This window comes from Acetoanaerobium noterae, assembly GCF_900168025.1.
Classification (GTDB): domain Bacteria; phylum Bacillota; class Clostridia; order Peptostreptococcales; family Filifactoraceae; genus Acetoanaerobium; species Acetoanaerobium noterae.
Genome location: NZ_FUYN01000006.1, coordinates 57672 through 115342 on the forward strand (window position 1 = coordinate 57672; position 57671 = coordinate 115342).

The 57671-nt window shown below is 33.3% G+C and carries 61 protein-coding genes (2 of these 61 cut by a window edge); 18 read left to right on the top strand and 43 right to left on the bottom strand.

Annotated features, from left to right (window positions below; translation table 11 throughout):
• A protein-coding gene (locus B5X47_RS10980; protein ID WP_079590194.1) for a sensor histidine kinase crosses the window boundary here: on the bottom strand, positions 1-955 show its 5' end (the start). 1151 nt of this gene lie to the left of the window's left edge; the window shows 955 of its 2106 coding nt (coding positions 1-955); its start codon is at positions 953-955; its stop codon lies off the left edge, out of view.
• A gap of 219 nt (positions 956-1174) precedes the next feature.
• Here B5X47_RS10980 and B5X47_RS10985 point away from each other — a divergent pair, with 219 nt between their 5' ends.
• The 5 genes from B5X47_RS10985 to B5X47_RS11005 all read left to right on the top strand — a co-directional run bounded on the left by B5X47_RS10985 (position 1175) and on the right by B5X47_RS11005 (position 6915).
• Positions 1175-2113: a methyl-accepting chemotaxis protein gene (locus B5X47_RS10985; protein ID WP_079590195.1), complete on the top strand. Its 939-nt coding sequence runs from the start codon at positions 1175-1177 to the stop codon at positions 2111-2113.
• A gap of 120 nt (positions 2114-2233) precedes the next feature.
• Positions 2234-4240: a methyl-accepting chemotaxis protein gene (locus tag B5X47_RS10990; RefSeq protein ID WP_079590196.1), complete on the top strand. Its 2007-nt coding sequence runs from the start codon at positions 2234-2236 to the stop codon at positions 4238-4240.
• A 466-nt stretch (positions 4241-4706) separates the two neighbouring features.
• Entirely contained in the window at positions 4707-5516 is an 810-nt protein-coding gene (locus B5X47_RS10995; RefSeq protein ID WP_200805113.1) for an amino acid ABC transporter substrate-binding protein, read from the top strand.
• The gene (locus B5X47_RS11000) at positions 5516-6187 is read left to right on the top strand and encodes an amino acid ABC transporter permease (RefSeq protein WP_079590197.1); all 672 of its coding nucleotides are present in this window, start codon (positions 5516-5518) and stop codon (positions 6185-6187) included. The genes B5X47_RS10995 and B5X47_RS11000 overlap by 1 nt, the downstream gene beginning before the upstream one ends.
• The gene (locus tag B5X47_RS11005; protein ID WP_079590198.1) at positions 6187-6915 is read left to right on the top strand and encodes an amino acid ABC transporter ATP-binding protein; all 729 of its coding nucleotides are present in this window, start codon (positions 6187-6189) and stop codon (positions 6913-6915) included. Before B5X47_RS11000 ends, B5X47_RS11005 begins: the two co-directional genes overlap by 1 nt.
• On the opposite strand, the gene B5X47_RS11010 is transcribed toward B5X47_RS11005, so the two are convergent.
• The 3 genes from B5X47_RS11010 to B5X47_RS11020 all read right to left on the bottom strand — a co-directional run bounded on the left by B5X47_RS11010 (position 6910) and on the right by B5X47_RS11020 (position 9396).
• On the bottom strand, positions 6910-7521 hold the full coding sequence (locus B5X47_RS11010; RefSeq protein ID WP_079590199.1) for a helix-turn-helix domain-containing protein: 612 nt from the start codon (positions 7519-7521) through the stop codon (positions 6910-6912). The two genes, B5X47_RS11005 and B5X47_RS11010, sit on opposite strands and share 6 nt — an antisense overlap.
• Positions 7522-7683: 162 nt before the next feature.
• Positions 7684-8913 carry an L-lactate MFS transporter gene (locus tag B5X47_RS11015; RefSeq protein ID WP_079590200.1) on the bottom strand — a complete coding sequence of 410 codons (1230 nt, stop codon included), beginning with the start codon at positions 8911-8913 and terminating at the stop codon, positions 7684-7686.
• 117 nt (positions 8914-9030) lie between these two features.
• Positions 9031-9396, bottom strand: a complete 366-nt coding sequence (locus B5X47_RS11020; RefSeq protein WP_013362650.1) for a Na-translocating system protein MpsC family protein — start codon at positions 9394-9396, stop codon at positions 9031-9033.
• Between the two features lie 263 nt (positions 9397-9659).
• Between B5X47_RS11020 and B5X47_RS11025 the strand changes: the two genes are divergently transcribed.
• Both B5X47_RS11025 and B5X47_RS11030 read left to right on the top strand, forming a co-directional pair.
• A complete protein-coding gene (locus B5X47_RS11025) occupies positions 9660-10973 on the top strand; it encodes a Na+/H+ antiporter NhaC family protein (RefSeq protein ID WP_079590201.1) in 1314 nt (437 codons plus the stop codon).
• A 54-nt stretch (positions 10974-11027) separates the two neighbouring features.
• Positions 11028-11537 (top strand): hypothetical protein, encoded by a 510-nt coding sequence (locus B5X47_RS11030; RefSeq protein ID WP_079590202.1) that lies wholly within the window; start codon positions 11028-11030, stop codon positions 11535-11537.
• Here the strand turns inward: B5X47_RS11030 and B5X47_RS11035 are convergent.
• Positions 11530-12015 carry a glutathione peroxidase gene (locus B5X47_RS11035; protein WP_079590203.1) on the bottom strand — a complete coding sequence of 162 codons (486 nt, stop codon included), beginning with the start codon at positions 12013-12015 and terminating at the stop codon, positions 11530-11532. The genes B5X47_RS11030 and B5X47_RS11035 overlap by 8 nt on opposite strands.
• 307 nt (positions 12016-12322) lie before the next feature.
• Between B5X47_RS11035 and B5X47_RS11040 the strand changes: the two genes are divergently transcribed.
• Positions 12323-12916 carry a DJ-1/PfpI family protein gene (locus B5X47_RS11040; protein WP_079590204.1) on the top strand — a complete coding sequence of 198 codons (594 nt, stop codon included), beginning with the start codon at positions 12323-12325 and terminating at the stop codon, positions 12914-12916.
• 10 nt (positions 12917-12926) lie between these two features.
• Entirely contained in the window at positions 12927-14216 is a 1290-nt protein-coding gene (locus tag B5X47_RS11045; protein WP_079590205.1) for an NAD(P)H-dependent oxidoreductase, read from the top strand.
• Between the two features lie 121 nt (positions 14217-14337).
• On the opposite strand, the gene B5X47_RS11050 is transcribed toward B5X47_RS11045, so the two are convergent.
• The 7 genes from B5X47_RS11050 to B5X47_RS11080 all read right to left on the bottom strand — a co-directional run bounded on the left by B5X47_RS11050 (position 14338) and on the right by B5X47_RS11080 (position 20243).
• Complete coding sequence (locus B5X47_RS11050; protein ID WP_079590206.1) at positions 14338-14937, bottom strand: helix-turn-helix domain-containing protein; 600 nt, start codon at positions 14935-14937, stop codon at positions 14338-14340.
• Positions 14938-14955: 18 nt separating this feature from the next.
• Positions 14956-15300: a GIY-YIG nuclease family protein gene (locus tag B5X47_RS11055; RefSeq protein ID WP_079590207.1), complete on the bottom strand. Its 345-nt coding sequence runs from the start codon at positions 15298-15300 to the stop codon at positions 14956-14958.
• Between the two features lie 146 nt (positions 15301-15446).
• The gene (locus B5X47_RS11060) at positions 15447-15782 is read right to left on the bottom strand and encodes a zinc ribbon domain-containing protein YjdM (RefSeq protein ID WP_013362661.1); all 336 of its coding nucleotides are present in this window, start codon (positions 15780-15782) and stop codon (positions 15447-15449) included.
• Positions 15783-15868: 86 nt separating this feature from the next.
• Positions 15869-16600 carry a hypothetical protein gene (locus B5X47_RS11065; RefSeq protein WP_079590208.1) on the bottom strand — a complete coding sequence of 244 codons (732 nt, stop codon included), beginning with the start codon at positions 16598-16600 and terminating at the stop codon, positions 15869-15871.
• A 139-nt stretch (positions 16601-16739) separates the two neighbouring features.
• The gene (msrB, locus tag B5X47_RS11070; RefSeq protein ID WP_079590209.1) at positions 16740-17186 is read right to left on the bottom strand and encodes a peptide-methionine (R)-S-oxide reductase MsrB; all 447 of its coding nucleotides are present in this window, start codon (positions 17184-17186) and stop codon (positions 16740-16742) included.
• Between the two features lie 82 nt (positions 17187-17268).
• Positions 17269-18903 (bottom strand): ribosomal protection-like ABC-F family protein, encoded by a 1635-nt coding sequence (gene abc-f, locus B5X47_RS11075; RefSeq protein ID WP_079590210.1) that lies wholly within the window; start codon positions 18901-18903, stop codon positions 17269-17271.
• Positions 18904-19229: 326 nt separating this feature from the next.
• Positions 19230-20243, bottom strand: coding sequence for a polysaccharide deacetylase family protein (locus B5X47_RS11080; protein WP_079590211.1), 1014 nt, complete (start codon positions 20241-20243; stop codon positions 19230-19232).
• A gap of 250 nt (positions 20244-20493) precedes the next feature.
• Between B5X47_RS11080 and B5X47_RS11085 the strand changes: the two genes are divergently transcribed.
• On the top strand, positions 20494-21336 hold the full coding sequence (locus B5X47_RS11085; RefSeq protein ID WP_079590212.1) for a nitroreductase family protein: 843 nt from the start codon (positions 20494-20496) through the stop codon (positions 21334-21336).
• Here B5X47_RS11085 and B5X47_RS11090 read toward each other — a convergent pair.
• From B5X47_RS11090 to B5X47_RS11165, 16 genes are all read right to left on the bottom strand, one after another.
• On the bottom strand, positions 21326-22003 hold the full coding sequence (locus B5X47_RS11090; protein WP_079590213.1) for a DUF4386 family protein: 678 nt from the start codon (positions 22001-22003) through the stop codon (positions 21326-21328). The two genes, B5X47_RS11085 and B5X47_RS11090, sit on opposite strands and share 11 nt — an antisense overlap.
• Before the next feature lie 109 nt (positions 22004-22112).
• Complete coding sequence (locus tag B5X47_RS11095; RefSeq protein WP_079590214.1) at positions 22113-23120, bottom strand: FecCD family ABC transporter permease; 1008 nt, start codon at positions 23118-23120, stop codon at positions 22113-22115.
• The gene (locus tag B5X47_RS11100; protein WP_079590215.1) at positions 23117-24124 is read right to left on the bottom strand and encodes a FecCD family ABC transporter permease; all 1008 of its coding nucleotides are present in this window, start codon (positions 24122-24124) and stop codon (positions 23117-23119) included. The genes B5X47_RS11095 and B5X47_RS11100 overlap by 4 nt, the downstream gene beginning before the upstream one ends.
• 77 nt (positions 24125-24201) lie before the next feature.
• On the bottom strand, positions 24202-25107 hold the full coding sequence (locus B5X47_RS11105; protein ID WP_079590216.1) for an iron-hydroxamate ABC transporter substrate-binding protein: 906 nt from the start codon (positions 25105-25107) through the stop codon (positions 24202-24204).
• A complete protein-coding gene (locus B5X47_RS11110; protein ID WP_079590217.1) occupies positions 25058-25903 on the bottom strand; it encodes an ABC transporter ATP-binding protein in 846 nt (281 codons plus the stop codon). The genes B5X47_RS11105 and B5X47_RS11110 overlap by 50 nt, the downstream gene beginning before the upstream one ends.
• 140 nt (positions 25904-26043) lie before the next feature.
• Positions 26044-26553: a flavin reductase gene (locus tag B5X47_RS11115; protein WP_079590218.1), complete on the bottom strand. Its 510-nt coding sequence runs from the start codon at positions 26551-26553 to the stop codon at positions 26044-26046.
• An 81-nt stretch (positions 26554-26634) separates the two neighbouring features.
• Positions 26635-27090: a hypothetical protein gene (locus tag B5X47_RS11120; protein ID WP_079590219.1), complete on the bottom strand. Its 456-nt coding sequence runs from the start codon at positions 27088-27090 to the stop codon at positions 26635-26637.
• A 10-nt stretch (positions 27091-27100) separates the two neighbouring features.
• On the bottom strand, positions 27101-28447 hold the full coding sequence (locus B5X47_RS11125) for a B12-binding domain-containing radical SAM protein (protein ID WP_079590220.1): 1347 nt from the start codon (positions 28445-28447) through the stop codon (positions 27101-27103).
• On the bottom strand, positions 28448-29104 hold the full coding sequence (locus tag B5X47_RS11130) for a pentapeptide repeat-containing protein (protein ID WP_079590221.1): 657 nt from the start codon (positions 29102-29104) through the stop codon (positions 28448-28450). It abuts the gene before it with no gap.
• 3 nt (positions 29105-29107) lie between these two features.
• A complete protein-coding gene (locus tag B5X47_RS11135; protein ID WP_079590222.1) occupies positions 29108-29665 on the bottom strand; it encodes a GNAT family N-acetyltransferase in 558 nt (185 codons plus the stop codon).
• A 21-nt stretch (positions 29666-29686) separates the two neighbouring features.
• Complete coding sequence (locus B5X47_RS11140; protein WP_079590223.1) at positions 29687-30373, bottom strand: AlkZ-related protein; 687 nt, start codon at positions 30371-30373, stop codon at positions 29687-29689.
• A gap of 42 nt (positions 30374-30415) precedes the next feature.
• Complete coding sequence (locus B5X47_RS11145) at positions 30416-31042, bottom strand: nucleotidyltransferase family protein (RefSeq protein WP_079590224.1); 627 nt, start codon at positions 31040-31042, stop codon at positions 30416-30418.
• A 58-nt stretch (positions 31043-31100) separates the two neighbouring features.
• Complete coding sequence (locus B5X47_RS11150) at positions 31101-32699, bottom strand: amidohydrolase (protein WP_079590225.1); 1599 nt, start codon at positions 32697-32699, stop codon at positions 31101-31103.
• Positions 32700-32722: 23 nt separating this feature from the next.
• Positions 32723-33925, bottom strand: coding sequence for a chromate efflux transporter (gene chrA / locus B5X47_RS11155; RefSeq protein ID WP_079590226.1), 1203 nt, complete (start codon positions 33923-33925; stop codon positions 32723-32725).
• 125 nt (positions 33926-34050) lie between these two features.
• Positions 34051-34902 carry an AAA family ATPase gene (locus B5X47_RS11160; protein WP_079590227.1) on the bottom strand — a complete coding sequence of 284 codons (852 nt, stop codon included), beginning with the start codon at positions 34900-34902 and terminating at the stop codon, positions 34051-34053.
• Between the two features lie 6 nt (positions 34903-34908).
• Positions 34909-35634: a gamma-glutamyl-gamma-aminobutyrate hydrolase family protein gene (locus B5X47_RS11165; RefSeq protein ID WP_079590228.1), complete on the bottom strand. Its 726-nt coding sequence runs from the start codon at positions 35632-35634 to the stop codon at positions 34909-34911.
• 333 nt (positions 35635-35967) lie between these two features.
• Between B5X47_RS11165 and B5X47_RS11170 the strand changes: the two genes are divergently transcribed.
• From B5X47_RS11170 to nadE, 7 genes are all read left to right on the top strand, one after another.
• Positions 35968-36801: an undecaprenyl-diphosphate phosphatase gene (locus B5X47_RS11170; RefSeq protein ID WP_079590229.1), complete on the top strand. Its 834-nt coding sequence runs from the start codon at positions 35968-35970 to the stop codon at positions 36799-36801.
• 13 nt (positions 36802-36814) lie between these two features.
• Positions 36815-37504 (top strand): aspartate/glutamate racemase family protein, encoded by a 690-nt coding sequence (locus tag B5X47_RS11175; protein WP_079590230.1) that lies wholly within the window; start codon positions 36815-36817, stop codon positions 37502-37504.
• 122 nt (positions 37505-37626) lie between these two features.
• Positions 37627-38373: an NUDIX hydrolase gene (locus tag B5X47_RS11180; RefSeq protein ID WP_079590231.1), complete on the top strand. Its 747-nt coding sequence runs from the start codon at positions 37627-37629 to the stop codon at positions 38371-38373.
• 15 nt (positions 38374-38388) lie between these two features.
• Positions 38389-38913 carry a cysteine hydrolase family protein gene (locus B5X47_RS11185; protein ID WP_079590232.1) on the top strand — a complete coding sequence of 175 codons (525 nt, stop codon included), beginning with the start codon at positions 38389-38391 and terminating at the stop codon, positions 38911-38913.
• 13 nt (positions 38914-38926) lie between these two features.
• On the top strand, positions 38927-39736 hold the full coding sequence (locus B5X47_RS11190) for a hypothetical protein (RefSeq protein ID WP_079590233.1): 810 nt from the start codon (positions 38927-38929) through the stop codon (positions 39734-39736).
• A gap of 17 nt (positions 39737-39753) precedes the next feature.
• Positions 39754-41283 (top strand): nicotinate phosphoribosyltransferase, encoded by a 1530-nt coding sequence (locus tag B5X47_RS11195; RefSeq protein WP_079590234.1) that lies wholly within the window; start codon positions 39754-39756, stop codon positions 41281-41283.
• Complete coding sequence (gene nadE, locus B5X47_RS11200; RefSeq protein WP_242951045.1) at positions 41267-42079, top strand: NAD(+) synthase; 813 nt, start codon at positions 41267-41269, stop codon at positions 42077-42079. Before B5X47_RS11195 ends, nadE begins: the two co-directional genes overlap by 17 nt.
• 476 nt (positions 42080-42555) lie before the next feature.
• Here nadE and B5X47_RS11205 read toward each other — a convergent pair whose 3' ends face one another.
• From B5X47_RS11205 to B5X47_RS11225, 5 genes are all read right to left on the bottom strand, one after another.
• Entirely contained in the window at positions 42556-43986 is a 1431-nt protein-coding gene (locus B5X47_RS11205) for a flagellin N-terminal helical domain-containing protein (RefSeq protein WP_207651484.1), read from the bottom strand.
• A gap of 388 nt (positions 43987-44374) precedes the next feature.
• Positions 44375-45124, bottom strand: coding sequence for an ABC transporter permease (locus B5X47_RS11210; protein ID WP_079590236.1), 750 nt, complete (start codon positions 45122-45124; stop codon positions 44375-44377).
• Positions 45111-45845, bottom strand: coding sequence for an ABC transporter ATP-binding protein (locus tag B5X47_RS11215; RefSeq protein WP_079590237.1), 735 nt, complete (start codon positions 45843-45845; stop codon positions 45111-45113). The genes B5X47_RS11210 and B5X47_RS11215 overlap by 14 nt, the downstream gene beginning before the upstream one ends.
• Before the next feature lie 77 nt (positions 45846-45922).
• Positions 45923-46672 carry a MerR family transcriptional regulator gene (locus B5X47_RS11220; protein WP_079590238.1) on the bottom strand — a complete coding sequence of 250 codons (750 nt, stop codon included), beginning with the start codon at positions 46670-46672 and terminating at the stop codon, positions 45923-45925.
• Between the two features lie 87 nt (positions 46673-46759).
• On the bottom strand, positions 46760-47254 hold the full coding sequence (locus tag B5X47_RS11225) for an LURP-one-related/scramblase family protein (RefSeq protein ID WP_079590239.1): 495 nt from the start codon (positions 47252-47254) through the stop codon (positions 46760-46762).
• A gap of 408 nt (positions 47255-47662) precedes the next feature.
• Here B5X47_RS11225 and B5X47_RS11230 point away from each other — a divergent pair, with 408 nt between their 5' ends.
• Positions 47663-48367 (top strand): helix-turn-helix domain-containing protein, encoded by a 705-nt coding sequence (locus B5X47_RS11230; protein WP_079590240.1) that lies wholly within the window; start codon positions 47663-47665, stop codon positions 48365-48367.
• 198 nt (positions 48368-48565) lie between these two features.
• On the opposite strand, the gene B5X47_RS11235 is transcribed toward B5X47_RS11230, so the two are convergent.
• From B5X47_RS11235 to B5X47_RS11280, 10 genes are all read right to left on the bottom strand, one after another.
• Positions 48566-48928: a DUF2200 domain-containing protein gene (locus tag B5X47_RS11235; RefSeq protein WP_079590241.1), complete on the bottom strand. Its 363-nt coding sequence runs from the start codon at positions 48926-48928 to the stop codon at positions 48566-48568.
• Positions 48929-48944: 16 nt separating this feature from the next.
• Entirely contained in the window at positions 48945-49661 is a 717-nt protein-coding gene (locus B5X47_RS11240; RefSeq protein ID WP_079590242.1) for an ABC transporter ATP-binding protein, read from the bottom strand.
• A gap of 10 nt (positions 49662-49671) precedes the next feature.
• Positions 49672-52005, bottom strand: a complete 2334-nt coding sequence (locus tag B5X47_RS11245) for an ABC transporter permease (RefSeq protein WP_242951046.1) — start codon at positions 52003-52005, stop codon at positions 49672-49674.
• Positions 51989-53317: an MFS transporter gene (locus tag B5X47_RS11250; protein WP_079590243.1), complete on the bottom strand. Its 1329-nt coding sequence runs from the start codon at positions 53315-53317 to the stop codon at positions 51989-51991. The genes B5X47_RS11245 and B5X47_RS11250 overlap by 17 nt, the downstream gene beginning before the upstream one ends.
• Before the next feature lie 67 nt (positions 53318-53384).
• Positions 53385-54017, bottom strand: a complete 633-nt coding sequence (locus B5X47_RS11255) for a TetR/AcrR family transcriptional regulator (protein ID WP_079590244.1) — start codon at positions 54015-54017, stop codon at positions 53385-53387.
• A 138-nt stretch (positions 54018-54155) separates the two neighbouring features.
• On the bottom strand, positions 54156-54692 hold the full coding sequence (locus tag B5X47_RS11260; protein ID WP_079590245.1) for a ClbS/DfsB family four-helix bundle protein: 537 nt from the start codon (positions 54690-54692) through the stop codon (positions 54156-54158).
• 24 nt (positions 54693-54716) lie between these two features.
• On the bottom strand, positions 54717-55832 hold the full coding sequence (locus B5X47_RS11265; protein ID WP_079590246.1) for a DUF3810 domain-containing protein: 1116 nt from the start codon (positions 55830-55832) through the stop codon (positions 54717-54719).
• Positions 55823-56371, bottom strand: coding sequence for a GNAT family N-acetyltransferase (locus tag B5X47_RS11270; protein WP_079590247.1), 549 nt, complete (start codon positions 56369-56371; stop codon positions 55823-55825). The genes B5X47_RS11265 and B5X47_RS11270 overlap by 10 nt, the downstream gene beginning before the upstream one ends.
• Before the next feature lie 50 nt (positions 56372-56421).
• A complete protein-coding gene (locus B5X47_RS11275) occupies positions 56422-56844 on the bottom strand; it encodes a VOC family protein (RefSeq protein WP_079590248.1) in 423 nt (140 codons plus the stop codon).
• Between the two features lie 55 nt (positions 56845-56899).
• Positions 56900-57671, bottom strand: partial view of a DNA-3-methyladenine glycosylase family protein gene (locus B5X47_RS11280; RefSeq protein WP_079590249.1) — the 3' portion only. The gene runs 146 nt beyond the window's last position; only the last 772 of its 918 coding nucleotides appear in the window; its start codon lies off the right edge, out of view; the stop codon is at positions 56900-56902.

Below are 57671 nucleotides of genomic sequence, written 5' to 3' on the forward strand. Positions count from 1 at the left end.
TAGGATTTTCTAGCTTTGATACCATTACAAAATTATTGCTATTCTCAATTTCTATTCTATGAACTTTTTTATATTCCAAATCTCTAGCTCTTAGTAAAGCTTCAGTCGATTTTATAAGTGGATTTTTACTGTCTTTTACTTTTAAGAGCTCACCTTTAAAATTCTTTGAATCTGTAATTACTACATTGTTATGATTTTCAGATTGAGCCACTATCTCAAGTTCATCGTTTACTATAAATACTACTCCGTTGTCTTTTATTTTGTTTTTTTGGAGAAAATCATTAATTCCATTTAATTTTACATCTATTTCAAAAACTCCTCTAAATTCTCCACTATTTCCAAATACAGGAACAGATACCGAGGTAGTCGCTTCCATTTTTTCATCTTGATTTATGTAAATATTCGACCAACTACTTGCAATATTTTTTCTTACCGGTTCATACCAGGGTCTAATTCTAGGATCGTAGCCTTCTATAGAACTTATAATGTTTGAATTTATGCTATCTCCTTCATATATATTGAGTAGTCCACCTGTTCTGCTATCCTTAAGCATAAGACTAAAATCTTTGCCTTCTCCATTATCTCTTATGCCTATATAGTTCCCATTTTCGTCTCCATAGCTTATTACGCTGATTTGTGGGATTTTTGCTTTAAGGCTCTTCATCAGACTTTTCTGATAATTTTCTATATCAGATAAATCCTCACCTAGAAACATTTTTTCGTTTGTTATAGTATAGCCTATTATCTCTGCCATGATAAGTGGCTGTGAAAGTATTGCATTTAGCTCATTCTGGGTATTATTAGTAAGAGCTTCTACTATTTTACTGCCTTGCTCTTTTGCAAGAAATTCATAATCTGCCCTATATCTCATAATAGAAATTACAAAGGTTGCTATGAGCACAATTATAAGTGGCAAAGTTACAGCTAATCTAAGAGAAATAAATCGATTTCTCATGAAGCCCTCCTTTATTACATAGGATTTATTAACAATTTTTTAGTTTTTTATACCTATTACTTATCATACTAGAAATTCATTATAAAATACAAGCCATTCAATACTTCAAAGTAAAGAAAATTAAGATATTTTACTTTATTGATAATAATTATTAGTGCTTCTATATTACTTAATAAAAGAGTATAATTTAAGAGATTCTAAAAATTAGGAGATGATACAATGTTTTTCAAAAAAGATAAAACAGTTGAAACAGTTATAAATACTGCTGATAAAGAAATCCAAGAAAAGCTTCAGGCTGAAAACGAGTTATTAAAATCATACATCAATCAAATCTATAGCCGTATGGGAGAAATAATAGAAAGTCACAATCATGTGAATAGCCAGCATTCAGATTTAGCTTCACTTGCTGAAAATATCAAAGACATAATGGAAAATGTAAAGGATTTATCACAAAATACTAATGATTTATCACTAGAGCTTTCTACTAGAAGCGACAAATTAAATAGCATATCTCAGACTTCTGTAGAAAAATCTGTTGAAGGCAATAAAGCTGTTGAGGACTTACTTTCTATGATGGATTCTCTTAAAGCTCAAGCAAAAGAATCCTCTTCATCTATGAACAGCCTCGGTGAGCGTTCTAAGCAGATTACTGATATAGTAGAGACTATAACAGATATTGCTAACCAAACTAATCTGCTCGCTCTTAATGCAGCAATAGAAGCAGCTAGAGCTGGAGAGCACGGTAGAGGATTTGCTATAGTTGCAGATGAAGTAAGAAAACTCGCTGAAAATACTACAAAAAGCACTAGCACCATTCAAGATTTAGTTATGAACATTCAAAACGAAATAGAAACAGCCTCAAAAAATAACGAGAGAAACAATTCTGCTATAGAAAAAGGTATAGAAATGAGTGAGGTTGTAAAAGAAAAGATAAAAGAAATTGTCAATGGATTTGATGAGGTTCAAAAGGAAGTAAAAATTGTAACAGACACTATAATTACTCAAAGAGACTATATAAGCAGTATTTTTGAGCAAACTCGAGTTTCAGATGATATTCTGCTAGAAATCCATAATAAATTAATAAACCATGTAGAAAGAGCTAGCAAAGTCGATACTAACCTAGAAGAAGCACTTACAAAATTAAAAAATCTTTTATAAAAAAATACCAATATGGATATGGGAGAGTTATAGATAGTTTAAATGTGGGTATACAGTCATAAATAGCTTTGTCATGAAATAAACAATATAGAATGACAGAGACAAACAGGGGGGAATTTTATGAGACTGGATTTATCTAAAAAAATTGCTTTATCAGTAGCTATATTAATAATTATAGTAGCTTCAGGACTTGGGATTTCGTCTTTTAAACTTAGCTCGGATTCACTTACTTCACAAGCAGAAAAATCACTAGTTGACACAACAGATATAAATTCAATAAGAATAAAAGATGCAGTAGCTGCTAGAATCAATCTCTTACAAGAGCTTGCAAATCGAGCAAGAACTCAAACAATGGATATAAGCATCCAACGTGAATCATTAAAAAGTGACATTGAAAGATTAGGCTATTTGGATTTTGCTGTAGTTACGCCAGATGGCACAGCTACATATATTTTAGGTGAAAATACTGCTGATTTGAGCGATAGAGATTATGTAAAAAAAGCTCTTTCAGGTGAGGCCAATCTATCAGATGTAATTATCAGTAAAGTTACAGGAGAAGCCGTGCTTATGTACGCTGTTCCTATTAAAGTCGAAGACAAAATAGTTGGAGCTTTGCTTGGTAGAAGAGATGGTAATGCTTTAAGCGAGCTTACTGATACAATGGGCTTCGGCGAAAACGGCTATGCTTATATTATGAATACTGACGGAACTACTGTAGCTCATCCAAATCGAGAAAATGTAATGAATCAAGTCAATCCAATAGAAGCAGCTAAGGAAAATAAAGCATTTTCATCTTTAGCAGAGCTTCTCACTAAAGTGCTTGAAGATAGTCATGGAATAGGAACCTATGAGTACAACGGAAAAACCTGGTACTCTGCTTATGATGCTATTGACGGAACAAACTGGATTTTGATTCAAAATGCAGATAAAGCTGAGGTTTTAGAAGGTCTTTCTGCTCTCACCAAGCTTATTCTAATCACAACATTTTTTTGCTTATTGCTAGGAGTAGTTTTCGCTTTTCTTCTTGGAAAATCTATTGCTAGGCCGATAAAAGGATTGTCTGAGGATATACTAAAAATCTCAAACTACGATTTATCAATTAACGATACTAGTAATATAAATAAATATATTAAAAATACAGATGAGGTAGGAATAATAGCAAGCTCGCTTTCAGAAATGCAGAAAAATTTAATAGAATTAATACAAAATATAAATGAAAGTGCACAAAATGTTGCGTCTTCATCAGAAGAGCTAACCGCCACAAGTCAGCAATCTGCAACTGCCGCAGAAGAGGTTGCTAGAACTATAGAGGAGATTGCGAACGGTGCAAGCGACCAAGCTAGCGAAACAGAAAAAGGCGCTTACAATGTAGATGAACTTGGCAATCTCATAAACAGTGATATATCTCTAATAGAGAATTTGAATCAATCTGCCCAAACTGTAGAAGCTCTTAAGAATCAAGGATTTGAAGTTCTGTCAGAGCTTACTGAAAAAACCAACTCAGTATCTATATCTGCTAAAGAAATACAAGAGGTCATCAACACCACGAATACAAATGCTCAGAGTATATCAGCTGCAAGTGAGATGATTCAAAACATTGCAGATCAAACTAATCTACTCGCTCTTAACGCTGCTATTGAAGCTGCAAGAGCTGGAGAAGCCGGAAGAGGCTTTGCAGTAGTAGTTGCTGATGAAATAAGAAAATTAGCAGAGCAATCTACTAACTTTACTTCTGAGATTTCTAACATAATAAATTCTCTTACAAGCCAAACGGATTTTGCCGTATCAAAAATTCAAGAAGTCGGTCACATAGTTGATATGCAAAATGAAAGTCTTCAAAAAACCAATACTCAATTTGATGGCATAGCAAAAGCAATAGACAATGTCAAAACTATAGTTGACCATCTCAATAAATCAAGTGCCACAATGAATGTGAAAAAAGACCAGATAATTGCAATCATTGAAAATTTATCTGCAATATCTGAGGAAAATGCTGCATCAACTCAGGAAGCCTCTGCCTCTGTAGAAGAACAAACCGCTGCTATGGAGCAGATTGCTGATGCTAGCGAATCTTTAGCAAAGCTTGCTCAGCAGATGCAAGAAAGTATCTCTATATTTAAATATTAAAACCTTATATTTAAATGTTGGTTCTCAATCAAACCCCAAAATTCCTAAATAGGATTCGGGGTTTTTCTTTATCCATTTTAACAATATTTTTAATTCCTACTTGACAGGTATAGTATAGGTCGTTTATGATAGAAAAAAGTTCGAAAGGAGATTGGATATGAAAGCTCAAAATTTAGTTTCACAAATTAATGCTTTTGCATGTTGCTGTTGTCAAGAGATTACTAAAAAACTTGATAATAGCTTTTTGTGGTGCTAAAATAAGACTTTCCCTAACAATCTACTTATAATAACTTTATTATAATTACGGGCAGTCCTAAGTGGACCTGTCCGTTTTTTTATGCAAAAAAACAAGTAATTTGTTTCTTTTCTGGCCAGAAGAACATTGCTTTAGAATATTTCTGAAGCAAAATCTTGTTTATTAAAAATCAAAATATCATAAATAACAATAAAAATTGGAGGAATTTAAATGAAATCGAATAAATTACCATTAATAATTATCTTAATTGCTGTGGCTTTAGGCTCAATCATGTTTTTTAGTACTAAGGATAAGTCATCAACTGCTAGTGAACCTGCTGAAGTTATAAAGGTTGGTATGAGTGGGTCTTACAAACCTTATACCTATTTGGATGAAAAAGGTGAATTAACAGGCTTTGATGTGGATGTTTGGAAAGAAATCGGAAAAAGAACTGGACATGAAATTGAATTTGTAACAAGCGATTTTAGCGGACTATTTGGAATGCTTGACTCAGCAAAGCTAGACACTATAGCTAATCAAATAACTGTTACACCAGAACGCGAACAAAAATATCTTTTCACTCGTCCTTATGTGTACTATGGAGCTCAACTCATTAGTAAGGATGATAGAAACGACATCGTAGACCTTGAGTCATTAAAAGGCAAAAAAGTTGCAGTGGGTCTAGGAACAAATTACGAAACTATAATTAGAGATTTTGACAAAAACTCTGAGATAGAAATCATTACCTATGACAGCGGTTCAGGTTCATACCAAGATGTTGCCATCGGTCGTGTTGATGCAGCTATGAATGATAGATTGGCTCTTCAATCTGTAATTAACGAATCGGGGCTTCCATTAAAGCTTGCTGGTCCGCCTATCAACGAAATGCAAAATGCCTTTCCTTTTCTTAATAATGAGGAAAACAAAGAATTAGTTGCTCAAATAGACAGTGCAATTGATAGTATGTACGAAGATGGAACTATAAAAGAAATATCTATGAAATATTTTGACATGGATATCACTGAGAAGGTGCTTAATTAATGAACTTTGATTTTAATATACTTTTAAAAGCTTTAGTAGAGCTTCTTTCTGCTCTTCCTATAACACTTTCAGTTGGCTTGCTTGCCATGCTAATTGGACTAGGCTTTGGAATATTCATAGGCATAGTAAGATATTTTAAGCTACCAGGTATAGATTTGATTTTAAGAGGGTATGTATCATTTTTTAGAGGCACTCCGCTGATGATTCAGCTTTTCCTGTTTTTCTTCGGGCTGCCTCAGCTCTTTCCTTCACTAGGAAACATCGGTGCCTTTGAAGCTTCTGTCCTGATTATGTCTATCAACTCTGCTGCATATATAGCAGAGACTACAAGAGCGGCAATATTGTCCGTAGATAAGCTCCAGCAAGATGCTGGACTCTCAGTTGGACTTACACTATGGCAGACTATGCTATACGTCCAGCTACCTCAAGCCCTTAGAGTTGCTATTCCTTCATTTGGAAATACTTTTATCGGAATTATTCAAGGAACTGCACTTACCTTCATGCTGGGTCTTAATGATTTGATGGGACTAGGAAAAATGAAAGCCGCTGTAAACTATAAATTTTTCGAAATATATCTGGCTGTTGGACTTATTTACTGGGCTATCACCTTAATAATAGGCCAAGCAAATAAATATTTAGAAAACCACTATAGCAAAGGGAGGATGGCATAATGCTCAAAATAGAAGCACTAAAAAAATCATATGGCAACAATGTCATAATCTCTGATATGAATTTTGAAATCAAAAAAGGTGAGGTAGTATCCATAATCGGGCCCTCTGGCTCAGGCAAATCTACATTTTTAAAAACTATCAATCAGCTAGTTAAGCCAGATTCAGGCACCATGCACTTTAATGGCTTGATTTATGATATGTCAAACATCGATAGCTCTATTGCCTCTGACCTTAGAAAGCACATCGGCATGGTATTTCAAAATTTCGGTTTGTTTTCTCATCTCACCGCAGCTGATAATATAGCTCTAGGGCTAGAAAAAGCTCATGGCTACAGCAAGAAAGAAGCTCAGAAAAAAGCTTTAGAAATGCTCTTGCTAGTTGGACTAGAGCATAAATCTTCATCTTATCCAAATGAACTATCTGGGGGACAACAGCAAAGAGTAGGGATAGCTAGAGCCCTTTCGTCAAGCCCTGCCCTACTACTTTTTGACGAGCCTACCTCTGCACTAGATCCTGAACTAGTCAGTGAGGTTTTAGCAGTTATAAAGGCTCTTGCAGAGTCTGGTAATACTATGATAATAGTAACTCATGAGATGAGCTTTGCAAAAGAAATATCTGACAGAATAATTTTCATGGACAATGGTCAAATCATTATGAATGACACTCCTGAAAAAGTTTTTTCTGATAATGCTCATCCTAGAGTAAAAGCCTTCACAAGTAGCCTATAGTTTTTTATTGTTAAGAGTAATGAATCCTTTCATGAGAAAAAGTATAAAAAGAAAAGTCGATAAGTAAGGCTGTCTGGTCATAGAAAAAAGAAGAATTGCTAGTATATGCATTCCTACAGATAGCCTTCTTAATACTTTACCCATGCTTTTTGTTTTCTCAAAAAATCTAAGCCCAAGCTCTGCAGCCCCTATTCCAAATAACGAAAGCAGTAAAATGTAGTAGATGGTTTTTAGCCCAACTACCTCTTTGTAATCTATAAGATTTACAGCTCTTATATAATCTCCCTCTGGGTTTCCATAAAACGGCAAAAATATAAAGGCAATAGCGACTAAATCGAGTAGCCCATATATCATTCCTGTGATATTTTCTACATTTTCTTTATTTTCATTTGTTGCAAGCTGTACTAGCTCATCTCCAGAAAGTAAATCATCAATTGATATCTTGAATAAAGCAGAGATGTTTTTTAGCGAATCAATGCTAGGGTAACCCTTGCCACTCTCCCATTTTGAAACAGCTGTCCTAGAAATGTACAGCTGCTCTGCAAGCTGTTCCTGAGTCCAATTATTTTGTTTTCTAAGCTGCTGAAGTTTTTCTCCCAGCTCCATATGACTTCCTCCTAATTTATATTTGAATATATACTCAACAAAAAAGCTTATTATGGCATCGAATATTTCTAAAGGATTTACAATAATATATCACAGTATATGGATTATTTTGTAACAAAAAACCATCAGGCTCTCCTGATGGCAATGTAAACTTCTATACTCCTATGCATTTTGGGGTTTTATAAAGTTTATTGTAGAAAAAATTCCTGCTAAGCAAAGTGCGATAATATAGTAAAATAAAAGCTTGTAATTTCCATGGGCATCTATTAGCATACCAGAAGTTATTACTCCCGTTACTGCGCCTATTCCATATGCTGTAAACACAAGCCCGTAGTTTTGACTATAATGACCTGTTCCGTACATATTCATAGTGGATGCAGGTGCTATAGCAAGCCAGCCTCCAAGGTTAAACCAAAATATTGCAAATCCAATAATATAAACTATAAGGCTACTCTCACCAAATAAGACCATAACAAGAGCTGCTGATATTATCAGTATATATGATAAAAGCATAGCTTTTCTCGGAGATAATCTATCTGTCAGCCATCCAAAAGTAGGTCTTCCCATCCCATTAAATATGGCAAATATAGTCATGAGCATAGTCACTTTTGTTGCAGTGAGTCCCACATATTCAACCCCTATGCTAGTTGTCATTCCTACAAGCATAAGGCCTATGGTCGTCCCTATTATAAAATTTATATAAAGCCCTTTAAAGCTTTTGTCTTTAAGCATTTCCTTCGTCGTATGTCCAGATACCTTTACTGATTTACCCTCTTCTTTAATCTGGGATGAAGCTTCTAGCTCTGGATATTCAAAGAAATACGAAAGAACTGGCAAAAATACTGCAAACCCAGCTCCCAGTATTAAAAATGCCCTAGTTAATCCAACTAGCTCGACTATAGTCCTAGCAAGAGGCGCTGTGATAAGTGGGGATAATCCAAAACCTACAAGCACCAAGCCCACTGCAAAGCCTTTTTTCTCCGGAAACCACCTTGCCACAACCGTCATAGGAACTCCATATGCAATCCCTACTCCTGCTCCACTTATAACTCCATAAGTAAGTGTAAGCACATATATATTAGGTGCAAAGGCAGATAGTATCCAGCCGAGTGCTACTAGTAAGCTTCCAAATATCATTATATTTCTAGGATGAAATCTATCAATAAATCTCCCTGTTACAAACATAAAAAGTGAATAAAAAGCTAATGATGCCATATATGGAAGTCCACTGCTGGTAAAATCTACTTCAAAATAATTCTGTACAGCTAGTCTAAACACACTGTAAGAATAAACTGTTCCAAGCAGCATCATCAAAATAATTCCTAAAATAACATATTTCCATCTTTTACTGTTTGTGCTTTTCTTCAAGTCTAAGCTTATATTTTCTTTCATAAATCTCCTACTTTCTATATTTTTATATTAAAAAAGCCAACAGCAAAGCTCCCTAAAGAACTTTTGCTATTGGCTTACTCTCGACTGATTTAAAAATCTTTCAATTCGTCTTCCAAATTACAAGTTTGCAAGGTAATTATCTATATCTTGATCCACTACGATACCTATGATTTTTTCTCCTGTTTTTGTACTGACATCTGAGTACGTGCTTATTACTTCTACATTGAGAACAGATTTTACTGCTAGTTCTAGTTCCTCTCTAGAGCTTTCAAACAAAGCCGTCCTAACTTTTTTAATTAAATCCACACCTTCCTTAGTCTGTGCAAGATTCTTTTCAGATGTGCTAAGAAACCCCTTGAGTCTTACAATAATTAAATCTTGAAAAATTATGGTTCGTATTTTTTCAGGGCCTCTGCCCATTTGCTCAACTTCAAATTTACTTATTGCTTCGCTTATCTTCGATTCAACTTGTCCTTTTGTCATCAAGCACCCTCCTAAATCAAGCCCTAGGCTTAAGTCTTTTATGAAATCAGTAATCTCTTAAAGAAAGATACATTTTTATATTTTAGCATAGGATTATCCCTTGTATCAACAATATATATTTATTCATATATATATCGAAATTAATCCGTCTAATCTGTAGATTCACATCGAACATTATATTATTTATGGTGATTCACGTTTTGCTATAAATTATAACTGCCTAGAGGTATAATTAAATTATCATCTACTTAAGGAGAACGTAAATGGAAACAGTTTTTGGCCTTGTAATTACCTTTGTCATGCTAATGTTTTCTATATATAAGGGAATATTCATAGGATATCCTCTTCTTATAAGCTTTTTTATATTTGTAATAATATCGCTTCGTAAAGGCTACTCAATAGCAGATATCTCTAAAATGGCTTATGATGGAGGCAAAAAATCCTTTGTCGTATTAAAGATTTTCATTTTAATCGGAGCAATAACTGCAGTATGGATGAGTAGTGGAACAGTTCCCTCAATCGTTTATTATGGAATTAACCTAATGAACCCCAATTATTTTATTTTTTATGCATTTATAATAAGCAGTCTCGTTTCTTTTTTACTTGGAACTTCTCTTGGTACTGTAAGCACAGTAGGACTTGCTCTTATAGTCATGGCAAAAAGTGGCGAAGTAAATACTAGTATTGCCACTGGAGCAATAATTGCAGGAGCATACTTTGGAGATAGGTGCTCTCCTATGTCCTCTAGTGCCAATCTAATCGCCAACCTTACTGAAACAGAGCTTTTTATAAACATAAAAAACATGCTAAAAAGCGCAGTACTTCCTTTTATACTTTCATTGATACTCTATTTTGTAGTATCACTGAGCTCTCCACTTAACACTGCGTCTGGTGGTATTGATAAGGCTATAGTAAAAAGCTTTGATATAAGTATATTGGCGCTTTTGCCTTCTATTATAATCCTTGTACTATCAATATTTAGAGTCAATGTCAAAATTTCTATGTTTTTAAGCATCGCCTTAGCTAGTGTACTTAGCATCTATATCCAAGGTTATAAAATTAATGAGGTGCTCTACTTTATACTTATGGGATTTCATTTGGACTTTGCTAATCCACTTTACCTCATAATAAAAGGTGGGGGCATAATCTCTATGCTAAGACCTGCTATAGTGGTTTTTATTTCATGTAGTCTAGCTGGAATATTTGAAGGTACTAAAACTCTTCAAAGCGTAGAAAAGCTTCTGCTAAAAGCGAACTCAAGAAGTAGCCTATTTTTATATACCACAATTGTGAGCATCCTAACTGCAGCCTTTGGTTCAAATCAATCCATCGCAGCTGTTCTTACTGCTTCACTTATGGATAAAGCATATAAGCAAAATTCCGTAGACAAATACCAGATGGCTCTTGATTTAGAAAACACTGGCATAGTGCTTTCAGCGCTCATTCCTTGGAATCTTGCTGCCTTTGTTCCAACCTCTACTATGGATGTGAGCCCCGTAGGTTTTATCACTTACGCTTTTTATTTATATCTTCTTCCTATAACTAGCTATATGATACTAAGATACAAGAACAAGTAGTGTGTTTTGTTACATAATAAACCAATTTCTTATGACGAAAGGGGTATAAAGCTAATGAAAATAAAATTAAATTTTTTTAAAACTTTTTTCCTATTAATTGTCCTTTTATCTTTTTTGTTTAGTTTTGGATGTACTCAAAAAGAAACCCATATAGAGGGTTTCCTAAAATATGTGTATTCTTTTGAATATAAATCTAACTCTGATTTTTTTGAAGAAATTAACTCTTCAAAAGACTTTCAAGAACTTTCTATATTGTTAGATGAAAAATATCAGTACATGGAAACCTTTTGCACAAAGGAATGTATTGATAGTTTAAAAAGCAATCGTGATCCTATCTCTCTTTGGCAATTTCTAAATGATAATAATCTTGATATGAACGTAAATGGTATTACTATAAAGAAAAAAAGTGATACTTCATTTGATTTTTCAGTGAATATAGATATAAGAAAAAATAATGAAATAATATATTCGTCAGTTCAAAAAGGTCAGATTATTTTAGATGAATACAAAAAAATAGATAATGTATACTTTCAAAATTTAAATAATATATTTGAAATTAACTAGCTTCATCTATAAGCTGTTTTATTTTCTCTTCTAACTTAAGTGGCGAAGTAGCTGAAGCTATCCTATCTACAACATTTCCCTTGGAATCCACAATAAACTTTGTAAAGTTCCACTTTATGTCCTTACCAACTAGTCCTTTTTTAGCATTGGTAAGGTGAACAAATAAAGGATGAGCATTTGGTCCTTTTACGTCCACTTTATCAAACATAGGAAAGGTAACCCCAAAATTAAACGAACAAAAGCTTTTTATCTGAGCAGTATCTCCTGGCTCCTGATTCCCAAACTGGTTGCACGGAAAACCTAAAATTTCAAAATGTTCATTACCTAGCTTCTGATAAAGAGCTTCCAGCTCTTCATATTGAGGTGTAAAGCCTCAGTTGCTTGCAGTGTTTACTATGAGAAGTACTTTACCTTTGAAAGCATCCATAGTTATTTCTTCAAAATCAATAGTTCTAAGCTTAATTTCATAAATTGACATAGTAGTTCCACCTTTCAATAGTTGTCCTAAATTATCCAAATATAGCAATATATATTCTAGTATCAATAATAAATATAGAATTCAATATAAAATCTCATATTTTATTATTTATACCAAATTTATCTCAATATCAACATAAATTTCCATTTCCTAATTATTCCAATTTCAACTTTATAATCGTAGCCCTATCTAACTAAGATAATGTATAATGTATAAAACCCCATATGTTATGGATAAAATTGCAAATTAAATCAAAAACCTTGTTTTATTTACATTGAAATTTAAATAGAAAGGTTGGGAGCCTGATATGAAAAAAGTGTTACTGCTTTTAGCCAATGGCTTTGAAGCTTTTGAAGCTAGTGTGTTTGCTGATGTTATAGGCTGGAACAAACTAGAAGGTGATTTAAATACTGAGCTTTTAACTACTGGACTGCATGAAGAAATAAAATCAACTGTAGGTTTTTCTGTAAAAAGAGAACTAAGTATCAGTGAAATCAATGTAGATGAATTTGATGCTCTTGCAATACCAGGTGGATTTGAAGAAAAAGGCTATTATGATGATGCTTTTCATGAAGATTTTCTAAATCTTATTAATAAATTTCATGAATCAAATAAAATCATAGCTTCAATCTGTGTAGGAGCCCTCCCTATTGCAAAAAGTGGAATTTTAAAAAATAAAAATGCCACAACCTATGGACTAGGTCAAAGCACAAGACAAAAACAGCTTTCTGATTTTGGAGTAAATGTAATACCAGATCAATCTATGGTTGTGGATGGAAACATAATAACTGGCTACAACCCCTCTGCTTCTTTTGAGGTTGCCTTTTATCTTTTAGAACTGCTAACATCCAAAGATAACTGTTCTAAAATCAAAGCTCTTATAGGCTTTAAAAATAACTGAGGAGACTAATATGAAGCAAATAAAAAATATAACCATCCTTCACTTAAATCCTAACAATCAAATCAAAGCTCAATTAGAATCGAATTATAAAGCTTCCTACCCTGAGGCTATTTTTGAAATATATGATTTGTCAGAGTATGATATTAAAAACTGTATAGGTTGCTGGAATTGCTGGGTAAAGACTCCTGGAAGATGCGTTCATAAAGATAAGCTAAGTGAATGCTACTTTGCTATAATAAATAGTGATATCTGTGTGTTTTCTCATGAAGTAAAAAATGGCTTCCTATCTGGAAACTCAAAAACATGTATGGATAGGCTAATCCCATTATTTCATCCTCACATAAAAATAGTAAATAATGAAATGATGCATTATGAACGCTATGCTTCTATGCCTCAAATGCATTACGCCTACAGCCTTGCTCCAAATGAAAAAGAGCTTGCGCAAAGAGAAATCAATTGTTTAGAGGGCTATTTCTTTAGATGCAATGAACATTTCAGAGCTAAAGGAATGATGCACCAGCTAAATGCAGATTCCATAATAAGCTCAAAAGATACAATGACTAGAATAAGTCCAATCATCCCTGAAAAGATGAAAAATATGTCATCTCCTATATCTAGTTCAAGTAAAATTGCTATATACAATGGTTCTCCAAGAAGCACAGCTTCTAATACCACGCTTTTAGTTGAGCAGTTCAAAAAAGGATTACTAATAGAGGGCATCCTTGAAGAGCAAATTGAGGTTCATAACCTAAGCCAAATCTCTAAGCATGAAGAAATTGCATCTAAGTTTTACGATGTGGATTATCATATGTTTATTATGCCTTTATATGTACATAGCATGCCTGGAATAGTAAAGCATTTTATAGATGCTGTAGAATCTAAAACTTCTGATAATAAGAATAACATATCTCCTAAAGTTGGTTTTTTTGTTCAATCTGGCTTCAAGGAAGGCTATCAATCTTTTTATTGCAGAGCAGCACTTGAAACAATTTGTATTCACAACGACTGGATATATAGTGGATGTGGAATCAAAGGAGGGATGGAGGGACTTAGGCTTACTCCAGAAAAAGCAAACGCAAAAATTTATTCTGCTTTTAATGAGCTTGGCTCATATTTTGCCAAAAATGGTTACCTGCCATCTGATATACTGGACGAATTAATCAAGCCAGTGCATCTGACAAAATCTCTTAAGCTTGCTTTTACTCTACTTCCAAATAAGCTAATTCAGCTATACTGGGATAGCCAGATGAAGAAAAACAAAGTAATCGAGCAGTCATATGCTCAGCCATATAAAAAATAAGGATTACATTCATTAAATCAATGTAAATTGTTAATTCTATCTGGAAACCTTGTTTTATTCACCGATAATTTAAAAGACTTTATTCAAGGAAGACTAGCGCCCATGAATAAAGTCTTTGTTTTTATCTCTTTGCTTTAAATGGATATTTCATTAGTCCATGCTCTGTACAGTAGATGTAGAGATTTCCTCTACTTCTCATCATAGGAAGATTAATTTCTGCATTTTGCTCAGGATATAGTCTATGAAGGAGCACTCTTTCATTTTGAACATATGCAATAAATAAAATATAATGCTCCTTAGTCATTGGATGGCCTATACTTATAAAATGCTGCATATCAATTTCTTGAATTGTTACTTCATGCTCATCGTGTTGTGGGACAGGTTTTAGCATTGCTAATTTTCTTCCACAGCAAGAAATTGCCGCTTCTCCAGTACTTATTAAAATATTACTACAACTAGGGCAAACATAGAATTTTACTTTTTCAATTTTTCCTATATCAGGTTTATTCGGCTTGAGTTCTCCTTCTAAAAGCTTAAGAACATCCGCTCCAAGCACTTCTGATAATTCTGTCCAAAGAGTAACATCTGGACATCCCATTCCACATTCCCATTTAGAAACGGTTTTATTACTTATATTTAAGCTATCTGCTACTTGCTTTTGAGTCAGTCCTTTTTCATTTCTAAGCTTTAATATCAATTGTCCTACTTTCTTGCAATCCATCTCTTCACTTCCTTTTCATCATTTCCAAATTATGCTACTGTTTTCAATACTATCTAAACATTCCTCTAGCATAGCTTCAAGCTTATCAGTATAGTCCTTTTGTGGGTCTTCATACTTTAGAATTTTAACTACACTAAACTCAAAATTACTTTCTCCATACTTCTTCCAAAGCTCTTTCATTCTCTTGTTCGGATGCGTTTGAGTCAAAAGCTTAAATCTATTGCTATTATAGTCTGCTTTAGTATCTTTAGAAATTCCTAAAAAAATCTCACCTGTTTCTCCACACTTAAAAGCTATTATTCCCATCTCTGGATGTCTATTTTTATAATCTTCCATAAGTTGTTTTTTTCTATTCATATCCATTTGCTTCACCTCATAATTATCTTACTATGCAAAGTCTACGGGGACAATCCATGCTCCGTAGACTCAAAAAAACCTGACTTCGATAAAACACGAAATCAGGTTTTTTCTTTAATTATTTTATTTGAGGGACCGTTACTCATTTAGGTCTAGAGTTTTTTAACAAACTCTGATTTTAGCTTCATAGCTCCAAATCCATCTATTTTACAATCTATATTGTGTATTCCATCATCTATGAGCCTTATATTTTTCACTTTAGTACCTTGCTTTAAAGGAGCCGAGCTTCCTTTAACCTTCAAATCCTTTATTATAGTGATAGAATCTCCGTCTTTTAGTTCATTTCCGTTTGCATCCTTAACGCTTACTGATACATCTCCATCAGTAGAGTCTAAAGCACTCCATTCATGAGCACATTCAGGACATACAAACATATTATCCATTTCATAGGTGTAGCTAGAATTACATTTTGGGCAATTTGGTAACATAGACTGTTTACTCCTTTATTAATCGTTATTTAGTAATCAACGAATAATATAGTATCATATAGTCGATATCTTTACAAATATCTGAATTAGTTTTTCCCTTTGCCCTTGCCATTTGATTTTTTTTCTGTCTGTGGCTTTTCTTTTTTTACATCATCAGCTTTTTTCTCAACTTCAGCTTGCTTAGTTGCTTCAACTTTTAATTCTGTCTCAACTACAGGCTTTTTATTTGCCTTTACTTCAGCCATAATTTCTTTTACTGATTTTTTAGCTAGCTCTTCATAATTAACGTCTTCGTCAGTACTTGCTGCTAGTTTTTCAAGAAGATTCATTTTACCAGGTGTTATTCCTAGCTGTTTTGCCATCTCAAATCTCTTTTGTATAAATTCTGGTTGCTTCTTGATTTCTGTTTCAATTTCACCTTCAACCAAGCCTTTTAGTTCTTCATTTAAAGTTTTTCCAAGTTCTTCATCTGTAGATGCAATACTTATATTATATTCTGGTTTTTCTTCGTAGCTTGAAAGAATTAGTTCTATAGATTCATTTATAGTTTTCCCCTGCTCCAACACTGAAGCTGCTAGCTCTTTGTCTGTTCCCTCAATAAGCTTTATAGCACCTTTTTCATCCAACACAAAAGTGTATTCATCTTCTAATGCAGTTAAAGTAACTGATGCAGAAAAATCTGTCACAGGTGCTGGCTCAGTTATTTCTGTAGCTGGTTGTTCTGGCACTACTTCCTCTGCATATGAAGCTAATGTAAATGTAGATGCCGTAGCTGCTACAACTGCAAGACTTAATAATTGTTTCATTTTTTTATTCATAATATTCCTCCTAAAATATCAAAGATTAAATTTGCCCTATTACTTTCGTAAAATTATTTTACCACATTTTCAATTAAAAAAACACTATTAAGAATAATTTTTATATAAAATATCATAATAGTGTTTTTATTAAAGCTTTCTATTTATCTATATAATCCTCATACCCTTCTTTTATCATATCTGCTTTAGGTATGAATTTAAGAGATGCTGAATTTATGCAGTATCTAAGCCCCGTAGGCAACGGTCCATCTGGAAATACGTGTCCTAAATGAGAGTCTGCATATCTGCTTCTTACTTCAGTTCTTGGAATAAGAAGCTTAAAATCTTTTTTGCTGATTATAAAATGTTCATCTATAGGCTTTGTAAAGCTTGGCCATCCACAACCTGCATCAAATTTATCCTTTGATGAAAATAATGGCTCACCAGATACTATATCCACATAAATCCCATCCTCATTAAAGTCCCAAAATTCATTAGAAAAAGGTCTTTCTGTCGCTTCTTTTTGGGTTACCTGATACTGTATATCTGTCAATTCCTTTAAATCTTTAGATGCTTTTGATTTTTCCCATTTAGAATAATCACTCATAACTATCCTCTCCTACTAAAAGTATATTTCTATAATTTATACCCAAATTATCCATTTTAATATAATAATTGCTTGATTATCCTTACCCAAGTGCTCTAAGCTTATTTAAAATTTCATTATATTCTAAATCTAACCTTGCTTTATCTTCTATGCTTATCTGAGTTGATAATCTTCCTATAACCTCTGCCATACGATTCTTCAATATTATTTCTTCTTCTACTTTATTTTTTTCTTTATTACTTACTTTATTTATAGGATATAAATACTCCTCATAACCACCTCTATACAGCTTCAGCTTCTTATCTTCTATAGCTATTATTTGATTTGCTACCGAACTGATAAATTTCCTATCGTGAGATACGAATAAAAGTGCTTTATCGTAATCTATTAATGCTTCTTCTATGACTTCTAGGCTACTTATATCCAAGTAATTAGTTGGCTCATCCAAAATGAGCATGTTGATATCCTCTAGCAGTATTTTCGCAAATGACACCTTGACTAGCTCTCCGCCACTTAGTACCTTGGCTTTTTTATATACTGATTCTCCTCTAAATAGTAGTCTTGCTAGTAACAGTCTTGCAAAATCCTCCTTATAGATGCTATTTTCCATGACGTTTTCTATTATACTTAACTCAGGCTTTAAAATTTTAAGCTCTTGATTAAAATAACCGATTTTAGCAGTTTTAGACACTTTTATTTGCTCATCTCTTTCTAATATCATGTTAATAAGAGTGGTTTTTCCTGAGCCATTTGCTCCTACTATTGCTGTTTTAGTTCCATTTTCTATTGCAAACTCAGCATCTTTAAAAATCACTCTACCTGCAAAGGATTTATTGAGCTTTTTAGCTTCTATCAAGATTTTACTGTGAGATTTTTCTGAGCCTTGTATATCAAAATGTATTTTCGACTGAGTTTTGGGTTTTTCCTTGATTTCTAGATGCTCTATCCTAGTTTTAACGCTCTTTGCAATCTTATCGAGCTTAGCTTTTTGCTTTTGCCCTCCCATTTTGTGTAGCCTAGCTTCGGAATTACCCATTCTTTTAGGTGCTTTTTTGATACTAAGAGATTTTTGCTTTGTCTGACTCATTACTGACTCTAGCCTTTTTTTCTCCTTGATATACTCTTCATGTTCAAACTCTGCTCGAAGCTTTTGATGCTCTTTTTGTGCTTTATAATCAGAATAGTTTCCCTTATAAATTTTAACTTTACTGTCCTCGACTTCTATAATCTGAGTGCAAAGCTTGTCCAAAAAACTTCTGTCATGTGATATGACAATTAAAGTTCCCTTATATGCTTTAAACATCTCTTCAATAACTGAAATGCTTTCTATGTCAACATTAGTTGTAGGCTCATCGGCAAACATAAGCGGATAATTTTTTTCTAGTTCAAGTGCAAGCTTGAATTTAGTTTTTTCTCCTCCGCTCATAGTATCTGACCATTTATCTGGTATTGATAATTTTGACGCCCATTTTGAGCTTATGGCTTTTTCTAAAGAATGCTTAAGCTGAGAAACATACCCTGATTTATCATATAAATTTACAGTTCCTTCATCAGGCTCTAGATTTTTTGCCATCAAATCTAAAAGCGTGGTTTTACCAGAACCATTGGCTCCTACTATTCCTATACAGTCTCCAGAATATAGCTTAATCTCAGGTATATCCAAGATTAATCTAATTCCATAATATTTTTTTATATTTTTTAACTCAATTAACAGCATAAAAAATCCTCCCTTGGTCGAAAGAGAGGATAGCATTCTAAATATAATAACTGCTTTAAAATACAAAATATATAGTGAATTACAAAATATTCCACCTAAAAATTTGTATATTAAAAACAGACCTACTATATCAGCAAGATAACTTTAGCTATAGACACTATCCACTCATAATTTGATAAAATGCATGTCAATTAATCCCTAAATGGGAGCTTCAACAAGTATTTTAGTGTAATTATAAAAAGTGGTGTCTACTTCATCGCTATATTTACCTTGCCTTTCATTAAATTATTTTTCGCTTTGATTATAGCTTTTATTAGCTACTCATGTCAACTTTGCTCTTTTAAAAGCTTAATTATTTGTTCTAGATTCGACTTTTTAAATTCAACATTAGCAAATTTCTTGTCTATATCAGAGTTCAAAGGATAGAGTTTCTTAATCATAGCTATCATTTCTTCCTTTGTGTATGCTTTACTAAAGCTTATATTTGAAGTACCTTCTATTAGGCCCAATTCAGTAGCGGATTTTTTAATATCCTCAGTTGTACTGAGAAAGCTTCCTGTTTTTGCATAAAGAAGATTGTTTAAAAACTCTACTTCTGAAATTTCATCTACCCCTAGCTTTGGAGCTGTATATTGTGAAGCTTCTAGTAATTCAGATATACTAACTAGCTTATAGCCACTGCTTTGCAAACCTTCTATTATTTTAGGAAGGGCTTTTGCTGAGTTCGAATTTGGTATAGTGTGCATTAGCACTATATTGCCATTTCCTGCATTTTTTAGTACATGATTTGCTATTTCGTCTGAGGATTTTTTCTTCCAATCATTTGTATCCACATTCCAAAGAACAGTATGAGTATAGCCTGCATCAGATATAGCATTTAGTACAGTATTATTTTTAGCTCCATAAGGGGGTCTCACATAGGGTTTCATATCATAGCCTGTAGCTTTTTTAAAAGCATTCGCACTACTTGAGAGCTCGCTAATAATTTTGCTATAAGAAATCTTTGTAAAATAAGGATGAGAATAGCTGTGGTTCCCTACATCATGACCTTTATCTGCAATTGCCTTCATAAGCTCGGGATTTTGCTCTATAAAGCTTCCCAAAAAGAAGAAACTTGCATGGACTTCATATCTATCTAAAGTCTCTAAAACAGATTTTACATTTTCCACTGAACCTCCATCATCAAAAGTAAGGCTCATATATGGCAAATTTGGATTTCCTCTAGTTAATACCTTTGTCTGTGCATATACTTGAGAATAAGGTAAAAAGGCTACTAATACTACAGCTACAATCCATAAACTAGTTATTTTCATAAAAGAATTCATTATCTTTTGTCTCATATCCGTCTCCTATCTTTACGCTATATATGCTTATATATATTGCTAGTCATCATGACTTATCCTTTCCTTTGTAATTTAATTCTATATCTAATAGACGCAATAATCATTACAAAAGTTTTAATTATTTTAGTTTATAGGTATAAATAACATAGAAAAAATATATTATTCTTGTCAATGTAAATTAAATTGTGTACAATATGATTGTATGTAATTTAATTTGCAATTTATCAATCGAAGGGAGCATCACAATATGAATATCAATTTTTCAATTGAAGAAGCAGCTACTAAAAGATACAGTGTAAGAAATTATCAGGAAAGGGAAATTGAAGCAGAAAAGCTAGAGCTTATAAAATCATTTATAGATTCTCTAGAAAATCCTTTTGGCAGTAAGATAAATTTTCATTATTTAGACAGTAAGGGTATGAAAAACGAAGAGAAACTTGGTACTTATGGCGTTATAAAAGGTGCAAAGCAATATATAGGAACGACTATTACTCTTGAAGGGCAAGCTCTTGAGGCTCTTGGATATGAATTTGAAGCCTTAGTGCTATATCTAGCTAATCTTGGACTAGGAACCTGCTGGCTAGGTGGTACATTCGACCGCGCTGGCTTTGCTGAGGCAATGAAAGTAAAAGAAGGAGATATCTTCCCAATAATAACTCCATACGGATATCCAGCTGACCACAAGCATGAAATAGAAATTGAGATGAGAAAAATGATTCAAGCCGATCAGCGTAAAGAGTGGTCTGAGCTATTTTTTAATGAAAACTTCAGCTCTCCTATTACTAAAGAAGAAGCAAAAGACATGGCTTTTGCTCTTGAAATGGTTCGCCTAGGACCATCTGCATCAAATAAACAGCCTTGGAGAATTGTTCTTAAAGATGGTAACTGGCATTTCTTTGAATATAAAGAGCCTGGATATAGTGATAGATTCAGCTATGATATACAAAGAGTTGATATGGGAATTGCAGCTGCTCATTTTGATTTTGCTGTAAAAGATAAAAATATCAATGGCCATTTTGAAATTAGCAATGCTCCTGAAGTAGAGCTTCCAGAAAATGTTCAGTATTCATTTTCTTGGATTAGAGACTAAGTTTATTTTTATATTCTAGTCTAAGTAGCCCTATAAATACCATCCACGGAATTAAAGAAAGTAGTGAAAATATTAGACCTATCATTCCAACAGATGATGGAATAATCATAAAGAAACCTGAAGCAAGAGCCCAGTATCCTAAAGTTTTTTTGAATATTGGGCTCTTTATTAATATGTAGGCAAATAGCAAAAGACATATAGTATTAAGTACATAATATACATTAAATGAAGTCCCTGAATATCCAGCCAATAATGCTTCTCCTGCAGCAATATATATAATCTGGTCACTCATTCTCGCTTCAAAGAATTTTTTACTTAGAGTCATAATCTCAAATGATGGGTTTGAACCATAGTAGCAAACAACTCCCGTTAGGCCTATAACAAATGCAATCAGAGAAGTAACTGGTTTTTCTCTATATAAAGCAATAAAAAGTGACAGATACAGCACTATCATAATTGTATTATTAATTAAGTAAAGAAAATCTAAGCTTAATAAACCTAAAAAAGCATTCTCTCTAAATAATTCAAAAAATCCCACGACACTATCTGGAGGAAGAGCAATGCTAAATACTATGATTTGAATAGGAATAATCAGCAGCATTATAATAATAAGATACTCAGTTAGTTTAAATAAAGGTCTGAAATCTACATCTGAATGCTTTTTCATTAGATATTCCCCCCTAGAATCTATACCCACGACTATGAGCAAGCTTAGTTTTAACCATTAGTTTTTTTCATAGTATATCTAGGAAAAACATCTGTCAACAAATATAAAATTATTTTTTTGCAAGTAGATAAATAAAATATGGCGCTCCTATAAGAGAAACCATTATCCCTGCTGATATGCCTTCAGGCTGAACTATATTTCTTCCAATAGTGTCTGCAAATAAAAGCATCCAGCCTCCAAGCACAAGAGCAATAGGAGTATAAAGCTGATTTCTAGGTCCCACCAAGCTTCTTGCAATATGTGGAGCCATGAGCCCTACAAAGGATATTCCTCCTGTCACAGAAACTGCTGATGCAACAAGCGCAACTGAAGCAAGCAGCATCGAAAGTCGTTCCTTTTCTACTGATATCCCTACTCCAATAGCCACATGCTCGCTTAATCTCAAAATATTTAATCTGTTTGCTTTGTATAGAGTAAATGGAATAAGCACAACTAACCATGGTAATATTGCTAAGACAAAGGGCCAGTCTGCACCCCAAATATTACCTGATAGCCATTTTGCAATAAACTCTACCTTGATTTGCTCTGTAGATGAAATAATAACAACCATAAGGCCCGACAGAGCCATAGATAGACCTACTCCAACCAATACAAATCTTGTAGTTTGAATTCCTTCATTTTTTTTATATGAAAATATATAGATTATAAGCACAGTAAGAAGTGCACTGCAAAAAGCCACCAAAGGCAATATGTATATAAAAGAAGTCGTATTAATAGGAAAAAACAAGAAATAAATGGCTATTCCAACTCCTGCTCCAGAGTTGATTCCTATAATACCAGGATCTGCTAAATCATTTCTAGTTATGCTCTGAAGTATGCACCCCGATAAAGCCAGAGCCATACCTGCTAATAAAGTTATAACTATTCTAGGAAGTCTAACTGAAAAAAGTATAAAGCTTTCTTTGAAGCTCCCCTGTCCAATCAAAGTAGGAATAAGCCTATCAAAAGACAAGGCTCCGTAGCCCATTGCCATTCCAGTAATAGCTGTAGCTACTGTAAGTACTAACAAAATAGCCAGTGTGCGCCGTTGTTTCCTTATTATATTTGGTTCAATCATGAAAATGCCTTACCCCCTTTATTTACAATAAATAAGAAGAAGGGCAACCCAATAATTGCAATAATAGCCGATACAGATGTTTCATATGGAGCATTTATAGTCCTCCCAAGAGTGTCTGCAAAGAGCATCAGTATGGCTCCAGCTACAGCTGACATTGGAATTATATACCTGTAATCACTGCCTACAATGAATCTGACCATATGAGGAACCATGAGTCCAACAAAAGCCATATTTCCCACTAATGCTACTGATGAGCCAGCAAGCAAAACAATTACTACAAATAAAATCATCTTAACCTTAGTAGTGTTTTGACCTAATCCAAGAGCAACCTCTTCACTTAGACTAAGTATCGTAAGCTGCCTAGCTAAAAGCATCGCCGTAACTATTCCAGCTGTTATAAACGGAATGATTACTTTAAGCTGAGTCCATGTAGTCCCAATCATAGCTCCTGAAGTCCACATAGAAACATCTTTTGAAATTTTGAAATATATGCCTATTCCCTGAGCTACAGCAAATAAAAATGTCGATACAGCTGCCCCTGCTAGAACTATTCTAAATGCAGAAAACCCTCCTCTTTTCATAAAGCTAATTCCAAAAACCATAAAAACTCCCATAGCCGCGCCAATAATACACGCTATAAGGATGGTAAAATAATTTGCTCTAGGAACAAAAGCTATAGTAAAGGCAAGGGCGGCATTTGCTCCAGCAGAAAGTCCGAGAAGTCCTGGATCTGCTAGAGGATTTTTAGTGATTCCTTGCATTATAGCTCCTGACACTGCAAGAGCTGAGCCTACAAAAATTGCAGCTATCTCTCTTGGAAGTCTTATTTCTCTTATTATTAATATCTTGTCAGTGACCTGCCTAGTAAAAAGTGCTTTTGAAAGCTCCTCTAGCGAAATATCTGCTGCTCCAAAAACCATAGAGGCTGTAAACATTCCTATCAAAATAAAAAACGCCGTAATAAGCTTAAGAGCGAAATTCATATTCTGTTCTCTTTCAACCATTTTAGCCTCCCTTTCCTATTTATAAAATTGACAAAAGGAATTCCTCAAATTAGAATTCCTCTTGCTGAGTAATAATATTATTTAGAAAGCAAAGCCTCAGTTAAGACCTCTAACTGATAGTCTAAGGTAATTGGGTCATTAAAATAAAATTCTTTTGCACTAACCTCTATGACTTTTCCATTTTTTACAGCAGGAATATTTTTATAAGTTTCTGTCTGCTGAAATGCATTTTCTGCATCAAAATTTTTACTTATAACTATATAATCTCCTGCAAACTCAGGAAGCACTTCTAGTGATAGTGAGTAATAACCATCCTTAAGAGCCATTTCCTTGACTTTTTCAGGCATAGCTAGCTTCATCTCCTGATAGATTATCTCTGTTCCTCTGCCCCAGCTATCTCCAAACACATAAAGCTCTTTTTCGAAGCTTTCAATCACAGAGATGGTTGCATCCTCACCTATCTTAGCCTTAACCTCTTCTCCAGCTTTTTGAGCTCTTGCCTTGAAATCCTCTATCCACGCTTTAGCCTTGTCTTCTTTGTTAAGTAGTTTTCCAATTTCTAGAATTTGAGTTAGGTAATCTACCTTACCATATGTATATGAAACAGTAGGTGCAATGCTCTTAAATTTGTCTAAATTCTTATCTGTAGATGCGGCAATAATCAAATCTGGCTCTAGCTCTATGATTTGCTCTAGACTTTCATCAGTTATAACTTCAGCATTTTCAATATATTTGGCGTATTGCGGGTTATCCTTGGACCAGCTATCAACTCCTACTATATTTACTCCCATGGCCATAACCGCTCCTGATACTGCTCCATTTATTACGACTACTCTTTCAGGCTCTGCTGGTACTTCAATAGGACCATTTTCAGATTGGTATGTAATCGTCTTTGCCTTTGCTATCTCACTAGGCTGCTCTGCTGTGCATGCACTAAAAATTAACGCAAATACCAGTATCATAGGTATCAATAATTTCTTCATCTTCTGTCTCTCCTTTTAATAAATTATATGTAATGCATATAGGTTTATTTGTAAATGAATCTCTTCCAATCTCAGCGCTGATATTATAAACCTTTTTAAGTACCTCTTTAGTAATCACTTCTTCACAGTCCCCTGCTTTTACTATTTGACCATCTTTTAATGCAATTATGTAGTCTGCAAATCTGGCAGCTTGATTGATATCATGAAGAACCATGACTATAGTTCTTTCCTGCTCTAGATTTAGCTTCTTTAAAAGCTCAAGCACTTCTAACTGGTGAGCCATATCCAAATAAGTCGTAGGTTCATCGAGAAAAATTATATCTGTTTCTTGAGCCAGTGCCATTGCTATCCAGACTCTTTGTCTTTGACCTCCCGATAGAGCATCAATCGTACGAAATTTATACTGCTTTGTTCCCGTAACCTCAAGTGCCCAATCTATGACTTCAAAATCCTTTTTTGTCAATCTGCCAAGCCCATTTTGATATGGAAATCTTCCATAGGACACAAGCTCTCCTACTGTGAGTCCTATAGTGGCTTCAGGTGTTTGAGGAAGGATGGCCATTTTCTTGGCAAGCTCCCTAGTATTTTCCTTTAAAATATCCTTGCCGTCTAAAACAACAGTTCCTGACTTATGGGAAATTATTCTAGTAATGGCTTTTAGTAATGTAGATTTTCCACATCCGTTTGAGCCAATAATTGTAGTTATTTTTTTATCTGGAATCTCAATACTTAAATTCTTAACAATCAAATTATCATCATAGCCTATATTGATTCCATCTGTGTATAGCCTTGACATATCTCCCTCCATCTTCTAATTAATTATATTTATAATATGATATTGATTATCAATACTAGCTATTATAGTATTAATTTGTTTTTTTGTAAATGATATAAAACAAAAAACCGCACCCAAAGGTACGGTTTAAGAACAAGATATTAATCTTTTAATAGTATTTTTTCTATCTCAGCTATATATAAAGTATGATAATCTTCTTCAGGATAGTGTTTTTTTCTCATATCTACATCTATAAAGCTTTCACGCGTCATGTCCTGAGCATATAGCTTTTTACAAATCAAAGTAAGTCTTGCCTCTTCAAAATATGGAGTTTCCCCCAAATAAAGAGTAGTGAGTCCAGCTTTACTTATCTTGTCCTCATCTTTACCCGAAGCATTTCCTAGATATGAAAGCTCTTTTTTAAAGCTTTTGTCAAAAAAGGTAAGAGAAAATCTGTCTGAACCATCTACAAATTCTTTTGTAAATCTTTGAGGTCTTACAAAAATATAAGCTACATTTTTATTAAAAAGCACTCCAAATCCACCCCAAGATGCGGTCATTGTATTCACCCTGCTATTTTGAGCAGCCGTTACTAGCATCCAGTCATGACCTATAAGGCGAAACGTGCTCTCATTTAAATCTATGGGTTTAATCTCTTTATAGTTCATCATGTCACCAGCTCCTGCTTTAAAATATGATTAGTTAATTTTATAGTTTACTATTTTTAAAGTTACTCTAGACTAGCCTGATATTTAAACCGATTTTATGACGTCTACCTTGACCTTGTTGTATCGTAACAGCTTCATCAAGTCTTTATAATATTTCATATCATAGCTATGAGAAGCTATTCTTCTGCCAGAAGTATTAAAAAAATCTATATTTATTTTATCGCTAGTTTTTATTTTTGCACTTGATATTTCTCGCCATGTATATTCTTCTTTTCCTCTAGAAACTATCAGCAGTCCAGAGCTTGCTAGTCCTTGCTTCATCCAATTTATAAGCAAAAAAGAAGCCCCTGTAAGAGCTATTAAGTAATGCATATAGCCCTTTGCAAAAAATATTGTAAGTACTGCTAAAGCTATTAAAGCTACAGAAAAAACACCAATTTCAAACGTGCTCTTTTTGGTCCTTATTTGAATCTTTCTAATAAATGTAATCTGCTTTGCAAGTAAAATCAGTAGCATAAGTATAACAAAATAATTAATCATTCTTGACCTCCTATTTTATATTATATGAAAACCATCTCGTTATGCTCCCTACTCTTCTAAACGAAATAATTTCACAAACTTTTTCTGTTAGCTTTCCAAACCTTCTGTACAGCAGATTAAAAGCTAGATACGGGATCCACTGTTTTTTTGAGCTAGGCAATCTTTTAATTATATTTTTAAATGAATATACTTCTTTATAAATCCAAAGATATCCATCATATAGTTCCTCTTGTGTCATATTCTTAGGTCTATATACTACGTTTGCTGTATTATATTTTGAAAGATCAAAGTCTGTTATTCTACCTTGCTTATGCAAATTTTCATAAAGCCTCGTTCCTGGATACGGAGTCAGAATATGCGAAGTAACTGTTTCTATTTTATTTTTGACTATCCAGTCCAATGTCTTTTCAAATACTGAGCTATCATCTTCATCCAGCCCAAAAACAAAACTAGCATTTATCATTATTCCTCTTTTGTGAAGCTCCTCAACCAATCTTTCATATTTACCTACACTATTTTGCACCTTATTAACACTATCTATAGCCTTGTCATTTATGCTTTCAAACCCTATGAATAAGCTCTGACATCCTGATTCCTTTAGGTCATCTAAAATATCTGACATATCTACTATATTAGAGGTTACTGCTGCATTATATTTGAGACCCAGTGGTTTTATTTGTGCTAGAAATTTCTTTGTCCACGATGGATTTCCTATGAAATTATCATCTATAAACATTATATGCCTTGTCCTAAGAGTCTTAATTTCTCTTATAACATCCTCGATTGGTCTATTAATATAAGCCTTATGTACACTTTGAGAACTATTATAGCAAAAATCACATTCAAATGGGCAACCTCTGCTTGTACTTATTATATTCGTATATAAATACTTACTGTTATCAATAATATCGTAATCAGGAGATACAATCTCTTGTCCACTTATGCTCGCCATATCATTATATATTTCCTTTAATGAATCGTTTTGAGCGTCAAATAAAATCCTCTGCCATATTCTTTCAGCCATTCCTATACAAATTGCATCAAAATATCCATATGCACCTTTTGGGTCTGCTGTGATATGTATTCCTCCTGCAACCACCTTCACGCTACGCTTTCTAAATTCTTTTGCTATCTCTATAGCCCTATTCATAACATCCACAGTTACAGTTATAGCTACTAAATCAACTTTCTCATCAAAATTTATACTTTCTACATTTTCATTTTCAATAATTACTTCATGCTCTTTAGGAGTTAGATTCGCAAGAGTAAGCAAAGCTAGAGAAGGAGCCATTCTAGTCTTAAGCTTAGTGTCCATAGGTCTAGGTAGCATTGCTGGCTGAATTAATTTTATCTTCATCTAACCCTTCACTTTCAATCCAAATATTTTCGAAAAATCGACAGCTTGAGTAGCTGATACAATTGCTCCTTTAAGGTCTTCTGCTCTAAATCCCGCACCTTCAAACTCAGAATCGCTTAAATCTACTCCTGACAAACTGGTTCCTGATAATTGACTTTGTTTAAAATTGCAATTTCTAAATTCAACTTTATCCAGCTTGCTTTCTTGAATATAGCTACTTTCAAATATACAATCCGAGATAATTATATTTTTCATTTTTACATAATTCATAAGTATAAATTTGCAATTACACTGATTTATAGTTAAATGATTTAGCGAGGCTTCATTAAGATTAAGTCCCATAAGCTTACAATTTATAAACTCTGCTCTGTGAATCACTGCTCCGCTAAAATCTGCATTTGATAAATCACAATTCTCAAACCTTACATCAGTAAGCTCTAAAGACTTAAGAAAAATATCCTTAAAATCCATTTTACTAAAAATCACTCCATCAACCTTAAGTTTGTCAGCTGTCTTTGTTCTTATTTCACAATCTGAAAATGATATATTGTTCATTTCATATTCATCTTCAATATCTATAGCTTCACTGTTTATCTCTTCAATGAATCTCATTAATTTAGGTTTTGCAACCTTAACTATATCTTTTTTAGTGTTCATAGGTTATGTCTCCAATCTCTCATTTCTTAGTACCATATGTATATGGTCTTCCCATCTGTTGTTTATTTTAAGGTACTTATATGCTATTCCTTCGTTGTAAAAACCTAGTTTTTCTACTACTCTAAGCGACCTCTTATTTTTAGGCATTATATTAGCTTCTATTCTATGAAGTCCAAGTTCATTAAATACTATATCAATTCCTTTATTAAGAGCCTGCGTCATGTACCCTTTATTTATTTCATTTTCATCTAGCTTATACCCTAAATGGCAAGACAAAAATGCACCCCTTACTATATTATTAAACGCAATTGACCCTATAACCTTTTCTTCTTCATCTTTTTTAAATAACCATAGCTTCACAAGATTTTTGTTTTCTATGTATCTTGTCTCTTCTTCCAACAGTTTTTCTTGAAAATTTAAAGTATAAAATTCTTCATTTCTAATTATTTCCCACTCTTCAAGAAAAGCTTTGTTTCTCATATAGTAATCCAATACTTGTCTAGCTGATGATTTATCAAGCTCCTTTAAAAACAGATTCTCAGTTTCATATATTTTATTCATAGCAATATACTTCTCCTAGTCTTAAATCCCTAAGAATCGATTTACTTTCTTGGGCTGTACATCAGGAACTATTTCTTCAATTCTTAGTAAAATTTCTTTTTTAGCTTCCTCAGGATTTATATTATCAGATAGGATTACTATTTCTTTTGCCCATGTTTCAACTTTAGAATATGCAGTTGATGGCCATCCGTACGGCTCTCCCTTTGCACTTATTTTTTGCTTAGTTCCATTAACCGTTATAAACATCCCCATCTGCAATTCAATCATTGCAGACTCATACTTTGAATTTAATTCTTTAGTAAAGCCAGCCATAGCCTTTATTTCATGAACTGCCAATATGCTGTCTTCATTAAACAATTCATAAATTTGCTTGGCATAAATACTCATAAGTCCATCTTCATACATATCCATAAAGCTTCTTCTTTTTCTTCTAGCTGCAAAAAATTTGGGATACCATTCTAAAGATATATATCCTGGTTTTTTATCAAATAACTTCCCGTACGCAGCCTTCTTATCTTTTTCTATATTCACTCTCCATCGCCAAGGATCAAAAGGTAGCTCTGTATGCCACTGGTCCTCTTCTGTCATGTTTTCAAGATTTGGAAATCCTATGCAGTTGTTTGATAGAGTCATAAATCCAAGCCTTTCAACTACTGATATAAATTCATTGTATTCTTTAAGCCTTAAATCTTTATACTTCGTGTCCATGCTTTTCTCCTCCTTGGCTCATGCGTACTCGCTATATGTAATCTATTTTATCATTATAGATAATGGCTCTGGGTATTTAATAGGCACTTTATTATCATTCCACGCCTCAGATTTTAGCTCAAGCCATTCTTTCTTCCATTTATTTACTTTATTCTCATAAATTTCTTTAGTTATCAATCTGTTGTTAGGGACTAATCTTAAATCAAAAATATCATTTACACCAAAAGGTGCATATATTATCCAATCATTGCTATTTCTTCTTACTCCTATTGCCGTAGCAGTAGTTGGCCATGAATCAATGGCTTCTTCAAGGGAGCTATATGGTGGTATATCATAACCAAACTTATTCTTATACCAAAGATGTACTCTTGCTTCATTTTTTATGTCTAGCTTTAAAGTTTCATATTCAAATAACTCAATAATGCTACTTGCTTTAAGCTCTTCAGCTTTCTCACTTAAATCTTTTGAGTCAAAATAAATGATATCTATATCAGTTACCCCATAATTTATAGGCTTTTCCGTAGCTTTATTCCATATATTTTGGACTATAGCTCCTGCACCTATATAATATTCCTGAAACTGATTTTCATCTAAAATATCTAAAACTCTCATAAGTTCTTTATTAGCTTTTATTGTTTGAATTAATGCCATTAGCAAACTTTCATCCATTTAGTTACCCCTATAATTTAATATAATTTAATATACTTTATATATCCAATAAATGGAATTACGATTTATAAACGGTATTTCCACCTACAATAGTTTCAACTACCTTTATATCTTTAATTTCCGTTTTATCTATGGTAAATATATCCCTGTCTAGTATCACCATATCAGCTACAAATCCTGGTTTCAGTCTGCCTTTAAAGTCTTCCTGGCCTTCTAGGTAAGCACTTTTTATGGTGTAGGCATCTATAGCATCACTAACAGACATGCATTCCTCTTTGAAATATCCTCCTTTTGGAGTAAAATCAAAACGCATTCTGTTAACTGCCACATAGATATTTTCAAATGGATTGCAGTCTTCTACTGGGGCATCAGTGCTTAAGCTCACAGGTGCTCCCATCTGATATAAGCTGTTAAAAGCATATGAGGTTTTTTCTAGCTCATCTCCTACTCTATCGTTAATTATAGCTATATCCGATAGTAGAAATATAGGCTGATACATTACAGTAAGTCCAAGCTCAGCTATTTTTTCAAGCTGAGCCTTTGTAGTTATTTGGTTGTGTACTATTCCATGTCTTAAGATGTTATTTTTGTCATCTATGAGCTTTTCATATACATCTATGACGCTTTGAATTGCTTTGTCTCCTATAGCATGAATAAGTACTCTGATGTTGTTTTCATGAGCTAGCTTGCAAAGTTCATAAAGCTTATCATCGTCTAGTGCATCTACTCCAGTTTCATGGGGAGCATCATTATATCCCGTGCTCATAAGCGCAGTTCGTGCTCCTAGCGAGCCATCTTTAAAAAGCTTAAGTGCTCCTTTAGAATACATTTTTTCATCATAAACTCCATATAAATGCTCACTTCTTAAGTAAGCTTTAAAATCCTCTATATCTTGAAAGTTAAATTGATGAGAATATCTAAGTTTTAGCTTATTCTCCTTAACTATATTATCAATCGCATTAAATACTTTCTCAAAATCCTTTGACATTACGTCGCATGACTGTACTGAAGTAAGACCAACGCTTACTGCATAATCCATTGCCCTTATGAAATCTCTTGAAATATCCTCAGCAGATTTAGAAGGAATTACAGACTGAATTAATTTAACTGCCCCTTCATTAAAAATTCCGTTTGGCTTACCATCAGCTCCTAGCTGAATTTCTCCACCCTTTATTTTTGTAGTTTCATCTATATTTAAAATTTCTAAAGCCTTTGTGTTTCCTACACTAACATGAATGCATACCCTATCAAAAACTATGGGAATATCAGTAGATATTCTATCTAAATCATGCCTATTTATAAACCTTCTTTCCCCTTCTTGAAAAGAATTCTGATTCCAGCCCTTGCCAATAAGCACTTTTGTATCTGGATGCTCAGCTAAAAATTTTTTCCCAAGTCCAACTACTTCATCAATAGATTTTGCTGATGTAAGATTACAGATATTCATATAATCTCCCATCATGGTAAGATGAAGGTGGCTATCGTTAAGCCCAGGTAGCATAGTCTTTCCAAGTAAGTCAACCACCTCATCTGCTTCATACTTCATAAGCTCTTCATTTGTACCTAGTGCTACTATTATTCCATTAGAAATAAGCATTGATTCTTCAAAATGCTCTTTATCTACATAAATTTTCCCATTAATATATAGTTTCTTCATGAGTAGAGATCTCCCTTAAAATCTTAAATTAAAAATCCTGCCAAAAGAGTAAATACTACTATAAGTGGAGCAGGAACTTTTTTGGTAAATAATAATAAAACAGTTATAAGCATAATTATAACATTGTCAAAAGCAAATCCACTCTTTTGCATTAAAATAACTGCAGCTACTGAAATTAAACCTCCTGCAACAGCTGTTATTCCTTTTAGCGACATTTTTATTCCTTTTATCTGCTTTAGATTCTCCCATATAGGATAAATGAAATATATAAGAAGTAGTCCAGGAAGAAATATACCTATACCTCCTGCAGCGGCTCCTAAAATTTGATAAAGAGTGCTTTGCCCTCTAGCTGCCATACCTCCTGCATAAGCACTAAAGCTAAACATAGGCCCCGGAAGTCCTTGAACTAGACCAAACCCCGTTAAAAACTCTTGATTTGTCATATACTGATTTACTTCAACTAGCTCACTATACATTAGAGGAACTACCACTTGACCACCTCCAATAACTAGGTATCCATATCTGTAAAAGCTTTCAAATAAATGAACTAGCTTGCTGTCCGTAGTAAGCGTAAGAACTATTCCTCCTACTGCAAAAATCGCAAATGCTATCAGATATTTCCAAGGTGGAGCAAGCTTCACATGATTCCAAAGATTTTTTTCATTTGAGGTAACAATGCTAACCCCTCCTCCTATAAGAAGCACTAGAGGATAAATCCATGGAGCTCTTATAAAATAAGTCGTAATCGCACCAAACAAAAGAAGCATCAGTGTAATTCTATCCTTTACTACCTTACGCCCTATGCGATAAGCCGCAACTATAATAAATCCTACCGCCATTGGCCCTATATATCTAAGTCCATCCTGAGATAGATGAAATGTACCAAGTAATTGACTCAAAAAAGAAAGAATAGTCATAATAACTAGCACAGGCAGTGACCACACCAGCATAGTAAGAAACGCCAGCATAGGCCCTCCAACCTTGTGCCCTATGGCTACAAGAGTCTGAGTGCTACTAGGTCCTGGAAGAATTCCAGTAAGAGCTATAAGTTCAACTAGCTCTTCCTCAGTTAAATATTTCTTCTTAATTACCATCTGGTCTGTAAAAACTCCGTAATGAGCTTCCGGCCCTCCATATGCTCCGAGTGAGCAAATAAAAACATCCTTTAAAAAACTGCTCCACTTTACATTTTTATGTGAATTAACATTTTCGTGAACTTTCTTCATAACATCACCATCCTTAAAAATTATATTGTTATTCGATATCGAATTTCGTAATTATGATTTAATTATACAATATCAAATAAAAAACCGCAATGAAATATAAGTTATATATCTCCTGCGGTTGAAAATTAAAACTCTGAATCATGATGTTTAAAGAATTCATAATAGGTTCTCACATTTTCAAGACTAGTCCAAGGCTTTACACTTACAGGGCTTTCATCCAGGTCATAAATTTTTGCACCTTTAATGGCTAGCAAGAACGGAGAGTGCGTAGAAATAATAAATTGACACCCAAAAAATCTAGCCGAGTCTTCAATAAAGCTCATTAGCTCAATTTGTCTTTTAGGTGAAAGGCTGTTTTCTGGCTCGTCTAAAATATACAGGCCATTTTCAGTTATTTTTTCTATGAAATATCTATAAGCGCTCTCTCCGTTTGAGTATAGCCTTACATTTGACATAAGATTTTTTCTTATAAATTTAGACATCGTTTTACTTCTTGCACTATTTACTTTTTTGAGTTCTTCATAATCTTCTAGGGATTTCATCTTAAAACCAGAATATTTTGCATCGAGATAATCTCCAAAAAGATTTTCTCGTTTATTGTCTATTCCCTCATTTAGATTTCTAAGATTGAGAATATAGTCAAAAACATCATCACTGGTTATTATCCTTTTTATACCTGCTACTTTTACTTCATCTATATCACACATATCCACATAATCTTTAAAAAAATTGCTTTTATTAAAAATTGTATCCCTAGATGCCCCTATTTTCTCTGCGATCACATTTAGGGCTGTAGATTTTCCTGAGCCATTGCCTCCATATAAAATAGTAACTGGCTCAAAATCAATTTCAGTAAAATCATTTTTGGATAATATTTTAAAGGGATAAAAGGTGTCAAAACAAGTTCTTTTCTCATCTAAAATAAAGTTGTACTCTCTGTCTTCACTTGGAAAACTAAAATTTCTTAAGTATATCATACTAATTTACTTCCTTGTCGCTCCTATAAATACATTAAATAGCGCCTGCATTTTCTCATCCTTGTGAGACAAGATTTCTGGATGAAACTGCACCCCTACACACCACTGCTCAGAGTTTCTTTCTATAGCTTCTACTATTCCGTCTTTAGATTCTGCTGTTATTCTAAAACCCTCTGCTAAACCTTTTACTGACTGATGATGGAATGAGTTTACAACTGCATGGTTTCCAAGCACACTTTCAAGAACGCTGTTTGGCTCTATTTTTATCGTGTGAGTAGCTACATCTGGATTATGTACTTGCATATGCTTTATATGAAAAGTTTTGCAGTATGAGTTATCTTGATATAGGGTGCCTCCATGATATGTATTTAAAATCTGCATTCCTCTACATATAGCTAGTATAGGCTTATCTAGCTCAGTAGTATATTTTATTAGCTCATAATCTAGAAAATCTCTCTTTGGAAGAATCTCTGTAACTTTGACATCAGGCTCTTCACCATAGATAAGAGGATTTACATCATGACCTCCTGTCAATATTAAGCCATCAATCAGCTTTGCATATTCGTTTATTTGTTCGCTCGAGTCTATAATTGGAAGAACTATAGGAACAGCACCTGCTCTTAGCACTGCCTGAACATAATCATCCATAACGTATGATTTTTCATAGCCTTCAAACATATCATTATTATCCTTCATCATTGTCCCTGATATTCCTATAATAGGGAGTTTCATAATTATACCCCTTTCTAAAGTCATAGTTAACTTAAATCTATTATATCAAAATATTCTGAATTTCAGAAAACCTTTTCCTAAATTTAACTTTTTTACATATCTAACAATGGATCATTTTCCTCCCTCATTCCTAAATCTTATTAATTAAATTATATATATAAAATCGTACAATAGTCTATCTTATTATTGAATTTCCTTGATGACACTATTAGTGTCATCCCATATTCTTGCGATTGTTACCATATGTTTCTTGTTTTTTTCTCATATTTTCTTCATACTAAATTTGTTGCTTGATTCAAGTTAAAAATTTTATTTACGAGGAGGATATAATTAATGACATTAGAGCTTGCAGAAATTTTAAAAGTTATTTTTTTAGGGATAGTAGAGGGTATAACTGAGTGGTTACCCATCAGTAGCACTGGACATATGCTTATCGTAGACGAATTTTTACAACTAAACGCCAGCGATTCATTCAAGGAAATGTTCTTTGTAATTATTCAGCTAGGAGCTATTTTAGCTGTACTTACTAGTTTTTGGAAAAAGATGTTTCCTTTCCAATTTAAAGATAAATCTCAGCCTGTCATTAAAAAAGAAATATTTTCACTTTGGTTTAAAGTGGTAGTTGCTTGTATCCCTGGAGCAGTTATTACGCTTCTTTTTGATGATTATATAGAAGCAAATTTTCATACACCAATTGTTATAGCTACAACCTTGATTATTTATGGCATTGGGTTTATTATAGTAGAAAATTGGAATAAAATGCGCATTCCTAGTATCACTAATCTAAATGAAATCACTTACAAAACCGCTTGGCTTATAGGACTATTTCAAGTTCTATCTATAATACCTGGTACATCTCGATCAGGTGCTACTATTATCGGAGCACTTATCATTGGTGTATCTAGAGTAGCTGCAGCAGAATTTACTTTTTTTCTAGCTGTACCAGTAATGTTTGGGCTTAGTACACTCAAAATCTTAAAATTCGGTTTTGTTTTCACAGCTTCAGAACTTTTTATTCTAGTTTTAGGAATGGCTGTAGCCTTTATAGTATCTGTGGCAGTTATCAAATTCCTTATGAGCTTTATCAAAAAGCATGATTTTAAAGCTTTTGGCTGGTATAGAATCGTATTAGGGATTGCAGTTATTCTAATAACAACAATTATATAAGGAGATGTTGTAAGTGAAAACTATCGGATTAATTGGAGGAATGAGCTGGGAATCTTCTTTGGAATACTACAGAATAGTAAATGAGACTGTAAAAGAAAAGCTGGGCGGATTACACTCTTGCAAATGCTTGATGTATTCAGTAGATTTTGGTGTAATCCAAGCTCTTCAGCATCAAAATAAATGGGATGAGTTAACTAAGCTCATGATAGAAGCCGCACAAAACTTAAAACACGGAGGAGCAGATTTTATCGTAATCTGTACGAACACCATGCATAAGATGGCTCCAGAAATAGAGCACGCTACAGGGCTAAATGTCTTACATATTGCCGACGTGACGGGAGCTGCTATTTCTAAAGATCAAATTCAAAAAGTAGGTCTACTTGGTACTAGATTTACTATGGAAGGCGATTTTTATAAAAAAAGGCTAAAAGATAATTATGACATTGAAGTAATAATCCCTGAAGATGCAGACAGACAAATCATTCACGATATAATCTACAACGAATTATGTCTTGGATTAATAAAAGATGATTCTAGGCAAAAATATATAGATATTATAAATAAGCTTTGTGCTAATGGAGCAGAGGGAATCATTCTAGGATGTACTGAAATTCCTCTCCTAATAAAACAATCCGATGTTCTCATCCCAGTCTATGACACTACAAAAATTCATGCTGAATCAGCAGTAGATTTTGCTCTATAAAACTATTGCTTTTTGATATCACATGATATATAATCAAAATATACTTAGATACAAAGTGTAACTAAGTATATTTTTTAAACTTACTTAAGTACAAATTGTTATTAAGTGAGAAGGAGGACGAGATGGAGTTTAAAGATTATAAAAAACTAAGTCTGGCAAATGACATCGTTATTTTGACAGCGACTGATAAACCTGAAGATGACAAAAGAAAAGTACCCGAAAAAACCTTGCAAATTTTATTAATAAAGAGATATGAAGAACCATATAATGGATTTTGGTCACTTCCTGGAGGCTTTGTAGACTATGATAAAAACCTCGATTATTGCGCTAGAGAAAAGCTCTATGCAAAGACTGGAATCAAAAACTTATATATGGAACAGCTATATACCTATGGAGATACAAATAGAGATGAACGAGGAAGAGTAGTCAGCGTAGCTTACCTTGCTCTTGTAAAAAAAAGCGATATCACTATACAAATCTCTCAAAAAACAGACAGCTCATCTGCTTCTTGGTTTTCCATTGAACCTATAAGAAAAGCCGATGAGATAGTAGATGTAAACTTAATCTCTGAAGATGGTCACTTAATAGTTAAAGACCTTGCCTTTGACCATAAGCAGATGGTTATAGATGCTCTAAACAGACTTCAAAACAAAATAGAATACACTGACCTAGCTTTTAACTTAGTTCCTGAATTTTTCACTGTAAAAGAGCTTCAAATGGTTTATGAATGTATCCTTGGAAGAGCTATACAAGCTTTCAGGCGAAAAATAAGTGACAAAATCAAGCCTGCTGACAAGATGAAAGATGATGGCTCAGCCTATAGACCAGCTCAGCTCTACAGATTTGATAACAAACATTCTAAATTTTAAGGGAGGCAAAATATTATGAAAAAAATACTTTTAGTGGTTGATTTTCAAAAAGATTTTGTGGATGGAACATTAGGATTTGAAAAAGCAGTAGCTCTAGACATAAAAATAGCCCAGCGACTTAAAAAAGCTAAAGAAAACAATGAAACAATTCTATTTACTATGGATACTCATCAGCCTAATTATCTTGAAACCCAAGAAGGGAAAAATCTACCAGTAGAGCACTGCATAGAAGAAAGCGAAGGCTGGAAGCTATATGGAGAAACAGGTAAGGTAATTGAAAATCCATACTATATCAAAAAACCTACCTTTGGAGGATTGGGATTAATCGAAGTTCTTTGTCCTTACTCTGATGAAGAAACAGAAATAGAAATCTGCGGTGTGGTTACAAATATGTGCGTAATTTCAAATGCAGTAATCTGCAAAGCTGTGCTTCCAGAAGCTCTTATAACTATAAATTCACAGCTATGCGCATCCTTTGACGATAATCTTCACGATGAAGCTATCCACGTTATGGAGTCTATGCAAATGAAAATAATATAATTAGAGGTGCCCTATGCTAAAAATCAATGGGGAAATATTTGGAGATGAGGAATTTCGAAATAAAGAAGCAGTCTATAAAAAGCCTAAATTAAACACTGATATTAACACCATCACCTTGCTTTTTGAAAGTAATAAGGATATAGCTAATCTAGCAATGGCTCATAGCTACCTAAATATTCATGCTCCAGAGCAAAAAAACCTTTTGCTTATGCCCTATCTTCCATATAGCCGAATGGATAGAGAAATAAATGACCAAATATTTAGTTTGAGATACTTTGCAGATATTCTAAATAATATGAGCTTTGAAAAAATTCTCCTAGCTGATCCCCATTCCAAAGTTAGCTCAGATTTAATCAACAACCTAGAAGAATTAAATATTGAAGACATAATATTAGACGAGATACTTCCTAAAATTGACATAGATTTTATCATGTTTCCTGATAAAGGTGCCAAAGAAAAATATACAAAAAAATATCTAAAGCTCTGTAAAAAACATAAGGTGGTATATGGTCAAAAAAAGAGAGACCTGTCAAACAGAGGCAAGATTAAGGAATATAGTATTATAGCTGAGGATATAGATTTAAAAGATAAATCAGTCCTTATAATAGATGACCTTTGTAGCTTTGGCAGTACCTTTAAGCATGCCAGCTCAGCTCTTAAATCTAAAGAAGTAGATAAAATCTACCTATTTGTAACTCATGCTGAAAATACTATTTTTCAAGGTGAGCTACTTGATTCTTCAGATATAGAAAAAGTTTTTACTACAAACAGTATCCTTAGAAGCCAAAGCCATCCTAAGCTTTTGGTTATTGATATATTTTAGAACTTGGAGGTTTTGTTATGAGAAAACATCAAATGACCTTGATAAGCGATTTTTATAAACAAGCACATGCTGAGCAGTATCCAAAGGGAATGAATTTTATAGCCTCTTACTTTACCCCAAGAATGTCTAGATTAAGCGAGGAAAATAGCCTTATAGTATTTGGAATACAAGGATTTATAAAGGACTATTTAATTGAAAGATTCAATGATACTTTTTTTAATGTGCCTCTAGATACTATACTCAAGGAATACGAAAGAGTTATAAAGCACACCCTAAGCCATAGTTACTGTGAACCTACTAAGATTGCAGAGCTTCACTCGCTTGGATATCTTCCTATAGAAATCAAAGCTTTAAAAGAAGGAACTAAATGCCCAATTAAAGTTCCATGTATTGAAATAACTAGTACAAAGCCAGGCTTCGAATGGGTAGTGCAGTTTATAGAAAGCATAATGAGCTGTCAGCTATGGTATCCTATGACAATTGCCAATCAAGCCTATAAATATAGACAAATTGTAAATGAGTACTTTGAAAAAACAGCTGATGATACTGCTCCTAGATATGCAGCAATATCTGAATTTGGCTTTAGAGGTGCTCAGGGACAGGAAGGTGCAGTACTCGCAAGCTCAGCTTTCCTTACTTCTTTTGCCAAGACTGCTACTATTCCTGCCATCCTTTATCTCGAGGACTACTACAATGGAGCTCTCGAAAATGCTAGTTTAGGAGCAGGTATGATATCCACAGAGCATAGCGTTATGTGTAGTAATTTTGCAATTGATAACGATGAGACTACCTTTGTAAAGCGACTACTTAGTGAAATATATCCAACTGAAAACGTATCAATGGTCTCAGATAGCTATGATTACTGGAACATGATAGAAAATATTTTGAGCCGCGAATATATAAAAACCCTCATCCAAACTAGAAATGGTGCTCTATTTGTAAGAGGAGACAGCGGAAATCCCGTTGATATAATTTGTGGTACTGATAATAGCTCAGAGCTTAATAGATCTTCTGCTATGAAAGGAACGGTAGAGGCTCTATGGGATGAATTTGGAGGATATATAAACTCAAAAGGCTACAAGGTTCTAAGTAATACAATAAGAGTAATCTATGGTGACAGCATCACCCCTGAAAGAGCTGAGCTCATCTATAAAGGACTTATGGACAAAGGCTTTGCTGCCAATAATGTGGCTCTTGGGGCTGGAAGTTTTTCCATGCAGTGTGCAGAAGAAAATGGACAAATCAAGCCTTTTACTAGAGACACCTATGGAATAGCAATAAAAGCAACCTATGTGGAAGTAAATGGTAACCCAATAGAAGTATTTAAAAATCCTATAACCGACACAGGAAACTTCAAAAAATCTCAAAAAGGTATGTGCTATGTCCACTATGATGAAAATGGGGATATATCCGTAACAGATGGCTACACTAGAGCTACTCTGCCAAATGAAGGTAATTTATTGCAGAGCGTGTTCAAAAATGGTAAAGTCTACAATGAAATCTCAATATATGATGTTAGAAATACCTTGCATGAAAATAGATTTTAAAAATTCACTTGAAGGGATGAACATAATGAACTATGAATTTGATGCTGTTAAGGTGAGAGACGAAATAATAAAATGGTTAAAAGACTACAAAGAATCAACTGGCTTAACTAAAGTAGTACTAGGCATATCAGGAGGTAAAGATAGCAGCGTGGTTGCAGCTCTTTGCGCTAGAGCTTACGGTAGAGAAAATGTCTATGGAATTCTAATGCCAAATGGAGATCAGATAGATATAGTTGATAGCCATAAGGTATGTGAAGCTTTAGGTATAAACTCAAGAGTAATAAATATAAAACCAGTATATGACGCTGAGCTAGCTGTACTTGAATCAACTGGGGACGAGATATCAGTAGATGCAAAGATAAATATAGCTCCTCGTATCCGTATGATGACTCTTTACGCATGGGGACAATCCCACCACTGCCGAGTATGTGGCACAGGAAACCTCAGCGAACTAACACTAGGATATTTTACTAAATATGGGGACGGTGGAGTAGATTTTAACCCAATAGCAAACCTTACAAGTGTAGAAGTAGTGGCAATAGGCGATACCTTAGAAGAACTCCCATATGACCTAGTTCACAAAACTCCAACCGATGGACTTTCTGGAAAATCCGATGAGGAAAGACTTGGATTAAAATATGACGATGTTCATAAATATATAAGAAATCTTGAGCTTGAGAATCAAGAAACTGTAGAAAAAATTAAAAAGCTAGAAAAGGCAGCTCTTCATAAGAGAACTCCTATCCCTACTTTTGATTATAATAAACAAGAAAAGTGGTGCTCTAATGAAAAATAAAATATTTCAAACTTATTATATTTTTTCTAGTAATTATTTCATTACTTATTGTGTTATTAAATAAAGAAAGTTAACTTTATAACAAATCGCATTACAAAATTATTGGGATTCATAGCTAAGAAAATAGTGTTTCCGCTAATTCCAAATGCTAACTCCTCTAATGAATTACTCTTATATTTAATATAATAGGATAGTAGAGAGACTATACTACTAGGATTACAGGATTTGAATAAATATATGAATTGAGTATACTTGGTTAATATATTATGGTGCTCTTGCAGTTCATAGGCTAAGCAAATATTAGTAATGAAAACCCATAGTTATTTATCAAAACAATAATGCAAAATAAGTTTATCAATAGAGAGGGATTTCAATTTAGAAGTTCCTCTTGGATGGACTATTTATAGTGATTAATATCTAGTAAATAAAAAATATAAGAAACAATATTTTTTTAAAAAAGCTTAAAAACTTGTATATTATTCGTTTAAAAAACTCAGTATTTGGTTCATAACTTCATTTGATTTTACTAAAGTATGTTGTGATGTCTCTAAAAGGATTCTAAATTTAGTAAGATTCATCATTTCTTCTGACACATCAGCATCTCCAATTCTTGATTCCGCAGCAACAATATTCTCTTTATAAATTGAAACACTATTATTCAAATGCTCTAATGCATTTTGATATGCTCCAAACCTAGACCTTCTTGATGAGACTAATTCAATTACTTTATCCAAAGTTGAAATTGCAATTTGTGCATCTTCGATTGTCTCGACAGATAAATCTGAAATTCCCAATTTATGAGTCCTTGCATCAAATAACTCTATCTTAAAATTTTGTTTGAAATTCGGACCTACTTGAAGATATATAGTTTGCATTTTATCATGTTGGATTATAGTACTAGATTCTCCTATATGAGTTCCTATTACACTGCTTAGATTTGCTCCCCAGTCTAATGAGCTCAAATCTATTAATTTTCCTCCTGTACTTTGTACAACACTCTTTAAATCTGTAAAAGAATCATTAAAAATTCCATGAAGCTGTATCCCTTCATCTTGTAATAAAGTTTTAGCAACATCTATATTCGCATTATCATCCCCGACTTCATTCGTAATAAGAATAATATGCTTATTATTTTTACCTGGTGTATTCTCATTAAAATCGTAATGATTCACAACTTCTCCTATTGCTTGCATATTATTTTCGTATGAACCGTTGTTTGTAATGGAAATTTCATTTAAAACCTGAGCTACAGCTAGTGGGTCACTAGTCCATTTTTCTCCAGAAAATTCATGTTTTGTATAAGTATTGTCATAATAAGAAAGTACACCTATCCGTAATTCAGTAATACCCTTACTAAGCATACTTTGTGTAAAAGAAACTATATTGTTTGCAACTTGAGTTTGAATAGGTCCCATACTTCCTGTATTATCAACAATAAAAATAATATCTGCTGTTCCTATAACCGGAATATTTTCTGTAGGTGGGCTCAATACTTTTATTCCATTAAACTCTGTGTTATTTGCTATATCATCTATTCCATCTTTTAATTCATTGATTTCTTTTTGTATATGCTTTCTATCCTCTAGAGTCAAAGTTCCATTAGATGCCTGAACAGCTAATTCTCTAATCCGTTGCAAACTTGGATTTTCTATTTCAGAAAGTCCCCCCTCAGCTGTTTGTAACAATCCTATACCATCTCGTATGTTTCTTTCAACCAAATATAAACCTCTAATTTGAGTTTTCATTTTTTGAGATATTGATAACCCAGCTGAATCATCTGCCGCACTATTTATTTTTAAACCAGATGACAACCTATTCATTGTTTTTGAATAATAATTATTATTTATTTTCATTTTATTATGAGCATTAATAGCATTTAAATTATGATTAATTTTCAATATATCCACCATCCATAAGATTTTAGTAGGAGCTTATATCTTTATTATGGTTATATTGTATCATAAAATCATTGAATAATAGCTAAAATAGCAGTTATTCTTATATAATCTTTTAATGTTCATTCTTTGTTGCAGGATATATTTACTGATATGAAGAAATGACAAATACAAAGAGTTTTTAATTATATGATAAAATTTGTTTACAATTCTCCAAGTTTTTTTATTGTATTCTTTACTCCATAATTGCAATCATTCACAATGATATTTGTAATAATTACTCACGTCAAATGAATATGAGTAATTTATTTAATATTTTACTCATTTATATGGAATGCCGTTTATTATACCTATAATAAACCAAAGTTTATCATTAATTTAGCTTTTATGAACTTGCATTTTACTCCCATTTAAAAAATCTAATAGCTACAGCCACTGAAATAACTGCTATACCTGTCATTATGATAACTGGAGCTACTATAACATTGCTATCAATACCTAGGCCTAAAGATGAGGCTTTTAGCAATTTAATTCCCTGTGTAAGAGGAAGTATATCTACTGTTTTTTGAAGTGCATTAGGCATCACTTCATACGGAAGTGTCGCTCCTGAAAAAATGAGCATAGGAAAATATAATATGCTCGCTATTATTCCTGCCATTTTCGTATTTGGCGCCATTCCTCCTACCATCATTCCTATACTAAACATAGACACCATCACTAAAATATATGCTCCTAGAAAAGTCCCTATATCTCCACGAAATTGATATCCAAAGAAGAGTTTTGCAACAAAATATAAAAGAAATAAAGATGAAACTGAATACAAAAAATATATAGTTACTTGAACTATTAAAATCATAGCTGGACTAACAGGAGTTACCTTATATCTTTTTAGTATGTTTTTCCCTCTATAATCTGATATAACCAGCGGCAATCCCATGACTCCCCCTGCACAAATAGAAATCGTAGCTAGTGCTCCAAATGACTGCTCTAAAAAAGAATACCCTGCCCCTTCAAAGGCCGGCTTATTCCCATAAATAACTCCAAGAATAATAAGCACCACCAGAGGACCACAGATAGCAAATATAAACATATCCATCCCTCTAAGAGACAGCTTTAGCTCTGTTTTTAGCATTGTACTAAAGGTTTTCATTAGCTTCTTCCTCCTCATCTGTATACCAAAGATAAGCATCCTCAAATTTATCGCAGGGACTACTATTTACAGCTTCTAGCACTGTCCCTTCAAACACAATCCTTCCTTTTTTTAAAATGCAAATTCTATCACACAAGGCTTCCACCTCATCCATAAAATGTGAAGTGAGTAATATAGTTAAACCTTTTTCCTTTAGTCTCATAAGAGTCTTCCAAACATCTCTGCGAGCCTTTGCATCAAGGCCTGTTGTCAGCTCGTCTAAAAAAACTACTTCCGGATTGGGAATAAGAGCAAGCACTATAAATAAACGCTGTCTTTGCCCTCCAGATAAATCCTTTACAAGGCTTTTTTGCTTATCACCAATGCCAAACTCCATAAGTAGCTCAATATAATTTAAAGGATTCTGATATAAAGACGCTGTAACTTCACATAGCTCAGATACTTTAATTTGTTCTTGATAATTCATTTCTTGAAACTGAACCCCAACCTTTTCAAACAAGCTCTTGCGATCTGCTTTTGGATTAAGTTCCAAAATAGAAACCTGTCCACTATCTGGATTTTTTGTGCCTAAAATGCATTCAATAGTGGTGCTTTTTCCTGCTCCATTTGCTCCTAGCAATCCAAAAACCATTCCTCTACTTACTGATAAGCTCACATTATCTACTGCAATAAAATTGCCATAGGATTTTGTAAGTTGCTCTACTTTGATTACTTCCTTCATATTAGTACCTCCTTATTCTCTACAAAAAGAATACCACCAAGAAAAACCTTGGTGGTAAAGTGGAGAGTTTCTAAAAATCAAAACTCATAATTTGAGGCTTTCATATTTTGAAGCATATCAATCATCTTACTAGCATTATTTTCTGCATGTGACAAAGAAGTAATAAGATTATCACATACTGTTATAATATCTTCAGTCTCTTTTGGAGTATCAAGTACCTCCTTGATATCTATATCAGGATTTTTAGATAACTGACCTATCATACGAAGAATTGAAGCTAAGGAATAGTTTGCACATCTAAGAGATCGAATTATTTTCAAATATCTTATATCTTTATCAGTATACACCCTATATCCATTTTGTTTACGCTTTATCGTCAATAACCCATTCATTTCCCAGTTTCTAAGAGTATCCATAGAAATACCTAGATAATTAGAAACCTCTTTTCGTTTAAAAACACTCGTATTTTCATCCGCTTTGTCCGATAAAATCTGCTTTACTATCTCAATAGCTTCTTCAGCGTTTCTTCGCTCTATACTGACAAGCTCCAAATATTCATTTGTAATGCTAAGTGCCCTATCAAAATCTCCCTTGGCAGATATCTTTAGCATCTGAATTATTTTCTGCCTGAGTCCATTTTGCAAGACTTCGATTTGAAAAGCGAGGCGAGCAAGCTTAAATTGATCAATATGAAAATCCGTAAATACACGGTAACCATTTGGCTGTCTTTTTACAACTGGAATAAGCTCTAGCTCTTCATATAGCCTCACTGTATTTGAATGTATGCCTATTATTCTTGCGACTTCCCCAGTCTTATAAACCTTCATCATCCTCACCTCCATGAACTAAATATAACATAAAGCAAAAGTATGGTGATATAGTGGAGGGTCTAACTTTATCCATTTAATATATATCTACGTTGCTGCGCTAGATGCTGCAGCTTCATCTGATTTTACACAATCTATAGCTACTACAACTGCAATTACTATGGTTTCCATAGCCTCATCAAAGATTTGAACCTTATAGGTGTCACCCCAAGTAAACCACTCTTTATTAACCTGACCTACAAGCTGACCTTGCTTATATACTTCAAAATCCATATCCCACCAATTTCCTTGCACTTCTATGCCTTCTGCATCTATTGTGTATCTCGCTTTAAAAAATGAGAGCTCTTTAGTGATAGTAAGTATCTCTTTTCCTTGAACCTCTACAAAGAATTTAGGTAAAAAACTAAAAACCTTTTTAGTAATAAGAGCAACCTCGTCTCTATTTTCATTCATTATAGAAAATGTTTTAGGAATTTGAAAAAAGCTTCCCTCTACATAATAAACATCGTTTTGATGCTCATCCGTTACTGTGAATTTTTCTCCTATGCTAAATACCTTTTGTTTGATATATAGTTCCTTCATCGTCATCCTCCTAGTAACATTTTTAGAGTCTATCTGGAAAATTATATATAGCGTCTTTCCACTGCTCTTTTGGCAAATGAATTATTTCATATCTAATTATTTTATTCTTTTCCATAATTATCCCCTAATTTTCAAATTTTCCCTAATCCGTTCTCAAACTAAATTTAACATAATGATTTCCAAAAATAGTTAATTTTTTATGTCAAAATCCTAATTTAACATCATCATAACCTGTTTATAGCTCCTTGTATATCGAATAGTTATAAATGTTTAGGCTAATGAATTTTTAAATTATGCAATTTAAAGTTGCTTTATTTAGCTAAAAAGAAACATACAGTTTATGGAATATTTTTTATTTTTGATGTAATCTGTTCTTAGCAAATGATTGAAATATTGAGGGGGATAATTATGAGTTTTGGACAAAATATTCAATTTTTAAGAAAAATGAGAAATAAAATGACGCAAGAAGAATTGGCAGAAAAACTTGGAGTGAGCAGACAAACAGTATCAAAATGGGAGCTAGATGTCATGTACCCTGAGATGGATAAGGTTATAGAGATATGCAAATTATTTTCTTGCAGTATGGATGAATTAATACGAAATGATATGAATGTAAGTGACGAAGCTTATTCAGACATAAGAATGGAATATGTTGAACCTTTTAGATATATTAGATATGCAGTCGTTAGTACAGAACCTGAAGATGATGCACTTGATCATGTAAAAAAATGGGCAAAAATGCTAAAAATTCAAAATCCAGAAATTATTGGCTGGGACTTCCCAGTATTATCACAAGAACAAATAAATGTGTTTAATATGCATGGTTACGTTGCCGCACTCATACTACCCGATAATGTTACAGAAACTGCTGATTTTATGGATATAGTAAATCAAGATAAGCAAAAATACATAGTCATAACTATCAAAGACCCAATGATAGCACCATTTAGATTGATTCCAAATGCATACAAGGTTCTCATGACTCATATGCATATAAATAGGATTCCTCATAAAGAAGATAAAAAAATCATTTCCTGCTTTGAAAAAGAATATTTTGTAAATGGAACCTCATACATGGACGTGTATATTGCAGTTGATGAAATAGAGTCATAATATGCGTTTAAATTAATTACATACTCCTAATTTATTTTGGCTATCGCAAAGCTAGTATTTGTAATGGAGGCTTAGCATGCAATCAATTATATGGTTATTTCCCTATTTTATTCCATTTTGATAAAGTTAAGCCTTTTTCGTTTGGATTATGTGTAATTGCCTTCACTATAATGATTATTAATTTAATTCTGCTCTTGTTTAGATTTCTTCTGTTTTCCTAAGAATCTTGTCCATAGCCTTACCTTTTGCTAGCTCATCTATTAGCTTATCTAGATATCTTATCTCTCTCATTATGGGCTCTTTAATATCTTCTACTCTCACTCCACATACGACTCCTTTGATAAGCTTTCTTGACGGATTCATTTCAGGAGCTTCTATAAAAAATGTTTCAAAATCAACTCCCTTTTCTAGCTGCAGTTCTAGCTTTTCTTTGCTATAACCTGTAAGCCAAAATATGATTTCATTGACCTCTTCCTTTGTTCTTGCTTTTCTCTCTGCTTTTTCCACATACAGAGGATATACTTTTGATATGCTCATAGCATTGATATTATTTTTACTCATAAAAAACGCTCCTTTATCAAATAGTTTTTAGCCACAAGTCAATCTCTGCTAGTGCTTCTTTTTCATTGCTTAGCTTGATTTCTCCAGCTAACTTTCCATCTTTTATATAGATAACCTTTTTAGCCATTGATGCCATTTTTGCATCATGAGTGACTAGCATAATGCTTATACCTTCTTGATTGAGCTTTTTTAATATTTCCATTACTTGACTTGCTGCCTCTGAGTTTAAGGCTCCTGTAGGCTCATCCATAAACAAAATCTCAGGACTATTTATCATGGCTCTGCAAATAGCTGCTCTTTGAAGCTGTCCACCAGAAACCTCTCTTATGTCCCTGTCCTTTATATCCTCTATTCCCATTTTGCTCATTAGCTCTGTGGCTCTTGCTCGTACTACCTCAATAGATTCTCTTTTAGCAACCATGCCTGGCAAAATTATATTATCAAAAATAGAGAGATTCTTTAGCATCTGAGAATTTTGGAATACAAAACCCATTTTATTAAGACGAAATTTTGATAGCTCTGATTCGCTAAGCTTATAAACATCTATACCCTCAAATATGACTTCTCCTTCATCAGGATTATCCATGGAGCTAATGCTATAAAGAAGAGTAGACTTACCTGAGCCTGATGGTCCCATAACAGCAGTAAAATCTCCTTTATTAATCTCTAAACTCACATTGTTAAGAACTATAGCATCTTTATATGACTTGCTTATATTTTTAACCTTTATCATTTGATTTCTCCTATTCTATTATTTGATTTCTAATATGGTACTTACTTACGCCCCTACTTATAACTGTCACTATAATTAAAACCGCTAAAATTTGAATCACTGGACAAAATAAATATGCCTTTATAGGGTTAATTAGAAATTTTATCTTTGATGCTCCAAAACCAGACAGCATAAGTCCAAATATAGCTTCACCAAAATTATTTGCAAGTATGGTTCCTACTCCTATTCCAAATATCTGAATAGCCAAGATTCTAATTCCTAGCTGGATTCTTAAGTCATCATTAGAAAAACCTATGGCTTTTTTTATAGCTATAGCACTCTGCTCTTTTGCCATTATTAATTTCAATATCATAGCTGTAATTAGCACGCTTAGAAACAGTGATATGATGACAGTCGCTACTTCAACTATACCCATAGTATCTGATATCCCTCCTAGTGTCTGAGCTATAAACTCTCTAACTGGAGTGACTTTGCTATCACTTAAAATCCCTCTTAGCTCACTTGCCTTTTTTTCTATATCTATTTCTTCTTTTAGATTTACATATACAATATAAGCATCTAAATCCTTTTCATTAAATTCAAGTTTTACCTTTGCTGTTTTTCCACCATAGGTAATGTCTTGATATATCCCACTAACTATAAACTCTACTTCTTTATTCATATAATTTAATGTCAGATTCTCACCTATATTTTTATTTATCTCCTTTGCATTAAGATATGACAAGGCTATTTCGTTATCATTAGCTGGAGCTTTCCCTTCTAGATAATCAAGGGGAAATTTAGCCTGATTGCCACTTTCTATTCGGATATTATCCCATTTGCCATCATTATTTAAAACCTGTGCACTTCCATACTGATATATAGCATATTTTTCAATATCAGCATCGTTATTTAGATGAGCTTCTAGTAGTTCTCTTTTTGCTTCTAAATCGCCTGTGTACTGGATATCAATTCTTAAATCACTTTCTCCCACACCCATATAGCTCATAAAGGAAGGATGATTTATTGTATTTTTCATATTCATAGGAAGTAGTATCAAAAATGATGAGAAAATAAAAACTAAAAATACAACTATATATTGCCTATACTTACATTTTAGCTCTCCAAAAGCTATGCTAATGTTAGGATATTTAAATCCATTAGCTGGCAGCTTATAATGTCCTTCTCTTTTTACATCATCTTCACCTTTTAGCATCTGTAGCACTGTTTTTCTAAGGTTTCTACTGATTATGACTGTACAGCCTGTTGTTACTATTACTAACTGAATCAGGATCCCTATGACTGGAATTCCCCATTTAATAAGCTCTATATTTCCTTTTGCACTTCCATAATACAAAATTACAGATTCTGAAAGATAATCTCCTAATAAAGTTCCGCCTAAGTAGCCTATGATTCCGGCAACTATAGCGATTATTACATATTTTAGCTGATATAGTTTTTTGATTTCTTTTTTAGTAAATCCAATAGCTCTCATCTCTCCTATGATACTACTTTGCTCAGCTAGAGTCGCCCTAATGATATATGAAAGACATAAAAAAGCTATTCCTATTAGAAGCATACTTATTGCCATTATGATTATAATAATGATTCCATGAGAAAAAGTATTGAGCATAGTAATTAAACTGCCTGAAATTCCAACTCCATTTGATGGGAGCTTTTCCCCTATATAATCCGTTTCTAAAGAAGCTATAGAGCCTTCCTCTAGCAAAAATTCAAAGCAATACTCCCATTCACCTAGATTATTACTTAGCTCTGAAAGATCAGCTTCATTTATTAACAATCTTTTAGATGATGTAAGCGCTGAGTTCATTTGAGCATCACGAATTATCGTAGATACTTTAAAATCTTTTGCGTAGCTTCCTTTCTCTACTCTGATACTGTCTCCTAGCTTTATCCCTAGCTCATGAGCATAATATATAGGGATACCTATTTCTCCTTTATCTATAATCGCAATTTCATTATTCATATCAAGCAAATAATCAAAGCTTTCATTTTGAGCTACAAAGCTATTATCCATAAGGCTATTTTCAAAGGATTTTCCATTATGATATAGCTCTGAGTTTTTAATATTAAGCATTTTTGTAACTTGAAAAGCCTCAATATAATCATGATTTTTTACAAAATCCTCAATTGCCTTCTCGTCATAATCTCCCTTATGCATCTGAATATAATCAGGTATCTGAGCCACAGTACTAAGAGCATTGATAGAGGTTATGCTAGTCACACCTATTCTCAGTCCTCCAGTTAGAAGTACTGCAGATAACATTAAAAAAGCAAATAATATACTCGATATAATCCTGTTTTTTCTAATATCATTTACAACCAAGTTAAATAACAGCTTCATGATAGCTCTCCCTTTCTAAAGCTCTTACATTGTTTAATCTACCTACTGATAACCCAAGCATCGCAAGTCCTACCCCCACAATTATAATCAAAAGTGCGATTCCTCTTCCTTCTCCTATTCCAATCACTCTGCCTAACGCCATAGCAAAAGCAGAATTTCCCTTCATAAATGGTTCAAATATAAAATCAGAAAGAATGCCAGATAAAGCAAAAGCTACAATATATCCTAGCTGAGAAATCATGCCTGTAAATCCGAAGACTCTTCCCTGTAGCTTATTTGGTATATTTTTTCTTATCAGAACCTCTGCTCCTATTTGAACCGCTGGCATAAAAGCAAACATCATAAACCCAAATCCCGCTATTAAAACCATATTCGCTCTTACTCCTACAAGAAAATAAAATATTCCACATCCAACTAATCCAACTGAAAGTAAGTTCACATGGGATTTAATTTCCTTCATCCAGCCTACAGCTATACTTCCTGCTATCATTCCAAATGCTATTACAGTAGTTATAATCCCTAGCTCTATTTCACTTGCAAAAGAAAGAACAAGTGGCTTACTCAGTATCTGAATAAATCCAAGACAAAATGTCGATATCGTCATAACTAAAATAAGTTCTTTGACTCCCTTTTTATCTCCTATAGCTTTGATGCCTAGTTTAAACTCACTTCTTAGATTTAATTTTGTATCTTTTGTATCTGATGAAACTTTATTTGTCATGCCTCTTTTCACAAATACAATCATAATAGCAGTTGTAAAAAAAGTCATAATATCTATTCCTATAAGAACGCTGACATTAACTATACGAAGCAATAAGCCTGCAACCATAGGAGAAATTATAAGCTTTGAACTATTGGCAAGCTGCATCATTCCACTTGCTTTTGAATACTTTTCTTCTGGCAATAAATCAGTAACAGTTGCTTTAAATGCTGGTTCAGTAAGTGCTGTAAATATAGAGCTAATACCTATTCCAATAAGTATCCAAACTAAATCAGCTTTTTTCATTACTGCAAGTATACATATGCTTAACCCTACTGCAGATAGCAACTCTCCTAAAATCATCATCCATCTTCTATCATATCTGTCAGCCAGTACTCCTCCCACTGGAGCTAGTAAAATAGATGGCAAAAAAGCACATATACTAAATATCCCTGTAGTCGTCACAGAGCCTGTAATCTTAAGAATATAAATAGCTAAACCAAAAGCAGTCATTCCACTTCCTATGCTAGAGATAGTTTGTCCTAAAATTAGTAATTTGAATTTTTTATATCCTGAATCAAAGTTATTATTAATAGGTTTACATTCATACATAATTTTCCACTCTTTCTCGACCATCGGTCGATTGATGATTAAAAAAAAACAAATGCTTTTCCATCTGCTATAGCTGTCCAAACATTTGCATTAATATTTCAAGCTCACCTTTTTTCGTTCCCAAAAGTCTTTCCATATTGCTTAAAAAAGCTTGGATTTTCTTTGGAAACTCGTCACTAGTCCATTCAAATACATCACTGTCATCAAACATCATATGACCTAGGAGCAATATAGATTCTATACACTCTGTAGGATAATCTATGCTAAAAATCCCCTGATCTATCCCTTCTAGCATAAGAGGTTCTAAAATAGGAGTCATTTTCTTAATCATCTCTCTTAGATATACCCTATGAAGCTTTACATTCTCAACCTTATGAAGCTCTTCTTTGATTTCTTCTGAGCCTTCAAAATCTGGTTTCTGAGCCATCATAGCCATCATTATGCGATTTAGTAAAGGTATCGACTGCTCATTTAAAATTCTTCTTGCTTTTGTGGCGCCTTCTTCAACTATATCTATAATGATAGCTTCAAGCACCTCTTCTTTTGAAGAAAAATAATAGTAAAAAGTACCTTTAGCTATATCTACTACCTTTAAAATATCATTGACTGAGGTTTTGTCATATCCTTTTTTTATAAATAATTCCCTTGCTGTCATTAGAATTTCTTGTCTTCTAAGCTCTGCATCCTTAACAGTTTTCATCATTACTCTCCTTATCGACCATCGGTCTATAGAATTAATATTACTCTTTTTACAAAAAACTGTCAACAAAAAAAGACAATCTGATTTAACAGACGTCTTTATTTATTGTGACACAATATCCCAGTAATATAAAGTGACCTATATATAATTGAAAATTCTATATTTCAAAGCTATTTTTTTCCATTTTCTAATTTTTATTCTGAAACTCTTAAAAGGCGCAACAGTATTGATGTGAATCCACTTCCAAATTGGCCATTTTGATGGTGTGGATGAAGCCCACTTTCTTACATCTTGATTAAATAGTTCCTCATTTGAAAAGCCTTTGATCCAATACACGATCTCATTAACAGAGCATCTAAATAACTCCTTTAATTCATTCAAAGAATATGATTTATATGTATCGTAAAAGCTCTCGTATAGTCCTCCGAGTTTATTCCATTTATATTCTGGAGATGGAGTAACCACTTCGATTCCTTCTTTTTCATCTTTATCCCAGCCCATGATTAAATTCATCCAGCCTAGTTGATAAGCAATCATCTGCATGGGAGTTTTATCTATACCTTCTATCATTTTGTGTTTATCATCATCAGATATACCATCAAATTCGTCTATGAAAAGCTTGGCTGTCTTTAGTATTTCTGCAATTAATTGTTCTTTATTATCATACTGCTGCATAAATTCTCTCTCCCGAAATTTATTCTAATTTACTTGTTTATGATAAGCCAATAATAAATCCACCATTCTTCCATAGCTCTTTACTCCATCTACTTGTCTATTGCTTTTTAAATAAGTGTCATTTACTTTTTCAGCTACTTCTGAGGTTCTTCCTTCATACTTATCCCAGAACCTAGAGTAATATTCTAAATCTCTTCTGAGATTTTCGGAATATAAAGTCTGTACTTGCTTAGCCATTTCATAATCTTCTTTAGAAAGAGCATTCATGGTGTGAATCAGTGCTAGCACTGTAGATGAATACTGAAAATCGTAATCCGGATGATGTATCCCTACAAAATATGCTGTAAAATTCGCCTCATCTTCTGGAGCTATCCCTCTTTGGTGAGCCATCTCATGAAGAGTAGTAGCTGGCAGTAGTAGCATTGGTATCTGAGTATTCACATTCGCTTCAGCCGTAAAAGGAAAATACATCCCAGTTATATTTGTGTATAGCATAGGGCGTGAAAGTGCTATTGATTTTGGCTTACCATAGCTTCCTGAAAGAGCTTTAATATCTTTCCCTACAACTTCAAAGCCTTCATTTGCCCTTGAAAATATATCTAAATATTCACGTGAAACATTTACATTTTTAGCTTCACTTTTCTTTGCCAAATTACTAAGCTCATTAGCTTTCTCTGCTAAATCTAAGCTCAAATAATACAAATCCGTCTTAGAGTACATTGATACTTCTAAATTCATCATCTCAGCTATAGAAATTCTGCTATAATTAAAACCCCATAAAAACATAAATAAAATATATACTGATGAGATATATATTAAAAGCTTTCCTAAAAAATTTAAAAAATCTCCCTTGAATAATTTCCAAATTAATAGACAAGTTATAATCGGCAAAGCTATAAGATGAGAGACATATATTATTTCACCTAGCGAAAAAGGGAAAAGTCCTGTTAGGCTACTTATGCCTTGAATTGTCCATTTGTTTATTCCAAGTGAATAATATTTCTCTAATAAATCTGACCTAGCTTCAAGTATAGTTCCTAAAAAGAAAGTCAGTATCGCAAAGAAAATAAAATAAAGCGAGATAGGTATTTTAAAATTCCTTCTATATTTCTTTTTATACATCCTAACTTCTAAAAACATTTTAACCTTCCCATTATAACTGTATTATAGTAATTACCATCTCTATGTCTACGATCCTTTACCAGTCTTCCTTCCTCAACAAAACCATATTTTTTATATAAATCTATGGCTTTATTATTTGTTTCTATAACAGTCAATGAAATCTTTTCAATTCCAACCTCATCTGCCCATGCCAAAATGTTCTCAAGTATAGTACTACCAATTCCATAACCCCAGTAATCTTCTAGTATACAAATTCCAAAATCTGCTTTATGTTCAAATCTTCTAAGTTTATTTCCCACACAGCGAGCAAATCCAACAATTTTATCCTCTACCTCTGCAACTAAAAATATACTTTTTTCTGCTATAGAATCTGTATATATGAGTTTTTCAAAATCTTCAGGACTCATATATGCTTCTCCATATTCTCTATCCAAATTTTCTGTTTCTCCATCAATTTTTAATCTTACTTCAGAAAGTTGGTTCCCATCTGATTGAACTGGAGATCTGAGAATCCACTTGATTTTTCTACCATCTATTGTCTTATTTTCAATAATCATAATCCTCTCCAAATAGTTAGGCTAATATTTTCCATATATATAAATCTAAATTATTTTACTCTTAGAAACATTGGGTGTGATTCATTAAATTGAACCAAATCCCACAAATTACCATATAAATCTTTGAATACTGCCACTACGCCATATGATTCTTCTTTTGGTTTTCTAACAAATTCAATCCCTATTGATACCATATTATTATAGTCTCTCCAAAAATCGTCAGTTCCCAGAAATAAAAAAATTCTTCCTCCTGCTTGATTGCCAATAAAAGTAATCTGTTCTGGTTTGGAAGCTCTTGCAAGTAATATAGTTGTTCCAGATGAGCCTGGTGGTGAAATTACTACCCATCGTTTATCTTGTTCTGGTTGATAAGTGTCCTCAATTAACTTGAAATTCAATTTTTTTGTATAGAAGTCAATAGCTTCATCATAATCTTGAACCACTAAAGCAATATGTACAATGGACTGCATCATATGTATAGCCTCTCTTTCTATATAATTTTGATTTAGTTATTGAAAATCTAATAACCTAAATAGTTTTATCACTTAACGACCTCCATAGATAAAAGGTAGCATAAGCCTCCCACCCTTTCCAAGCTTTAGCATATTCATACATTTCTTCAGCTGTAGGCTTTCTATCTAATCCTAAATTACTTTTAAATGCATTTTGAAGACCTACATCTCCTACAGGATATGAAGAATTGTCATGGAAGCATTTCATAAGTACATAATCTGCTGACCATGCGCCTACCCCTCTCAATGCCATTAATGATTGCTTTATTTTCTCAAAGTCATGCTGATTAAGTAAGGCTTCTTTTGAAATTTCATTGGTTGTCATAGCTTTTGCTATCCCAATAATATATTCTGCTTTTCGAGTTGTAAACTGATGGTTTCTAAGCTCCTCAACTTCAATTTTAGCTATTTTATCATATGATGGGAAAACCCAGTAAGTTTCATTTTCAAAAACTATACTTTCTCCAAAATCCTGTACAAAACGCTTTTTAAGAGTATAGGCAAAGTTTAGATTAATTTGCTGACCTATAATTGCCCACACCAGAGCTTCAAACAAATCAGGCATTCCAACAATTCGAAGTCCATAATATCTCTTAACCAGTGGGCTTAATATTTTGTCCTCACTAGCTATACTATAAAACTCTTCTAAATTCTGGTCTAAATCCAACCATTCCCAGATATACTTCGCAATCTCTTCTCTTCCTTCATATGAAGGCTTCCCTGATAAAAATTCAACCTTTATAGCCTTATCATTAGACTCTATCTTACATAAAGTCATTTCCTCATCT

Excerpts from the sequence above, each read along its gene's own strand:
- B5X47_RS11240 (WP_079590242.1), bottom strand. The coding sequence starts at position 49,661 with ATGATAAAGGTTAAAAATATAAGCAAGTCATATAAAGATGCTATAGTT.
- abc-f (WP_079590210.1), bottom strand. The coding sequence starts at position 18,903 with ATGCTGTTAATTGAGTTAAAAAATATAAAAAAATATTATGGAATTAGA.
- B5X47_RS11165 (WP_079590228.1), bottom strand. The coding sequence starts at position 35,634 with ATGAAACTCCCTATTATAGGAATATCAGGGACAATGATGAAGGATAAT.
- B5X47_RS11060 (WP_013362661.1), bottom strand. The coding sequence starts at position 15,782 with ATGTTACCAAATTGCCCAAAATGTAATTCTAGCTACACCTATGAAATG.
- B5X47_RS11030 (WP_079590202.1), top strand. The coding sequence starts at position 11,028 with ATGAAAATAAAATTAAATTTTTTTAAAACTTTTTTCCTATTAATTGTC.
- B5X47_RS11040 (WP_079590204.1), top strand. The coding sequence starts at position 12,323 with ATGAAAAAAGTGTTACTGCTTTTAGCCAATGGCTTTGAAGCTTTTGAA.
- B5X47_RS11230 (WP_079590240.1), top strand. The coding sequence starts at position 47,663 with ATGAGTTTTGGACAAAATATTCAATTTTTAAGAAAAATGAGAAATAAA.
- B5X47_RS11180 (WP_079590231.1), top strand. The coding sequence starts at position 37,627 with ATGGAGTTTAAAGATTATAAAAAACTAAGTCTGGCAAATGACATCGTT.
- B5X47_RS11270 (WP_079590247.1), bottom strand. The coding sequence starts at position 56,371 with ATGATTATTGAAAATAAGACAATAGATGGTAGAAAAATCAAGTGGATT.
- B5X47_RS11215 (WP_079590237.1), bottom strand. The coding sequence starts at position 45,845 with ATGAAGGAAGTAATCAAAGTAGAGCAACTTACAAAATCCTATGGCAAT.
- B5X47_RS11265 (WP_079590246.1), bottom strand. The coding sequence starts at position 55,832 with ATGTTTTTAGAAGTTAGGATGTATAAAAAGAAATATAGAAGGAATTTT.
- chrA (WP_079590226.1), bottom strand. The coding sequence starts at position 33,925 with ATGAAGAAAGTTCACGAAAATGTTAATTCACATAAAAATGTAAAGTGG.
- B5X47_RS11115 (WP_079590218.1), bottom strand. The coding sequence starts at position 26,553 with ATGATGAACTATAAAGAGATTAAACCCATAGATTTAAATGAGAGCACG.
- B5X47_RS11100 (WP_079590215.1), bottom strand. The coding sequence starts at position 24,124 with ATGGTTGAAAGAGAACAGAATATGAATTTCGCTCTTAAGCTTATTACG.
- B5X47_RS11135 (WP_079590222.1), bottom strand. The coding sequence starts at position 29,665 with ATGAATAAAATATATGAAACTGAGAATCTGTTTTTAAAGGAGCTTGAT.
- B5X47_RS11010 (WP_079590199.1), bottom strand. The coding sequence starts at position 7,521 with ATGGAGCTGGGAGAAAAACTTCAGCAGCTTAGAAAACAAAATAATTGG.
- B5X47_RS11275 (WP_079590248.1), bottom strand. The coding sequence starts at position 56,844 with ATGATGCAGTCCATTGTACATATTGCTTTAGTGGTTCAAGATTATGAT.
- B5X47_RS11160 (WP_079590227.1), bottom strand. The coding sequence starts at position 34,902 with ATGATATACTTAAGAAATTTTAGTTTTCCAAGTGAAGACAGAGAGTAC.
- B5X47_RS11210 (WP_079590236.1), bottom strand. The coding sequence starts at position 45,124 with ATGAAAACCTTTAGTACAATGCTAAAAACAGAGCTAAAGCTGTCTCTT.
- B5X47_RS11090 (WP_079590213.1), bottom strand. The coding sequence starts at position 22,003 with ATGAAAAAGCATTCAGATGTAGATTTCAGACCTTTATTTAAACTAACT.
- B5X47_RS11130 (WP_079590221.1), bottom strand. The coding sequence starts at position 29,104 with ATGAACACTAAAAAAGATATAGTTAAGGTTGCAAAACCTAAATTAATG.
- B5X47_RS10995 (WP_200805113.1), top strand. The coding sequence starts at position 4,707 with ATGAAATCGAATAAATTACCATTAATAATTATCTTAATTGCTGTGGCT.
- B5X47_RS11260 (WP_079590245.1), bottom strand. The coding sequence starts at position 54,692 with ATGCAGCAGTATGATAATAAAGAACAATTAATTGCAGAAATACTAAAG.
- B5X47_RS11245 (WP_242951046.1), bottom strand. The coding sequence starts at position 52,005 with ATGAAGCTGTTATTTAACTTGGTTGTAAATGATATTAGAAAAAACAGG.
- B5X47_RS11000 (WP_079590197.1), top strand. The coding sequence starts at position 5,516 with ATGAACTTTGATTTTAATATACTTTTAAAAGCTTTAGTAGAGCTTCTT.
- B5X47_RS11065 (WP_079590208.1), bottom strand. The coding sequence starts at position 16,600 with ATGAATAAAAAAATGAAACAATTATTAAGTCTTGCAGTTGTAGCAGCT.
- B5X47_RS11045 (WP_079590205.1), top strand. The coding sequence starts at position 12,927 with ATGAAGCAAATAAAAAATATAACCATCCTTCACTTAAATCCTAACAAT.
- nadE (WP_242951045.1), top strand. The coding sequence starts at position 41,267 with ATGAAAATAGATTTTAAAAATTCACTTGAAGGGATGAACATAATGAAC.
- B5X47_RS11050 (WP_079590206.1), bottom strand. The coding sequence starts at position 14,937 with ATGGATTGCAAGAAAGTAGGACAATTGATATTAAAGCTTAGAAATGAA.
- B5X47_RS11170 (WP_079590229.1), top strand. The coding sequence starts at position 35,968 with ATGACATTAGAGCTTGCAGAAATTTTAAAAGTTATTTTTTTAGGGATA.
- B5X47_RS11095 (WP_079590214.1), bottom strand. The coding sequence starts at position 23,120 with ATGATTGAACCAAATATAATAAGGAAACAACGGCGCACACTGGCTATT.
- msrB (WP_079590209.1), bottom strand. The coding sequence starts at position 17,186 with ATGAGTGATTATTCTAAATGGGAAAAATCAAAAGCATCTAAAGATTTA.
- B5X47_RS11220 (WP_079590238.1), bottom strand. The coding sequence starts at position 46,672 with ATGAAGGTTTATAAGACTGGGGAAGTCGCAAGAATAATAGGCATACAT.
- B5X47_RS11190 (WP_079590233.1), top strand. The coding sequence starts at position 38,927 with ATGCTAAAAATCAATGGGGAAATATTTGGAGATGAGGAATTTCGAAAT.
- B5X47_RS11025 (WP_079590201.1), top strand. The coding sequence starts at position 9,660 with ATGGAAACAGTTTTTGGCCTTGTAATTACCTTTGTCATGCTAATGTTT.
- B5X47_RS11105 (WP_079590216.1), bottom strand. The coding sequence starts at position 25,107 with ATGAAGAAATTATTGATACCTATGATACTGGTATTTGCGTTAATTTTT.
- B5X47_RS11195 (WP_079590234.1), top strand. The coding sequence starts at position 39,754 with ATGAGAAAACATCAAATGACCTTGATAAGCGATTTTTATAAACAAGCA.
- B5X47_RS11120 (WP_079590219.1), bottom strand. The coding sequence starts at position 27,090 with ATGATTAATTATTTTGTTATACTTATGCTACTGATTTTACTTGCAAAG.
- B5X47_RS11020 (WP_013362650.1), bottom strand. The coding sequence starts at position 9,396 with ATGACAAAAGGACAAGTTGAATCGAAGATAAGCGAAGCAATAAGTAAA.
- B5X47_RS11140 (WP_079590223.1), bottom strand. The coding sequence starts at position 30,373 with ATGGACACGAAGTATAAAGATTTAAGGCTTAAAGAATACAATGAATTT.
- B5X47_RS11080 (WP_079590211.1), bottom strand. The coding sequence starts at position 20,243 with ATGAGACAAAAGATAATGAATTCTTTTATGAAAATAACTAGTTTATGG.
- B5X47_RS11185 (WP_079590232.1), top strand. The coding sequence starts at position 38,389 with ATGAAAAAAATACTTTTAGTGGTTGATTTTCAAAAAGATTTTGTGGAT.
- B5X47_RS11055 (WP_079590207.1), bottom strand. The coding sequence starts at position 15,300 with ATGGATATGAATAGAAAAAAACAACTTATGGAAGATTATAAAAATAGA.
- B5X47_RS11085 (WP_079590212.1), top strand. The coding sequence starts at position 20,494 with ATGAATATCAATTTTTCAATTGAAGAAGCAGCTACTAAAAGATACAGT.
- B5X47_RS10990 (WP_079590196.1), top strand. The coding sequence starts at position 2,234 with ATGAGACTGGATTTATCTAAAAAAATTGCTTTATCAGTAGCTATATTA.
- B5X47_RS11255 (WP_079590244.1), bottom strand. The coding sequence starts at position 54,017 with ATGAAAACTGTTAAGGATGCAGAGCTTAGAAGACAAGAAATTCTAATG.
- B5X47_RS11015 (WP_079590200.1), bottom strand. The coding sequence starts at position 8,913 with ATGAAAGAAAATATAAGCTTAGACTTGAAGAAAAGCACAAACAGTAAA.
- B5X47_RS10985 (WP_079590195.1), top strand. The coding sequence starts at position 1,175 with ATGTTTTTCAAAAAAGATAAAACAGTTGAAACAGTTATAAATACTGCT.
- B5X47_RS11235 (WP_079590241.1), bottom strand. The coding sequence starts at position 48,928 with ATGAGTAAAAATAATATCAATGCTATGAGCATATCAAAAGTATATCCT.
- B5X47_RS11110 (WP_079590217.1), bottom strand. The coding sequence starts at position 25,903 with ATGTCAAGGCTATACACAGATGGAATCAATATAGGCTATGATGATAAT.
- B5X47_RS11150 (WP_079590225.1), bottom strand. The coding sequence starts at position 32,699 with ATGAAGAAACTATATATTAATGGGAAAATTTATGTAGATAAAGAGCAT.
- B5X47_RS11005 (WP_079590198.1), top strand. The coding sequence starts at position 6,187 with ATGCTCAAAATAGAAGCACTAAAAAAATCATATGGCAACAATGTCATA.
- B5X47_RS11250 (WP_079590243.1), bottom strand. The coding sequence starts at position 53,317 with ATGTATGAATGTAAACCTATTAATAATAACTTTGATTCAGGATATAAA.
- B5X47_RS11125 (WP_079590220.1), bottom strand. The coding sequence starts at position 28,447 with ATGAAGATAAAATTAATTCAGCCAGCAATGCTACCTAGACCTATGGAC.
- B5X47_RS11145 (WP_079590224.1), bottom strand. The coding sequence starts at position 31,042 with ATGGATGAAAGTTTGCTAATGGCATTAATTCAAACAATAAAAGCTAAT.
- B5X47_RS11225 (WP_079590239.1), bottom strand. The coding sequence starts at position 47,254 with ATGAAGGAACTATATATCAAACAAAAGGTATTTAGCATAGGAGAAAAA.